Source organism: Lacihabitans sp. LS3-19, from assembly GCF_024343575.1.
Classification (GTDB): Bacteria; Bacteroidota; Bacteroidia; order Cytophagales; family Spirosomataceae; genus Leadbetterella.
This window is the reverse complement of record NZ_RJUA01000010.1, coordinates 57,672-109,780: the sequence shown is the minus strand read 5'-3', so window position 1 is coordinate 109,780 and position 52,109 is coordinate 57,672. Positions and strand designations below refer to the sequence as shown.

Sequence of the window (52,109 nt, the reverse complement as noted above, 5' to 3'; positions counted from 1 at the left end):
GGTGGTGGAGTAGGCACTTCGAAAGAAGTCGGAGCTGGAACTTACACTGCTACATGTACAACAAGTTGTGGAACATCAGGTAATTCTAATTCAGTTACTATAACTGGAGGTACAGCACCAACGGCACCAGTAATTACTTCGAATAAAACAGAAGTTTGTGGTACAAATAAAGCTACTTTGACTGCCACAGGATGTACAGGAGGTACAATCACTTGGTCTGGTGGTGGAGTAGGCACTTCGAAAGAAGTCGGAGCTGGAACTTACACTGCTACATGTACAACAAGTTGTGGAACATCAGGTAATTCTAATTCAGTTACTATAACTGGAGGTACAGCACCAACGGCACCAGTAATTACTTCGAATAAAACAGAAGTTTGTGGTACAAATAAAGCTACTTTGACTGCCACAGGATGTACAGGAGGTACAATCACTTGGTCTGGTGGTGGAGTAGGCACTTCGAAAGAAGTCGGAGCTGGAACTTACACTGCTACATGTACAACAAGTTGTGGAACATCAGGTAATTCTAATTCAGTTACTATAACTGGAGGTACAGCACCAACGGCACCAGTAATTACTTCGAATAAAACAGAAGTTTGTGGTACAAATAAAGCTACTTTGACTGCCACAGGATGTACAGGAGGTACAATCACTTGGTCTGGTGGTGGAGTAGGCACTTCGAAAGAAGTCGGAGCTGGAACTTACACTGCTACATGTACAACAAGTTGTGGAACATCAGGTAATTCTAATTCAGTTACTATAACTGGAGGTACAGCACCAACGGCACCAGTAATTACTTCGAATAAAACAGAAGTTTGTGGTACAAATAAAGCTACTTTGACTGCCACAGGATGTACAGGAGGTACAATCACTTGGTCTGGTGGTGGAGTAGGCACTTCGAAAGAAGTCGGAGCTGGAACTTACACTGCTACATGTACAACAAGTTGTGGAACATCAGGTAATTCTAATTCAGTTACTATAACTGGAGGTACAGCACCAACGGCACCAGTAATTACTTCGAATAAAACAGAAGTTTGTGGTACAAATAAAGCTACTTTGACTGCCACAGGATGTACAGGAGGTACAATCACTTGGTCTGGTGGTGGAGTAGGCACTTCGAAAGAAGTCGGAGCTGGAACTTACACTGCTACATGTACAACAAGTTGTGGAACATCAGGTAATTCTAATTCAGTTACTATAACTGGAGGTACAGCACCAACGGCACCAGTAATTACTTCGAATAAAACAGAAGTTTGTGGTACAAATAAAGCTACTTTGACTGCCACAGGATGTACAGGAGGTACAATCACTTGGTCTGGTGGTGGAGTAGGCACTTCGAAAGAAGTCGGAGCTGGAACTTACACTGCTACATGTACAACAAGTTGTGGAACATCAGGTAATTCTAATTCAGTTACTATAACTGGAGGTACAGCACCAACGGCACCAGTAATTACTTCGAATAAAACAGAAGTTTGTGGTACAAATAAAGCTACTTTGACTGCCACAGGATGTACAGGAGGTACAATCACTTGGTCAGGTGGTGGAGTAGGCACTTCGAAAGAAGTCGGAGCTGGAACTTACACTGCTACATGTACAACAAGTTGTGGAACATCAGGAAATTCTAATTCAGTTACAATTACTGGAGGAACAGCACCAACAGCACCAGTCATTACTTCGAATAAAACAGAAGTTTGTGGAACTGATAAAGCTACATTGACTACCACAGGTTGTACAGGAGGTACAATAACTTGGTCAGGTGGTGGAGTAGGCACTTCGAAAGAAGTCGGAGCTGGAACTTACACTGCTACATGTACAACAAGTTGTGGAACATCAGGTAATTCTAATTCAGTTACTATAACTGGAGGAACAGCACCAACAGCACCAGTAATTTCTTCAAACAAAACTTCGGTTTGTGGAACAGATAAAGCTACATTGACTGCAACAGGCTGTACAGGAGGTACAATAACATGGTCAGGTGGTGGAGTTGGAACTACTAAAGAAGTTGGAGCTGGAACTTACACTGCAACATGTACAACAAGTTGTGGAACATCCGGAGCATCTAATTCGATTACGATAGGAACTGGTAATTTGCCAAGTGCACCTACCATTACAGCATCTAAAACCGAAATTTGTGGAACTGAGAGTATCATCCTTACAGCGATAAATTGTGAAGGAACAATAACTTGGTCTAATGATAAAACTGGAGCTTCAATAACAATTACACAAGCTGGAGATTATGCTGCAACTTGTACAAATTCTTGTGGTGAAAGTGGCAATAGTAATATTGTGAAAATTACAACTGGTGGCATACCAAATGCTCCTTTAATCACTACTGATAGAGTAAATGTTTGTGATACTGAAAAAGCAAGATTAGTTGCCGTAGGTTGTGTAGGCACAGTTGAATGGAGTAATGGACAAACTGGAGACATGATTCAAGTAGGAGCTGGAAGTTATACAGCTAAGTGTAAAAACTCATGTGGATTAAGTTTAGCTTCTAATATTGTGAAAATTGAAACTGGAGGAAAACCATCCCCTCCTTCTATTACTGCAAACAAGACAAGTATTTGTGGATCTGATTCCGCAAAATTAACTGCTGATGTTTGTAGTGGAACTATTAATTGGAGCAATGGAAAAACAGGAACAATTATTTATGTAAAAACTGCTGGTTCATATACTGCAAGTTGTACAAATACTTGTGGAGTGAGTATTCAGTCAGATCCAATTGTTATTACTGTAGGTGGGGCACCTTCTGCTCCAATCATTACAGCTTCTGCTATTAAGATTTGTTCTGGTGATTCAGCAATTCTCACTACAGATGGATGCAGCGGAACAGCTACCTGGAGTACAGGTGCAAACGGTAATTCAATTGTTGTGAAAACGGCAGGTACTTATACTGTGAAGTGTACAAACTCTTGTGGAACAAGTCCAATGTCACAACCTGTAAGTGTAGAAATAAAAACTACGGGATGTGAAACAGGAGGATGTAATTTGACTGCAGTAGTTATCTCAGCTTCTAAAACTGTAGTTTGTGATCCAGAAGATATTACTTTAACAGCTACTGGTTGTACCAACAATACCATAGTGTGGTCTAACGGTAAAACTGGAAGTTCAATTGTAGTTAAGCCTGTAGTTTCTACTTCTTATACAGCGATATGTAAAAACGATAGTTGTGTAAGTCCTATTTCTAATACAATCCAGATTAAAGTTCAAAAAGCTACTAAACCAATAGTAGCCTGTGCAACCGATATCATTTGTGTAGGAGAGTCGGTTACGCTTAGAGCTTATGAGTGTGAAGGTGAAATCAAATGGTCAAATGGCATGATTGGACACTCTGTTGAAGTTAAACCTACCGAAACAAGTAAGTATACTGCAGTTTGTGTAATTGGAACTTGTATCAGTGAAAAGTCGGATACACTTTGTATCAATATTGGTTTACCGAACAAGCCGTTTATCTCTTGTAAAACTTCTACAGTTTGTTTAGGAGAAGCAATAGTTATTACTGCCCAAGGATGTGCTGGAACAGTTGTTTGGAATAATGGACAAACAGGTTCGGTGTTAACAGTTACACCTACTACGGCTGGTACTTATAGTTATACTGCAACATGTAAATCTATTGGAGGAACATGTGAAAGCTTAACATCTAATGTTGTTTCGGTATCAGTTGGTTCTACTGTGGCTAAACCTACTGCTCTTGCAGAAATTAATAATAGCTGTCCATTTGAAACTGTAGATTTGAATAATGCGATTCTTGGAAATCCTACCTCAGCAGATGGAACTTTCGAATTCCATATTTCGAATTCTCCAAATTCAACATTGATTACAACCCCAGGAATGGCTACTGCTGGTAACTATTATTTATTCGAAAGAAGTAAGTATGGATGTTATAGTGATGCTACTCTTGTTAAAGTTAAAATTGATGCTTGTGACGGAGGAATTAAGCCAGATACTACTAAATACGTTGATATTCAGCTGATGAAAAAGGCCGATTCTTTAATTGTTCCTGTAAATAGTTTTGTAAACTATACAGTTATTGTTAAGAATCTTAAACCTACCACTGCTACTAACCTGAAAGTGAGAGATATTCTTCCTCCAGGATTGGTAATTGATGTAGTAAGTTCTAACGCTACTTTTGAGAATGGGGCTATTATGGCAAATGTACCTTCTCTTAATAATACGGATAGTGTTAAAATAACATATAGAGCTAAAGTTACTGCGGCTGGAAAAATTGAAAACAAAGCGGAGCTTTATGCAGTGGATCAGATTGACAATGTGTTATCAAATAATACAAGTGTGTATGTAATTAATGATGTTTCTGCATCTGACCTTATTGGTCTGAGCAAGAGTGTTGGAACAATCACTAAGATTTCTGATAACAAGTATGAAGTACCATTTACATTTAATGTTGTAAACATGGGCTCTACCAATTTGACTAAAGTTAAACTAGTAGATGATTTGGGTGTAACATTTGGTAGTGGAGTTCAAATACTTGATGACACAATTTTAGTATCGGCTGATGCTGGTCTTAAAGTTAATCCAAATTACACAGGTAGAGGTAGTAACACTGCATTGTTGATAGATTCATTAAGTCAAATAGGTGTTGGTAAAACACTTAAAGTAAACTTCTCTGTAAAAGTCGACATTACAAATGCCACTAAATCTGAGTTCTTCAATACTTCTAAAGTATTCGCTTTTGGAACTCAAAATGTGGAAGATGTTTCAACAAATGGAACAAACGTTGACCCAGATGGTAATGGAAATCCGAATGATAACGATGAGCCAACCAAGATTACTTTCGGTATCGATTCTACTCAAGTAGGCATTGCTGCTTCTCTAAGTATTATCGACTCATCTTTTGTAGACAACTTTACTTACGAAGTTAAGTATATGGCTCTAGTTAAAAACATCGGATCTAGTATGTTGACCAATGTTTACTTGGTGGATAGTTTGAGTAATACATTCCCTGATTCTATTCAGTTTACTGTTGAAGGTCAGCCTACAATCTCTACTAGCAGTACTTTGAAAAAGAACGTGGCATTTGATGGAGATACAGACTTTAGAGTTACCTTACCAGATACTTCAGCTAAATTGGCTGCTGGGAAAGTAGACACTGTGATATTCACAGTACAACTTAAATATGGTAAAAACTATGGTCCTTACTTCAATAATATTTATGCTTATGGGACTTCAACAGGAGGAACTCAGGTAAGTGATAAGTCTAATGCAGGTACTCAAATAATACCATTGTCAAGTAATCCGACAATATTTAGAATACCGAAGGATACCACAGTGGCAATCAATCTGGTTGATCTGATTGAAGTTCCAGGAGGATTCTCTCCGAATGACGATGGTGAAAATGATAAATTCGAATCATTAGTACCAGACGGAGTAGATGTTGAACTGTTTGAACTTTATAACAGATGGGGTCATTTAATTTGGAAGTTTGAAGGTCAATCATCAATTGTCAATCAAAAGTTGATTTGGGATGGTACTTCAAATACAGGAATGAGGTTTGGACCAGAAGGAGTTCCAGATGGTACATATTATTACTCTGTGAAAGTAAAAGATCAGGCTAAAGTCAGAACAGGATTTATAACAGTAGCTCGCTAATTTGCAGGAAAAAAACGAAAATGTCGCCATTTAATAAATGGTGGCATTTTTTCGTTTTAGTAGGAAAGGCATGATTTTTGTGTTTTTTTCCTTTAACATAATTACCGTTAATTCTCAAAATGCATTTCAAAAACTTTTTAGTTTTGTTTTTTTGCTTTAATATCACTTTGGGCTTTTCTCAGAGCACATCGAAGATATTGAAAAAAGCAGAGACGAGTACCAAAAGTTTGTCTTATGCAAATGCGATAGAACTTTATGATAATGTTTTGAAAAAATCTAAAGGTCTAAGTCCTGAAGAGATTCAAAAAGTTAAGCTTAATCTAGCTGAGGCATATTATTTCGTAAAAGATTATAAAAATGCTGAAAAATACTATGAAGAAGTACTAAGCAACAATCCAACACTTAAAGGTGATGAAATAAAGGCTTTTCAGAGATATGCTCAAGTCTTAAGTAGTAATGGGAAACACCAAGAATCTTCAAAAATTTGGACAAAGTATACAGAGCTTCAAGAACATGATAAAAGAGGAGCTCAGTTTAGTAAACTTTATGCCAACCTTGATCCACTAATACGGAATGCAGAAAGTTATAGAATTGAGTATGTAGGATTAAATACCGATAGTCCTGAATTTAGCCCAACTTTTTACAAAGATGGCTTGGTTTTTGTGTCTAGCCGAAATAAAAGTAATTCTGTTAAAAGAGTTTTTAAATGGGATAATTCTTCTTTTCTAGATTTATATTATTTAGAAGATTTGAAGGTTATTTCGAAAGAAGAAAATAACAATGCAGCTTTAGGTTCGGGAGGTCAATCTTCTGAATCACCTAAAATCAAACCTAAAACCGAAAAGTTAGGTAACGATTACTATACCCCTCCTACATCAAATGATGCAAATACCATCGCTCATCAAGGCAGCGATTTGATAAATGGAAGTAAAAATTATGAAGAAAATTCTGTGATAGAAATAAAAAGTTTTAGTAAAAAACTCAACAGTAAATATCACGAAGGACCTTGTACTTTTTACGATAAAGCAACAAAAATTATTTTTACTAGAAATGGAACTTCTGTAGGTGGTGGAATTTTTAACAATAACAAAAAAGAAGACATTACGCGTCTTAAACTTTATTATGCTGAAAGGAAAGGTTCAGATTGGGGAAATATAAAAGAACTTGACTTTAACGATGATAAATATTCATGTGGTCATCCAAGTGTGAATTCCACAGACAATCTTTTGTATTTTGTTTCAGATATGCCCGGTGGATATGGTGGTACTGACTTGTACGTCTCTAGATTAATAAATGGCATTTGGTCCAAACCTGAAAATCTTGGTGGAAAGGTTAACACTGTTGGCAATGAAATGTTTCCATTTATAGATGAAGGAGGAACCTTGTATTTTTCATCTGATGGTTTGCCTGGTCTCGGAGATCTCGATATGTTTAATATCGCTACTGATACCAAAACAGGAAAGCCAACTGGAATAGTTAGAAATCTTGGTGCACCTTTAAACTCTAACAATGATGATTTTGGTATTATTACAGACAGAGAAAGATCATTAGGATATTTTAGCAGTAATAGAAAAAGAGGAGGTTCTGACGATGATATTTATAAGTTCAATAGAGTAGGACCAAAATATGGCTGTAGAGATTTAATCGTAAATGTATTTGATAAAGAAACGAAGAAGTCTTTAGGAGTAATGGTTTTTGAATACTCAAAAGTAAGTAATAATATTATTACAGAAAATGCTACAACTAACAACTCTGGTTCTATTAAGTTGTGTTTAGAAGCTGACAACGACTTCAAGTTTGAATTTAAAAAGGAGGGCTACGAAGAACAAGTTCTCAATTTTTCAAATGCCGATGCATCGGATTTTGAGCCGAGCACTTTAAATGTTTATCTAAAACAAGAAGTGAAAAAAGTGGAAGCCTTAGTCAAAACTGAAGCACCCAAAAAACAAAGAGAGCTTATTCAGAAAAGATCCACAGGTGGAACATTAAATGTTTTCAGAGGTGTAATAACAGGTGGTGAGGAGGGAGGTCCAATTGCAGCGGTAAAAGTCAAGTTTATTAATAAATGCACAGGCGAAATTCAAGAAATGTACACCAAAAAAGACGGAAGCTATGAATTTAAACGTGACCCTGAGTGTGATTATGAACTAATTGCATCTAAAGACGACTTTGGTACAAGTTCTGAAATTATAGAAAAATCAATCAGAAAGACTTTATTTGGCAAAAAAGTCAAAAAGCCTTTAAATACCCTCAACCTTTTTGACACTAAACTCTTTAAAGTTGGAGATGTAATAAAACTAGAAAATATTTATTATGAATCGGATGCCTTTAAAATTAGAGAAAATGCAAAAAGAGATTTGGATAACCTTGTTGCTACCCTTAAGAAGTATCCTAATATGGTAATTGAAATTTCTTCCCATACCGACACTCGTGGCAATTCATTTTCTAATTTGAGGCTTTCAGAAAGTAGGGCCAAAGAAGTATTTAAATACATCACATCCAAAGGAATTGATAAATCAAGAGTAAAGGCAATTGGTAAAGGCGAGTCAGAGCCCTTGAATGCATGCTCTGATGGCGTACAATGTACAGAAGCCGAACACGCAAGAAACCGCCGAACTGAATTTAAAATCCTTAAAATAGAAAAGATTTAATTCAAATAGTTTTCTCAAAAAAATCTGCTATTATTTTAGGTTTTGGGAGGTTTTTGATTGTTTCTAATTCATAAAATTCACCTCCTTCAATAGTAGGTTGTTCACTACATTGAATCATCGTAAAATTTACTATAAGCTTTTGATGTGTCAAAAGATGTTGAAAAGGTTGGTGAGTTTTCAATTTAAAATCTTTAATCTGGTGTTTTTCCAGGAAGTTTTGAATATTTCCTTCATCCAGAAAAAAGTCATACATATTCGCCCATATATCTTTTTCCCCTCTTTTTTTTAGCCAATATCTATCTTCAAATTCTATTATGATATAATCGAGTGTCCTTTCTGTAACTTTAATTTTTTTCTCCTTAATCGGAATTTGCTCTACTGTTTTGTTGGTAAAAGCCAAACATTCAAGTCTTACAGGGCAATTATTACACTGCGTTTTTTTTGGTAAGCATATAGTAGCTCCAAGTTCCATCACCGCCTGATTGTACAAGCCTGCTTGGTTTTTTGGTATTAAGCCTAAAGAAGTATCAAAAATTCGGTTTTGCGTTTTTATGTTGTCAATAGGCTCGAAAATCTCAAAATACCTCGAAATCACCCTGAGTGCATTTCCATCTATGGCAGGAACAGTTTCGTTATAAGCAAAGGAGGCTATTGCGGCAGCTGTATATTTACCTACTCCTTTTAGTTTTTGAAGCTCTTTGAAACTCTCAGGAAACTTACCATTAAGTTCGTTTTGTATGAAAATTGAAGTTTTATGAAGGTTTCTTCCACGAGAATAATATCCGAGACCTTGCCAAAGTCTAAGAACTTCTTCTTCTTCTGCATTTGCCAAATCTTCAATAGTTGGATACTTTTCCACAAATTTCTCATAATATGGCAATCCCTGGCTTACTCGGGTTTGTTGCAAAATAATCTCCGAAAGCCAAATAAAATATGGGTTGTGGGTATTTCTCCAAGGCAAATCTCTTTTATTTGTCAAATACCAAGAGATAATTTTTTCTCCAAACATTTTTTTTATTCGTTTTTTTTAAGTATGAAAAAGTCGTCTTAACTGCTTAGTAACTAATAAATTATAAAAAAAAAGATAAAACATTTTGTGAGAATTCTCAACTATCTTCTATCTTTGCAGTCCTAAATCTAAATTCATTTAACTTAATATTAATTTTTTTAACAATAAATTTTATAAATCGTGACGAAAGCAGAGGTTATTTCTATTATTTCAGACAAAACAGGTGTTGATAAAGCTGTCACTTCTATTACTGTTGAGGCGTTTTTCCAAACAGTTAAAGAGAGTTTATCAAGTGGGGAAGCTATTTATGTAAGAGGATTTGGAAGTTTTGTAAACAAAAAAAGAGCAGAGAAAAAAGCTCGTAACATTTCTCAAAAAACTACTGTAACAGTACCAGCTCATTTTATCCCAAGTTTTAAACCTTCAAAAGAGTTTGTTGAAGAAGTAAAAACTAACGTTAAATAATTTGATGTTGAACGGTTTGAACAAGAAAAAGCATTTATTAATTTTAGTTTTGTTAAGTATTGGAGCATTTGCTTTTTTATTTACAAGACCAAAGTCTGTGGTTAAAGATATTGATCAAACCGTTCAACAAAATCAAAAAGAACCTTCATCTAAAGAGGTTGCTCATCATTTAAGCCCTGAGTCAGAGGCACTTCTTGAAAGTTTACAACAGAAAGCCCAATCTCCGAAAGGTCAATTAGAAGCATTTAGCGAAATTGCAAACTTGTATATTAAAGAGTCTGTCTTTGATAGTGCAGGTTATTATTTTGAGAAAATAGCAAAAACTACACCTTCGGTAAATAATTGGTCTAATGCTGCGGACGCTTATTTTCAGGGTTTTAATTTGGCTATCAGTCCAGAGAATCTTGAGAAATTGGTAGAAAAAACAAGAGCGTGCTATAATGAGGTTTTAAAACTAGAGGCTGGCAATCTACATGCAAAAACAAATCTAGCAATGAGTTATGTTGGGTCTGATAATCCAATGAAAGCCATAGGCATGTTGAGGGAGGTTTTAGACCAAGAGCCTAAATACATTCCAGCTATTATGAGTTTAGGAGGTTTGTCAATGCAATCTAATCAATACGATAAAGCAGCTGTGAGGTTTTCTAATGTACTTCAGATAGATCCCAACAACGTAAATGCCAAATTAGGCTTGGCCTATAGCTATATTGAATTGGGGAAAAAAGATGAAGCGAAAGCCATTCTTAATCAAGTAATTGCATTAGATATTGACCAAGTTATGAAAGATGAAATAGCAAAAACTTTGAATAGTTTAAAGTAATTACTATCTTTGCGGTTCGAAAAAAAAGAATTTTACAATATTATATAAATTTATAGAGCTATGCCTTGCGGAAAAAAGAGAAAGAGACATAAGATGGCAACACATAAGAGGAAAAAACGTCTTAGGAAAAACCGTCACAAGAAGAAATAATTCTTCTTCGTAAATACATTTAAGTAAGCAGATATGTTTATTCTGCTTACTTTTTTGTTCTTTACACCCTATTGCCAATTGTTTTGGCAGATTATGCACATGTGTTAATTACTACATGCCATTGAATTTTGAACAATAATATTTTTTTTAAACTTTTAATTCTTACTCAATTTTGAGCAACGAATTATATATTTCAGCCACACCTAAAGGTGACCGAATAGCTTTATGTCAAGACAAAAGGCTAATCGAATACCATTTTGACGAAACCGAACATCAGTTTTCGGTTGGAGATATTTATTTTGGGACAGTTAAGAAAGTAGTGTCAGGACTTAACGCCGCTTTTATTGATATAGGTTATGAAAAAGATGCTTTTTTGCATTACCATGATCTTAGTCCAAATATCCAATCGCTAAATAAGTATACCAAAGACATTATCGCCAAAAGGCCTGTCAGTTTGAAGTTGAAAAACTTCCAGATGGAGCCTCAAATTGATAAGCTTGGTAAAATTGTTGATGTTCTTTCTAAAAATCAACCTATTCTTGTTCAAGTAGTTAAAGAGCCAATTTCTTCAAAGGGCCCTAGATTGTCTTGCGATATTTCTATTGCAGGTCGATACATAGTTTTGGTACCTTTTAGCAATTCAATCAATATTTCTAAAAAAATCACGAGCAAACAAGAAAGACAAAGATTGCATAAATTGATGTCTTCTGTGAAACCTGAAAACTTTGGAGTGATAGTAAGAACTGTTGCCGAAAACAAAGAGGTTGTGGATTTGCAAAGAGATTTGGAAAATTGTCTTGAAAAATGGGAAAATGGACTAAAACTTCTCAAAAACGCCAAACCTCGCGATAGGATTGTTTCTGAAATGGATCGTGCAGCGTCTATTTTGAGAGATATGCTGAATGACGACTTTGATTCAATCGTGGTTGATACCAAAGAGGCATTTGACAGTATGAGGACTTTGTTGCAAAACATAGCACCTCAAAAAGAAAAGATATTAAAACTACACTCTGGCAAGACCAAAGTTTTTGAACATTACGGAATAGAAAAACAGCTTAAATCGCTTTTTGGAAGATCTGTAAGTCTGCCTAGTGGTGGTTATTTGATAATTGAGCATACAGAAGCTTTACATGTAATAGATGTAAACAGTGGCAATAAATCAACCTCTGAAGTTGATCAAGAAGCTACGGCTTTAAGTGTAAACAAGGAAGCAGCTGTAGAAATCGCTCGCCAATTACGCCTTAGAGACATGGGTGGCATAGTGGTGGTGGATTTTATAGACATGAAAAAAGTTGAGAACAAACGTGATGTACACGAAGCTCTCAAAGACGAAATGAAGACCGACAGGTCTAAATATACAGTTCTGCCAATTTCTAAGTTTGGACTCTCGCAGATTACTCGCCAGCGAGTAAGACCTGAGATGAACGTCGTGACAAGAGAGACTTGCCCTACATGCAGCGGAACAGGTACAATCCAAGCAAGTATTGCGGTGACGGACTTAATCGAGAATAATTTGGAGTATTTGTTAACCAAACAAAACGAGCCTAAAATCAGTATTATTCTCCATCCATTTATTTATGCATATTATAAAGAAGGCTTGATTTCGAGACAAATGAAGTGGTTCTTTAAATATAAAAAATGGATAAACTTAATCAAAGATTCTTCATTGGGAATGGTTGAGTATCATTTCTTGGATCTAAATGGAAACGATATAGAGCTGAATAATTAAGCACTCAGTATTTTTTGTAAATTTCTTCAAAAGCCTTCTTATTTATATCTGGTACCCAACATTCGTCGGCAGGATAACCTATTGGTAGTAATAAAAATGGTTTTTCATTTGCTGGTCTATCTAATAATTTAGATAGAAAATTCATAGGGCTAGGCGTATGAGTTAGGGTTGCCAAACCTGCATTATGTATTGCCGCAATAAGTAAACCAGCAGCTATACCAACACTTTCTTGTACATAATAATTGTTTCTCTTATTACCGTTTTCGTCTATTTCGTATATTCTTTTGAAGATTACAATCAAATATGGTGCGGTTTCAAGAAAGGGCTTTTGCCAATCTGTGCCAAGAGGCTTGAGGTCTTCTATCCAATCCTCGCTCATTCTGCTCTCATAGCTTTCTTTTTCTTCTTGTTCGGCGGCTTCTTTTATTTTTTTCTTAAGCTCTTTGTCTGAAATTAAACAAAATGTCCAAGGCTGTTTGTTGGCACCAGAAGGAGCTGTTGCTGCGGTTTTAATAATATTTTCAATGACTTCTAAAGGTACTTCTTTGTCGGAAAATTCTCTTACTGACCTTCTTTTACTTAAAGATTCTAAAAAATCCTGAGAATTCCTTGCTTGAACAGCAGAGGATTGAGGCTCAATCGAAAACGAAATATATGGATAGCCATCTATAATAGTTTTCATGACAATTCTACCTGCTCAGTTTGTTTTTTGAAAACATATAAAAGTCCAGCACAAAGCACTGAAGACAAAATCAAATATGGCATGGGAACTGTATCTAACTTTTCAATTTCGGGAGCTATTTTCTTTTGATTTACCAAATGCATGAGTACAACCGCAAGGCCATTGTTAAATATATGTGCAAAAATAGGCACCCAGATATTGCCAGAATAATAATACAAATAGCCCATCAAAGCACCCAAAAACAAACGTGGGAAAAAACCATAAAACTGAAAATGAATGGCACTGAATATTGCCGCTGCTATCCAAATGGCTGCCTGCGGATTGTTTGTAATTAGTAATAATTTCCTTTGAATTAAACCTCTAAATATCAACTCTTCACCTATTCCTGCGGTTAAAGCGATTACTATTAAGGCAGAGAAAAGTTCTAGATTGGTATCAAATTTTGTTAAAAATTCAGTCAAAACTTTTGCACTTTCTTCTAGGCTTTTCATGATTTCTTCTAGGCCTTTAAATGCCGAAGGTAAGGCCATTTTTTCGTTCATACTTTGTAGGAAACCGCTAAAAGGACTAAACAATAGCTGAATAACAATTACCAGCCCGAAAATATAAACGGGTGGGAGTTTTCTGAAACTCAAATCACCAAAGGTTTTCTTTTCTACCGCATACCAAAACAACAAACCTGGCACTATAAACGAGAAAACAGAAGATACACCTTGGGCCACCATCATTGTCCACCAGCCGCGTTTTGATTCCATTAAAATCTCCATCATGTTTCCAATGTTGTCCAAATTTATTCCTGCCATTATTATCATAATTCCAGCTCCCAAAATCTGGGCCAAAACTATAGAGCACAATAGTATAGCTGCTAAAACCAAGATTGAGGTTAAAGGTTTTGACTCGTTTGAACTTTTTAAATGTTGAAGAAAATTCATTTGGAATATATTGGTTTGCTTATTTTTATACAAATATCGGGGATTTATATTTTAGTTTTGGACAATTCTCGAAAATTGTAAAGATTCCGATAAATGAAGAAATGTTTTTAATCAATAAAAATAATTTTAAGTTTTGTGGTGAGTTAAAGCTTCTTGTTTTGTGATATTTTTACTTCAATTACAAAGAATCTCTTTATCGTAGCTTGATATAAATCAATTATAAAAAACTGATATTCATCATGTTGTAAAATATATTTAGATAAATATTAGGATTATGGTTTTTTTTTTTTTTTCAATTTGGGGCATCAATTGAAAAAAACACCTTAAGGATGCTTATTTTTACGTTATTGATTTTGATACCGTAAATTACCGTTGCGTAAATCACAGCCACAGCCTTTACCGAGAAACACACATTGCCTCTCTTTAAAAGCTACACTATGAAATATGTGACCATTAGAAACATTTTAAACTTTTAAAATCTAATGAGAACAAAAATTATGATTACTACATTATTGGCAGCCAGCCTAATGCTGAGTTGCAACCCAAAAGAGATTTTGGAGCCTACAAATCTAGTAGATTTGAATTTCAGTATTATTGATGGAGATACTGTTAAAACCAGAAAGGATAATATAATAATACCGCAACGATTAGGTATAGTTGGCCTTAATGTTGGGGATACAATTGCCACATTTAAGGATTGGAAATTGAATAAAAAAAATCAAGACAAAAATGTAATTGATAGATTAAAGAAAGATATAGAAGACCCTGACTTAAAAGGGAAACCACTTAGAATGGTAGTGGTAGGTGGAAGTTTAGCTGCTGGAGTAAGAAATGGAGGGTACAACAATGAAAACCTTAGTACCTCATTCCCAAACTTGATAGCTTTGCAAATGGGTATTGATTTCTATCAGCCTTATTTTGACAATGCTGATTACAATGGTTTTGGCACTAGCCTCAAAACCAATGAGAATATAACAGGAGGGCCTTTGCCAAAGTTTAAAACCGCTACCAACAATTTGGCAATTGAAAATATTGATGCCAATGGTAAAATTAAATTAAAGCCTTTCAAGGGTGGACGTATTGATAACTTTAGTTTAAATACTTTCTCGGGTTTTGAATTTCCGGAGTATTTTGGGGGTATCAGGCATAATGACAGCGAGCCTATTTACAAAAGACTATTTAACAATGAGCGATATGACAAAAGAGTGCTAAAAGAAAAGTTTGATTTTATTTTAGATTGTAGTAATCTTGGTTATACTGGTTATCTAGGCATTCAAACAGGTAATAAATACTTTAATGGAGACATGACTACTTACAGAGATGAAAGAGGGGGCGGGGGTATGTTTCCTAATTACAGCGAGCACGCTAATTTTCTGATAGAAATAAAAAAGCGAAAAGGTTTAAAAGGTGTAATTTATAATTTTCCAGCACCTAGTTATTTACCGGCCGTGGCAGACCTCTTTAAGGTTGAGGATGTTAAAAAGCAATTAGCTATTTATCAAAAGACAGGATTGTTAGAGTCTGACATTAAATATCTCTACCCTTATCAAGCGTTAGATTCACTGATGGGTAAAAACGTGAATATGAATATAAAACCATATATCTCAAATAATAAGCAGATTTTTGGGAGTACACGACCTCAACAAAGAAATGAGCGAATGAACAAACAAACTCGAATGTTGGCAGAATACATGAATTTTGCTTTTGTCGATATTGAGGATATTTTTATTAGAGCCTATGAAGAAAGATTATTTAGTGTTGATAATTTGAAAATTTCCAAAGCGATGTTTTTTGCAGAAGATGGCATGTCTCCGACAGTTTTGGGTAATGTGATAATAGCAAATGAAACCATAAAAGTTATTAACAACTATTATGGCATTGCTATTCCCTACCTCAACACACGCGATTTTCTGAAGTGATCCCCTAATCATATAAAATTTAATTTAACATGAAAAAATTTATAGTTCTTTCAATGGCTTTGCTATGCTCTTTTTTTAGTATCGCCCAAACCAATTTATTTGGTAAAATTACCTATCCTGCTGATGGTATAGTTTTTCAACGAACTTCGAGTTCTAATTCCGTTACGGTTTCAATACAAGTACGCCAAATCAATTCTAATTGGAAATTTAGACTTTACAAAGGTTTAGGAATACCTTACTCGAATACTGAAATCCAAACGGGAGTTATCACGTCTTTGCCGAATCTTACCAGTAAAAGTAATGGAGACATGTATACTTATCATGCCAAATTTTCTGGTCTTTCAGAGGGATGGTATTCTTTAGAAATTTATTATGAACCAAATCCTGGTTTTAAGCTGTTTGCAGATTACGTCACTTTTGGAATTGGGGATGTTTATGTTATCGCTGGGCAATCTAATGCTTCTGCATATAATTTTTTGAATAGACCAGTTGGTGATGGTACAGTATTAACCCCTGAATTTAATGAAATTAAAACCAATCGGCGTGGTATGTTCGATTTTTCTGGTTCAGAAGATGCTACTGTTTCTTTTTTAGAAAATGTAAACAATTTTGGGCCGAAAATAACCAGAACATTAAATTATAATGGTAGATGGGATTGGGCATCCTCGGTGACTGATGTTCTTAATCCTTACAACGATTTGAGTCCGATAGATGGTAATGTTTTAGGTTTGCCTTACAAGAAGAAATTTGAATATTTACGACATGGTACGAACAAATTTAGTGAACCAATCTACATATTTCCTAATGGACATGCCTCTTGGTATTGGGCTGCTCTAGGTCAAAAAATTGCATCAACCAACAATACTCCAACACTTTTTTTAAATACTGCGTACCATGGAAGTGGCCTTGTAAGCGAATGGGGAGTTAAAGATGGTCAAGGTAACTTAATAAATAATAACGCAAAGAAATTTTTTAGAACTCTGGGGATGTATGGCGGAATCTGTGGAGTGAAATCTATCCTTTGGCATCAAGGTGAGCAAGATGCGGCAATTTTGTCACAAGCACCTGGAGATAATAGTTGGAGCGATTACAACAATACAACTCAGGTTATTTCAGATTATAGTGCTAGATTAAATGATATTATTAATAAATCTAGGCAAGTATTGAATTCTGGCACTAATTTATCTTGGTATGTTTCTCAAGTGTCAATGTTTACTGGGAAGGGAAATATAATAAATGATACCGGAAAATCAGGATTAAGTAGTCCCATTCAATTGCCAAATAATAGCCAAAGAGGAGCTACACATTATTATATCCATTCGGGAATTACTGGACAACAAGCAGCTGTTGTAAACCTTACAAATAAAGTCTTTGAAGGGGTTACCGATTCTGATAATATTACGGGTGACTCAAGAGACGAAACTAATAAATTACATTATTCAGGAAATAAGCTCTACGGTTCTAAGAATACACTACAGGAAATGGGTGATAGGTGGTATACAAAGATTTATCAAAACCATTCGAGTAGTACTGGAGTAGCTCCGCAAGATTTGGTGAAAATATCATCTATTAGTCAATCTGGATCCAATATAACAATAACTTATGAGTCAATTCCTGGAGCAAAATATTATTTTACAACTGACGAGAAGGGGGTTTATTCTGGTACAGGTTTACCATTAGGACCTTCTGGTAATACCTACCTTAATACTAATTTAAACTCTAATAGCTGGACGTTTAATGCGGATATTCCAAATTCACAATGGTTGACTGCTTATGTAGAAGATGCGAATGGTAAGTTCAGGGCATGTCAACCCTACATTGCCACTAATTTAAACCAAGTTCCGGCAAAGAAAACGTTGTGGAAGCGTATTTTTGGTATGGATGCTCCATCAAATAGTTCCACAATTAGTAATGAATTAAGATTTGAAAATGTAGTTTGGGAGATAAGTTCAAAGCCTTCTTGGGTTAATAACATACAGTTTGTTTCAAATGGTGGCGAAGAGAACCTTAGATTATCACTTGATATGAATTCTGGCAATTTGAGAAGTGGGACAGTTGTAGTTTCAGAGGTAGGAGGAGGGGTTTCAACTTCCTTTACGATCACTCAGGAGGGATCAACCTCCATTACTACCCCACTCACCTCGCTAAACCCCACCATCACTTCAGGCTATTACAGATTAAATAAATCATTTGGTAACATAACGATGAAGATAGCTGATACACAATATACCCAAGGCATAGGCGTGCATGCCAATAGCAGTTTAACCTATAATCTTGGGGGGCAATATAATACCTTCAATTTTAAAATTGGGCAAGATGATGAATCAAATTGCGGCGATGGGGTGCAGTTTAGTATCAAAGCCGATGGCGTTATTATTTATGGGCCTGTTACTAAAACTTATTGGCAACCAGCTACTGTCCAAAGTGTATCTGTAAGTGGTAAAAACACGCTTGAACTTATAGTTAACATGGGATCCAACGACTATTGTGATCACGCAGACTGGGCAGAGGTATATTTACAAAGTGGCTCAAGTGGCTGTGGAACACCACCTATCGCTCCCACCGCAGTTTCAGCAAGTCCTTCATCTATAAGTTCGGGCGGTAGTAGTACCTTGGCTGCCTCATGTGCCTATGGTGCAGTAACTTGGAGTAATGGATCTACTGGCAACAGTATCAGTATTTCGCCTAGTGTTACAACCAATTATACTGTTAAATGTGTATCAGCAGGTTGCCCAGATAGCCCAGTAGTAGGTGTAACAGTAAACGTTTCTAATAGCCCTTGTTCGGCAGTTACGAATAACCTCACGATGGGAACATGGACTGTGACTGGGCATCCTCTTGTGGCAAGGTATTTTCATAACCAATATTGGCTTACTCAACGAATAGGCACCAATCCAGAGAAGTTTTTGGTAAGAGGCTCTAACATGCTTACTCGTGGCGATGTAACGCTTAATAATGTCTCATATTCTGGCCTAACCACGTGTTTTGCTTGGCAGAATAGCAACTATGGGGGTTTGGCCGTTCCCAACTCTACGGAGTTTCCTACGCCATCTGGTTTTACGTTGGGCTATGAGCCTGATGGTACACCATTTTACACTGCTAATGGTAGCTGCGGTCTTTCCGCACCTACCAATGTGTCTGCAAGTCCAGCCAGTATAATTTCAGGTCAAAGTTCTACATTATCAGCCACTTGTGCCACAGGCACCAGGCTATGGAGTACAGGAGCGACATCTGCCACGATAGTAGTAAGCCCAGCCAGCACTACCACTTACACAGTAAAATGTACCCAATCAGGCTGTCCTGATAGCCCAACCACAAGTGTTACTGTACAGGTAGGCCCTTGTGCGTCATTGAGTCATAATCTGGTAATGGGAACTTGGACAGTTACGGGCCATCCATTAGTTGCCAAATATTATAATAACCAATGGTGGTTGGTACAACGAATTGCCACAAACCCAGAGAAATTCTTGGTAAGAGGTTCTGAAATGCTAACCAGAGGTGACGTAACACTTACGAATGGTTCTTACAGCAGTTTGGTAGGTTGTTTTACTTGGACATATAGTGCCTATGGTGGATTACAAACACCAAATAGCACGGAGTTTCCAACCCCAAGTGGCTGGCAGTTTGCCACCGAGCCTGACGGTACGCCCTTTTATACCTCAATAGGAGGAGCAAGACAAAGTACCGAGCAGAATACAACAGAAGAAGAACAACCTAAATTTGTTTCGGTATTTCCAAACCCCAATCATGGCGAGTTTAAGGTTAAAGTATATTTAGAAGAAGCAAGCGATTTATCTATAGATTTGATAAGTTCTTCAGGCAAAATTTACCAAAGTCAAAAAGCTGTGGGAGTAAAAGGAGAAAATGAGATACCATTTAAAGCCCAAAACATAAGTGGCGGTAACTATCTGATACGAGTAAAATCGAAAGATAAGGTGGAGTCTACTACTGTTGTTATACAATAAAAATAAAACAGCGTTTAATTTAAAGTTTAGCTTTTTTGAGAAATTCAAAGGAGCTAAACTTTTTTGTTTTGCAAGGGTCAATGATAGTTGATGATTTAAAAAATAGAACTTCTCTATTGCTTTGATTTTTATTTGAAAAGGCAAATTGTAATGAACTACTACTTGATATAAATCAATTATAAAAAACTGATATTCATCATGTTGTAAAATTTATTTAGCTAAATATTAGGATTATGTGTTTTTTTTTTTTTCAATTTGGGGCATCAATTGAAAAAAACACCTTAAGGATGCTTATTTTTACGTTATTGATTTTGATACCGTAAATTACCGTTGCGTAAATCACAGCCACAGCCTTTACCGAGAAACACACATTGCCTCTCTTTAAAAGCTACACTATGAAATATGTGACCATTAGAAACATTTTAAACTTTTAAAATCTAATGAGAACAAAAATTATGATTACTACATTATTGGCAGCCAGCATCATGCTCAGCTGCAACCCAAAAGAAATTTTGGAGCCTACTATTGATTTTCCAGCTTTCGTGGTTATTGATGGGGATACTGTAAAGACTAAAAATGATAAAACTGAAAGAGATAAAGTTGACAAGTTTTCAAAAGTAGGTCTTTTTGAAACCGTAGTTACTGGTGATACCATAATTACATTTAAAGAACCTAAAAAACTTAAACCTGCGAAATTTCCTTACTTAACAAAACACAAAAATGATAAAATACTTGAATTAAAGGGAAAGCCTTTTAAGCTTGTGGCAGCAGGAAGCAACCTTATGCTGGGCATGAGAGACGGAGGTATATTTAATGAAGGAATGTTAACCTCTTATCCTACTTTGATTGCCAATCAAATGGGAATTGATTTTAAGAATGGACTTTTCGACAAGAATGAATATAATGGATTGGGCCGAAAAGTGCCCACATCTTTTAACCCGACTGGTGGGCCAGTTCCAAAACGTAAGGAAGCTATAAATAACTTAGCCATCGAAAATGGCCGTTTAAAGAAATTTTTAGGTGTGACAGATAATTATTATATTACAAATCGAGGAGCTGTTGATAATCGAGATGCCAATAGAATTAGGTTCGGAGGATTAAATTTTCTGTCAAAGCGGGATGGTTCGCAGGAAAGTTTTGCTTATGATCTTAGTGTCAATAAAAACAAATTTGATTTTCTTCTTTTTGAAAATGGTTTACAAGATATTTTGATTGGTGAGGTTTTGAGACCGGTAGGAATTGGTTTAAAATATGATTTGGTAGAATTGGAAAAGACAAAAATTAACTCAAAAGTTGAAGTTTTTACCGATGCCATAACGGGGTTTGGTCCTGAATTGTATTCAACTATTTTCAAGCTGTTGGTTAGTCAGCAACTCAATAAAGGCGTAATAATTAACTGTCCAGATTTCGAAGATCTGCCTTATTTCAGTACCAATTATAGACAACAAGTACAAAAAATAGAAGATACATATCATGTTTTTTCAGGATTTGGTAGAGAAACCTTAGTATTTGGCTCTTCTTCCATTGATTCTTTATTGGCTCCCAATGTAAATATTAACCTTAAACCATGGGTTGTTCAAAAAAAGAATTTGGATGCTTCTGGAACAGGCTATCTTTTAGATGCTTATACTTTAAGAAATTTCAATGAGGAGATAATGAAGAAAAACGAAAATTCTAAAATATTAAGTGAATATGCTAAAATGCCAATTTTTGATATTAACTCTTTTTACAAGAAGATTTTAAAGGGTACGGTTGTTTCGGATGATGGAGTATTAGTAAATGCTCGATGGCCTTCAGGTAATTTTTTCTCTTCTGATGGAATATATCCAACTGCATTTGGTCAAGCCGTGATTGCAAATGAGATTATAAAAATCATGAATGGTTTCTACAAAATGGATATAGAGCTCATACCCACGCGAGAATATTTGAAATAAAATCCATTAACGTACACATTAGCATTGTAATTAATCAATTATCCATAATAAAAAAAACAAAACACATTTATCATGAAAAAAAGACTTTATTTATTGAGTTTTTGTCTATTTCCATTTTTTTTGTGTGCTCAGACAAGCATCACAACAACCAATTCTAACAGTACCACCATTTCGCCAAATGGAATTGTTGATAATCGTCCACAGGCACTTTCAGCGACAAATAAATACATTGCTATTGGAGATAGTGCAATGTATTCCAATGTTTCAGGCGAAGCCGTAGTGGGTATTGGTCATAAAACATTAGCAAAAAGCACAGCTGTTGGGTATTCGGTAGCCATAGGAGATAGAGCCATGTATAATTCTATTCAAGGATATAGCAATATAGGTATTGGGCCGAGTGCATTGTATTCAACAAACTCATATAATAACATCGGAATTGGTTTGTCAGCACTTTTTCATAATAATAATGGTATAAATAACATAGGATTGGGTAGTATGGTACTATTTGAAAATACCAATGGCGAAAAGAATATCGTTTTGGGAAATAATGCAATGTGGAATAGTAAATCTCTTTCCGAAAGTATTGTTATAGGCAACGGAGCACTTTATAATTTGGCTTATGAAAATATTAATAATTCAGTTCCTATTAATCTAATTGCCATTGGAAACAATGTAGCCAAGAACTTTACAATTCCTAGTAATTACCACCAGATGGGATACATTAGTAATGTTTTAATTGGAAATAATTCATTCACTAGTGCAGTTTCTGGAGATGGAAATACAACCTTAGGAGTAAATACGCTAAGTATGACTAATAATTCAAGTAATAATACCGCTGTCGGAAATTCATCACTTCAGAGTCTTCAGAATAATGAACTAATTCATGGTGAAAATTCTGCTTTAGGTGTGTATTCTTTAGTTAATTTATTATTTGGTTCAAGAAACACTGCCATGGGAACAGCTTCGGGGAATAGTCTTGTAAACGGAAATAACAATACATTTTTAGGGACATCTTCTGGTGTTAATGTCACACCATACGCAACAAGTGTATCAAACGCTATGGCTTTAGGATTTAATGCCAAAGTAAATACAGACAATAAAGTAGTGATTGGAGATGCAAATGTTAGCCAGATAGGTGGTTACGCCACATGGACTAATTACTCAGATAAAAGACTGAAAGAAAATATTTCTTATGATAATTCGCTTGGTTTAAGTTTTATAAATGAATTGAAAACTGCCAAGTACAATTACATTGCAGATGAAAATAAAAATGTTAGAAATGGGCTTATTGCTCAAGATGTAAAAGAAATATTGTTAAAAAATAACTGGACTTTTAGTGGTTTAATTGAAGATAATGATTTGCCGCATACTTTAAACCTTTCATATTCTGAGTTAGTAATTCCTTTAATAAATGCTGTTAAAGAGCTGTCTACTGAAAATGAATCTTTAAAAATGCAGTTGAGCAATTTTAGAAATGAAATAGATAAAATTAAAGAAGAGTTGACGTCAAAATCTAACTTGAATTGAAAATTCTTTATTTTGATAAATTAGCTTTTTAGTAAAAATAAAAGGAGCTAAACTTTAAAAAGCTTAATTTTGCAGTTCAATAGATTAGAATGGTAAAAATAGGCAATATAGAATTAGGAGAGTTTCCGCTTTTGCTGGCACCGATGGAAGATGTGAGTGATCCGCCGTTTCGTCAGGTGTGTAAAGAAAACGGGGCAGATATGATGTACACAGAGTTTGTGTCTTCAGAAGGATTGATACGTAATGCTCACAAAAGTGTGCAGAAATTGGATATTTTTGAATATGAGCGTCCTATCGGCATTCAGCTTTTTGGAAGTGATGTGGATACCATGGCCGAATGTACTAGAATAGCCACTGGTGCTAATCCAGACCTGATAGACATAAACTATGGCTGTCCGGTAAAGAAAGTGGCTTGTAGAGGAGCTGGGGCGGCATTGTTGCAAGATATTCCTTTGATGACAAAAATGACCTCAGAGGTGGTGAAAGCTACGCATTTGCCAGTGACAGTTAAGACAAGATTAGGTTGGGATGAAAGTACTAAAAACATAGAAGAAGTTGCAGAGAGACTGCAAGATGTGGGTATTCAGGCATTAAGTATTCATGGTCGTACACGTGCACAACTCTACAAAGGCGAGGCAGATTGGACTTTAATAGCAAAAGTAAAAAACAATCCAAGAATCAAGATTCCTATTTTTGGCAATGGAGACATTGATACACCTGAGAAAGCCTTGGATTATAAAAATAGATTTGGTGTAGATGGGATAATGATTGGAAGGGCAGCCATAGGTTATCCATGGATTTTTAATGAAATCAAACATTTTCTTAAAACAGGTGAATACTTAGATATCCCAACAATGACGCAAAGGGTAAATGCGGCAAAACAACACCTCAACTTCTCCATTCAATGGAAGGGTGATACCTTAGGTATGTTGGAAATGAGAAGACACTACTCTAATTATTTCCGAGGACTACCGCATTTTAAAGAATACAGAATGAAATTGGTACAATCACTTGAAAAGGAAGAACTTTTTGAAACACTAGATTTGGTTTTAAGAGAATTTGATGGTGTGATATTGGAATCTAAAGCGAAAGTGGTGGAGTACGGTGGGGTGGATTAAGTGTTTTTTATTGTCTCTCTAATTTCGATTAATACGTCGTTTAATGTAATGTCAATAGATTCTACAATGTTATTTTCTGCCCCAATATGTTTATGATGAGGGTATGTAGAAATATGTTTGTGATGATTTGCATTATCCCATCTAGTTATTAATTCAAATTTTGCATTCATCCATTGATAGGCATACTTTCTCTTTTTTATTGAAAATACCTCGATTTCTGTTGCTTCTAAAAGAGAATTATCAATGAAATGTATTTTTATTTTTGATTCAGAAATTCTTTGATCTTTCCGTTCTTGAAGAATTTTGATTTCATTTATAATTTCTGAAAATTCTTTTAAAACCTCATTCATGCATTTATAGAGGAAAAATCATTTTTATATTCTTTTATGACATCAATTGCTACTTCCCATCTTATACTGTCATCTTCTTTTTCAATTACAGAATGGTTTGTTATTTTGTCAAAATCTTTACAAAATGTATCGAAAGTAGATCCGTATTTTTGTTCAAAAAAGCTGATTTGAGATTGGTAATGAGCTATTTTTTGTTGTAAGATGTTTTTCGCTTGTTCCCTTGCAAAATCCTGGATACTAGCAAATCCCCAAGAATGGATGGTCTCGCTAAGGGCGGTATCACTTTGATTTGTAGTCATTTTGCTTTTATTTATATTGACAAATGTAATATTATTTTTAATTTCATGTTTATTTAAACGAAAAAAAGGACATGATTTTGTGATCACGTCCTCTTTAATTTCTTTTATTTGATATCCTTAATCTACCAAAACAGCATCGCCGCTTAATACATCATTTTCAACGTTTTTAAACTTCACGTCGCGTTTTACGGTTCCGTTGCGGTATTGTACGTTTACTCTGTCGTTTCTGTTCGCCACTTTCTGTGATTTCGCTGGCGTTAACATTGCCGGTCCTGATTCTCCAGAGCCATCATCCGTTCTATTGGTTGATAATTTCGGTTTATCCGTTCTGGTAGGAGGTGCAGCTTGTTGGAATCTCATTTCTACCACGTTGGCTTTCATTAAGAATCCTACAGTCTCGGTATTTACTTTTTTCAAAAACTGCTGAAACAATTCAACTGCCTCAAATTTGTAAATCAACAAGGGGTCTTTTTGCTCATAAGAAGCATTCTGAACAGATTGTTTCAAGTCGTCCATGTCTCTTAAATGCTCCTTCCATTCTTGGTCTATTACATTTAGAGAGATGTTTTTCTCCATTTCCAATATCAACTCACGCCCATCTGTCGCTACTGTTTTTCTTAGGTCAACATAAATAGCCAAATGATGATTGCCATCACCTACAATCGCCATAAATGGCTCACCTTCCATAGCTTGTCTATCTTTGAGGATATTGGCTAATGCAGGCGTGATATTTTTTCTTATAGTTTCGTTTTTGTGTTTGTAATGTGCCTCGGCTTGGTCATATAATTTATGATTTAGTCCAGATCCTCCTTTTGCAAACTCTTCGCTGCTGATGTCTGCCTTGAATCCAAGTCTTTGCATACATCTGACCTCAAACTCATCATAATCGCCTTTGGTGCTAGCTAACAAATCAGCACAAGTGTCATATATAATATTGGCAATATCCAAAGCTAATCTATCGCCGAAAAGAGCATTTTTTCTTCTTTTATAGATAGTATCTCTCTGTACGTTCATTACGTCATCATATTCAATCAAACGCTTACGCATACCGAAGTTGTTTTCCTCCACTTTGGTTTGGGCTCTTTCTATTGAGCTCGTAATCATTGAGTGCTGAATCACTTCGCCCTCTTCCATACCCATACGGTCCATTACCTTGGCTATACGGTCTGAGCCAAACATACGCATCAGGTTGTCTTCTAAACTCACAAAAAACTGAGAAGAACCTGGGTCTCCTTGTCTACCGGCTCTACCTCTAAGCTGACGGTCTACTCGTCTTGATTCGTGTCTTTCAGTACCAATGATGGCCAATCCACCTGATTGCTTACTTTCTGGCGTTAGCTTAATGTCTGTACCTCTACCCGCCATGTTCGTGGCGATAGTTACAGTGCCCGGTTTTCCAGCTTCGGCAACAACATCCGCTTCTTTGGCATGTTGCTTTGCGTTTAGTACTTGGTGAGGTATCTTTTTGATGGTCAGCATTCGGCTAATCAGCTCCGAGTTTTCTACGGATGTAGTACCCAAAAGCACTGGTCTGCCTATTTTTACCATTTCTACAATTTCGTCTGCAACGGCATTGTATTTTTCTCTTACGGTTTTATATACCTTGTCTTGTTTGTCGTCTCTAACGATTTCTCTGTTTGTAGGAATTGAGATAACGTCCAATTTATAAATTTTCCAAAATTCACCCGCTTCAGTCTCGGCAGTACCCGTCATACCACACAATTTGTGGTACATTCTGAAGTAATTTTGAAGAGTAACAGTGGCATAAGTTTGGGTAGAATCTTCAACTTTTACGTTTTCTTTGGCTTCTACAGCTTGGTGTAAGCCATCAGACCAACGTCTACCGTCCATTATACGACCCGTTTGCTCATCTACAATTTTTACCTTGCCGTCCATTAACACATAGTCAACGTCAATTTCAAACAATGTGTAAGCTTTAAGCAATTGGTTAACCGCATGAATACGCTCTGCTTTTGTAGAATAATCTCTTATTAAATCATCATTTTTCAAGATTTTGTCTTCTTTCGAAATGTCCATTTTTTCGATAGCCGCCATCTCTATGCTCAAGTCAGGCATAGTAAAGAAATTAGCATCTTGGTCATGTGATGCCAAAAAGTCCAAACCTTTGTCAGTAAGTTCTATCGAATTGTTTTTTTCGTCAATAGTGAAATACAAAGGAGCATCTGCCTGAGGCATAAGTTTTTGGTTTTCAGCCAAATAAATACCTTCGGTTTCTAATAAAAGTTTTTTGTTACCTGTTTCAGAAAGGTATTTAATCAAAGGTTTGTTTTTTGGTAAACCTCTAAATGCTCTATATAATGATAGTCCACCTTCTTTTTTATCACCTTCTGCTATCAATTTTTTAGCTTCTACCAAGAAACCACTTACCAATTGTTTTTGAGCTTCAACGATTTGTGCAATCCTAGGTTTTAAGGTATTGAAAAGCTCATCATCGTTTTTCTTGGTCATTGGTCCGCTGATAATCAATGGTGTACGAGCATCATCGACTAAAACGGAGTCAACCTCATCCACCATAGCATAGTGTGGTGGTCTTTGAACCAATTCGTCAGGGTCATTGACCATATTGTCACGAAGATAGTCAAAGCCAAATTCGTTGTTTGTACCATAAGTTATACCCGCATTATATGCTTTTTTACGAGCGTGGGAGTTTGAGGGGTGCTTGTCTATACAGTCACAAGTTATACCATTAAACTCAAATATTGGCCCCATCCACTCGGAGTCACGTCGAGCTAGGTAATCATTTACCGTAACAATATGTACTCCTCTGCCAGCCAATGCATTCAAAAACGCAGGGAAAGTTGCCACAAGGGTTTTACCTTCTCCTGTTGCCATTTCAGCGATATTTCCTTTATGTAGAGCCGCACCACCTATGATCTGTACGTCATAGTGCTCCATGTCCCATTTTACCATGTTACCAGCGGCTAGCCATTCGTTTTTCCAAATTGCCTTGTCGCCAGCTATTTCTATATGGCCTTTGGTCATCGCCAATTCTCTGTCAAGATGACTGGCAGTAACTTCGATGGTAGCATTTTCTTTGAATCTTCTTGCGGTTTCTTTTACTATAGCAAAAGCCTTTGGGAGTATTTCTAAAAGAACTTCTTCAAGCTCGATATTTCTTTTTACTTCAAGTTCGTCTATTTTTTTAAAAATAGCCTCTCTTTGGTCTATTCCCATGTCAGGGTTGCTGTCAGAGCTTTCTTTAAGCGAAATTACTTCGTTGTCTATATGCGAAAGTTTCTCTTTGATATAGTTTTGAAGATCAATGGTCTTTTGTCTAAAAGCGTCATTGCTAAGGCCTGAAAGTTTTTGAAATTCTTCGTTTGTGCTTGCTACATAAGGACTTAGGCCTTTGATGTCTTTCTCTGATTTTGTGCCAAATACCTTGGCAATACTCTTAGTTAAAAAATTGAACATTTTTATATCTTATTTCTTTTATTGTCTATTTTAATTAAATGCAAATTTACTGAATTCCAACGTTTTGTTTACAAGAATAGTGCTGTAATTGCAAAAATAAGGATTTACGGTCAAAATGGCAGTTTGGATATGATTTTTATGAAGAAATGACCATCTACTTTAATCTGTTCAATTTTCCTTCAAGTGGAAATTTGAAAACTACTTTTTTATCACTGAGGTTTTCTAAAATAGGTTTTAAAACTATTCCTGCATTTTTTTTGGTTTGTTCTAATAAGTCAGAATTTAAAGCAGATTGTAATATTTGCTCTTCTGCCTTTCGATAGGCCTCGTCTAACAATAAGGCTTCATTCATAAATGCATAATCTGTTTTGTAAATTTTAGATTTTGAATGATCAATCTTATGATAACAGATTTCAGGTGTTGGTAAATTGACCACAATAGTGTCACCAATGGTAAAAACATCTTTGTCTGTTACTCTACTTAAATCTATACATCCAACTGCCTCGCCTTGAACTATTAAAATGGCTTTGGGGTCTGGCAAAAAATCTCTGATTATTTCTTGCTCTACCACATCTCTGAAAGAATATTTTACCAATTCCATTTTCCCAAGACTCGTGATTTTGTTTATCACAATGTTGTGGGTTGTGTTTACTTTATCCGAGGTAAAGAATGAAAATGATTTTATTTTTTCCCAAACAAAAATGCTAAGAAAAATCAAGCCAATAAAGAACAATATTTTGAGGCCGTTTTTTATCATTTCATGGCGATTCTAAATCTCCTAAATGCCGCAATACTCATACCTATCACTAAAAGAGCAGTACCTAACCAAAGTAGATTGATAAATGGTTTTTCTATGGCTTTTATTACAACAAATTCTTTTTCTCCTCTACTTATACCGAAAGTAAACTTACCAGTTTCAGGGTTTATGGCTAATAATTGTGCCCTTATGCCAAGTTCTTTGCTCACAACAGGTTTGCTCCAAACCTCTCGGTTTTTTATTGCAAAAATTGGTCTCAAAAGCTTTTCTCCATCTCTTTCAAGTATTCTTAGCGTAGCTTGTGCGGCTACATCACCTTGGTTTAATGGTAATCCGTCCAATTCTTGAACTGGTAAAACTTCTTCTAAAATAGCCACAAAATCGTTTAAGAAAAATGTGTCTTTTACCGAAACTGAATAGTTTTCGGGCACACTCCAGTTTTTGTCTTCGTTGGTAGTTACATAATTGACATGCGAGTATATGTCCTTGTTCCAGTATTTTTTAATATCAGGCGAAGCCACATTCCCCATTTTAGGGTTGATTTGATATCTAGGATAAAAGTTAAAGTCTTTTTCTCCCTTTTTCGCATAGTTAATTTGATAATATGTGTTTTGTGATTCGTATTCTACGGTATCACCTCTTTTTGCATAAATTTTATCGCCATCCATTATATCAGCTTTTGCTATCCCTTGGTAATCGCTTTCGGGAATCGGCTGAATAAATCGTTTTTCTATATACCCAGGAACATTTCTTACATCTAAAAACTCACCTCTGAAGTCCAAGGTAAAGTCATTGATTTGCGTTGGACGATTGTAATACAGCAATACATTCTCCTTATTGTCTTTTTCAGAATCAAAAATTTTCTCTTGAGCCACATTTTGAGAAATGATTTTCTCATAAGCGGAAGAATACATAATTCCAATCAACATCAACGCTACTCCAATATGCGTAATGGCACCTCCAGCTACTTTGAAATTTCCTTTTATTATTTCAAATAAAATCGAAAGATTTGCCGTGATAGAAAATACTCCTGCAGTAACTAAAAGTATGTATTGCCATTTGTTTACACCTGTAAAAGTAATAAGCAAAGCAGAAATTAGAAGCGTAATAATCAATGGGTTGAGGAGGTTTTTGAAAGAAGTTTTATCCATTCTTTTCCACCAAAAAAACTGGGCTATTCCTGTCAAAACAATCACCCCAATAAATAACCACATCTGAAAAATCGTGTAGTGTTTCAGAGGGTCAGTGGGCCTGGCCATGTTTAGTTTATAGTTAAATAATCCAGCTAGGCTATTATAAACAGGAATGGAAGTTGTTAAAGTAATCTGAAAAGCTGCTAGACTCAAGGTTGTTACGCCTAGAAATATCCAAAATTCAACTGAGTATGTTGAAATCTCTTTTTCGTCTTTTGGTAATTTTTTCCACCTAAATGCTAACAAAACAGCAGCGGCTACTACATAAAATAATAAGTAAATAAGCAGCTGACCTGAAAGACCTAAGTCAGTAAATGAATGCACAGAGGCATTGCCCAATATTCCGCTTCTTGTTAAAAATGTACTGTATAAGATTAGAATAAACTGTAGAATGCTGAGTATATAGGTGATTTTTAAGGCAGATGAACTTTTTCTTGCTAAAAGCATTGTGTGCATGCTGGCCACCAAAACCAACCAAGGTACATAAACGGCATTTTCTACTGGATCCCAACTCCAATATCCTCCAAAGTTTAGGGTTTCATAAGCCCAAATGGCTCCCATCATAATACCTGTGCCGAGTATTACACCAGAAACCAAAGTCCAAGGAAGGGCTATTTTTGTCCATTCAGTATAATCTTTTTTCCAAAGTGCGGCTATGGCAAATGCAAAAGGAATCAGTGTAGTAGCGAAGCCTAAAAACAAAGTAGGAGGGTGAATTACCATCCAATAGTTTTGCAAAAGGGGATTTAAACCGTTGCCATCTTTCGGTATAAAATTGGGGTTAGTGCTCCAAACTGGTAGATTTGGCATAGATTCTTTGAGCAACAAAAATGGCGAACTTCCTAATTTGAATTCGCCAAACAATACTGCACCCACAATCATCGAAGTTAAAAATGCTTGAACTGATGCAAAAACTGTCATCATTGGACTTTCGAAATGTAGGAAATTCTTTTTGCGGGTTTTAAACCAAAAAATAAGAATAACACCTAAAATAACATTCCAAAACATCCAAAGCAAAAAACTGCCTTCTTGGTCCTGCCAAAAACATGAAATGGCATAGCCTAAAGGTAAACTTAGAGAAGCATTGTCCCAAGCGTAATGGTATTCGAAATATTTATTAAAAATGATACTGAACAGCGTAATCACTATGCCTATCACAAAAAATGTATGCAGATAAAATGATTTTCGAGCAATAGAACGCCAAAAATCAGAATCTTTATTTTTTTCTCTTGAACTTAAAAAATACGTGTAAGTAGCTATTAATGAAGTGATAAAAGCCAAAATAACCGCCGTATGACCGATTTGTCCTAAATAGGCTCTGAGCATTTTTGAAAATTTTCTTGATAAAATATCTACAAAATTATTCTAAAAAAGGTTTGTTTTCGAGGAAATGTTAACAAATATTATGAGGTTTGTACTTGAATAAAATTTGAAAGATGAAAATATTTAGAATTCTGCCACTTTTAGTCGTATTGACATTTGGATTTAATGCTAAAAGCCAAACAATGAATTTTTTAAAGATGCAGGAGGTTTCGTTTGAGGAGGTTTTGAAAAAAGCAAAGAAAGAAAACAAAATGGTCTTTATGGACGTTTATGCAGTTTGGTGTGGGCCATGCAAAACTATGGATAAAACTACTTTTTCGGATATTTCGGTTGCGACAAAATTCAATAAAGAGTTTATAGCTTACAAAGTAAATGCAGACGATGTAGACGGAAGAGCTATAGTTCAAAAATACCGTGTGAGTGCTTATCCAACCTATTTGTTTTTTAGTCCCGAAGGTGAACTTATCAATAGACTAGAAGGTGTTTTTCCTTCAAAACTCTTGATGGAAGAAGCGGATTATTCTGTCGGTCTTTGGAAGCAATAAACAAGTAGAGCGATTTTTCAAATCGCATGTAAATTGTAATCTTCAGTTTAAAAAATCGAGGTGCTAGATAATAAGTAATCAAGTATAGGGATTTTCCAAATCGCTTGTAATTTATCTAATGCCCGATTAGAAAAACCGGGCTATCTAAAAATCGATAAACAATCAATACAAATTTTCTGCTCTTTCCAAAAGCAAAATAGCAGCCTGAGGTAATATCACATATTTCTCTCCTTCATACTGAATTTCAATCGCATGTCTTTGTAAATAAATTGCCAAATCACCTTCTTCAGCTTGTAGGGGCATGTATTTTACTTTTTCTTCGGTAGCTTTCCAAGGCTCGTCTTCTGATGCGTTTGGTAAAGGATATCCTGGGCCAACTTTTACAATGTATCCAGATTGCACGTCTTCTTTTTCGGTAATAGTCGGTGGTAAATATAGGCCAGAATTGGTTTTGTCTTTAGGGTTTTTCGGCTTAATCAAAACTTTATCGCCTACCACCATCAATCTTGTCAGCTTATTGTCTTTCGAAATGCCTATCATACTGTAATTTTTCTGTTTCGTCCTTCAATTTTCCAAGTGCCTACCCACTCGTTATTTTTTATAACTTGGGCTTCGTGGTATAAGTTCACCGTTGGGCAAATGTGGTAAGGAATACCCAAAAGGATATCGCCAACCTTATAATTATTCCAGTTTTCAGTTTCAATTACGCCATGTTCCTCACTTTGACTTATAAGTTTCAGGTCTGGATTGTCTAAAAATCTTATGCGTTTGTCTATTGGGTTTTCGGAAGCCACAGCTTTATGTCCCATATCTACAGTTATTATTCCCGCTTTTGGTTTTGAAATAATTCGCATCATCACCAATGCTGCAAACTCGAAGTTTTGCTCTACAAATTTATCGCCGTATCCCCAATCCCACAAAACACAAGTGCCTGGGCTTAAAGTTCGAGACATTTCTGAAGCATGTGAAGTGAATGCAGGAGTGCCACCAACTATTATTTCTAATTCGCCTATTTCAGGTTTTAGTTTATCCAAAATCTCATACACTTTCCGCATGCCCGCTTCTACTTTTTCTTTTCTTTCAGAAAAAGCATCATCACGAATGTGTCCATCGTAAACATGAAGTCCGGAAAGTTTTATATGCGATTTAGTGAAAGCATTTTTTAAGTCTTCAGCCAATTGGCCATCAATTTCATGACCAGACCTGTCCATGCCATTATTTATATCGTAATATATTTCTGCTGTCAGATTTTTCGCCTCAAATTTATTTGAAATTTCATCTAGCACTGCATTGCAATCTACCAAAGAGGCAAATCTTGTATTTGGGTATTTTTCTATTAAATCTAAAAGCCTGTAAATTTTCGGCCCCAACAATTGATGAGCAATGATAACTTTTTCAGCACCAGCCATTGCAGCTAGTTCAGCTTCAGCAATAGTGGCAGATTTAAATTGTTTTATGCCTTTTTCTATCATCATTCGCACCACATTTTCCATTTTGTTGGTTTTGATATGCGGAATCAAACGGTTGGTATCTCCACCAGCAATGGCAATCATTTTGTCAATATTGTTTTCCACCTTGTCTTTAAAAAGTAGGAGAGAAGGAGAGTCGATGTTGTTTATATTCTTAATCATAAATGTTATTTTAGTATTCATAAATCTCCAAAGGTAGTCCATCCGGATCTTCAAAAAAAGTAAATTTTTTACCGGTAAATTCATCAATTCTTATCGGTTCTGACATTATTCCTTTAGATTCTAATTCACTTTTTACGGTTTCAATATTCTCAACCTCAAAAGCTAAATGCCTTAAGCCGCAGGCTTCCGGTCTGCTTACGCGTTTTGGTGGATTAGGGAATGAAAAAAGTTCGATGATATAATTTCCATTTAAAGCCAAGTCGAGCTTATAAGAATCTCTTTCCTTACGATAGGTTTCTGCCAATATTTCTAGACCCAATTTGTTGACATAAAAATCCTTCGATTTTTCGTAGTCGGAGCAGATTACGGCTATGTGATGTACTTTTTTAAATTCCATTTATTTCTCTTGTATTAATTTCAATCAAGTTATGGGTTTCCAAAAGGTTGAAAATTTGAGGAAAATTATTTATTAGCAAGAAGAAAAGCTCTTTGTTTCTGATATTTCCTGTTGTAATAAGAATCAATTTTTTAGGGATATTCTTTAAAAGATAAGAATCTAAGAAGTCTTTGTCTTTAGTTACGACAATTCTATTTTGTTCTTCTGAAATTTTATTTATTTCCCAATCAGGTGTTCTTTCTCGCAACGGAAGATCATTGGTATGAATGGTATCATAGCCAATTGAACTTAAATGTTGTTTAATTCCATAAGGTAATTGAGCATCAACAAGAAACTTCATGCAACATTACTCAAAGTTTTAATATCCATATATTTGGATGCAAAAGCAAGGCACGCTTTTATGTCGTCTGTTTCTATAGCTGGATAATCTCCTATTATTTCTTCAAAAGACATTCCAGAAGATAGTAAATCTAAAATCATTTCTACAGGATAACGCATACCTCTAATGCATGGTTTTCCGTGACAAATTTCTTGGTCAATTGTAATTCTCTCTATTAAATTGCTCATAAAATAACAGTTTGTAAAACAAAAATAGCATAATTTTTTAATTTTAGGGTGAAAATCACCTAAACCATTCAAGTATATCACTCGCAATCATTGCCCTTTCACTTCGTGCTTTCGATGCCCTGTCTCCTGCTAAGCCATGCTCAAAAACACCTTGTATAGCAGCTTGTTTTGGAGAATATCCTTGTGCTAAAAAACCTAAAATTATGCCTGTCAATACATCTCCACTTCCTGCTGTTGCCATGCCAGTATTTCCTGTTGTATTAAAATAAATATTTCCATTGGGTAAAGCAATGGCCGTATTATGGCCTTTTAAACAAACAATAAAGTGATTTTTTACTGCAAATTCGCGTAGGATTTCTAACTTTTCAAAATCGTCTCTCCATACTTTACCTGTTAAGTTTCTAAACTCTTTTGGGTGTGGAGTAAAAATACTATTTTCTGGTACCAATTTTAATAAATCTGGATTTTTGCCTAACATATTAATGGCATCTGCATCAATTACGATTGGTTTTTGAGGAATGTTTTCCAGAAAATTTTTGAAGCCTTCAAGGTTTTTAGTTCCGATTCCTGGCCCGATTCCTATTGCATCAAAAGTTCCAAGAAAGGGTTTCTTCCAATTTTTAGCAAAGTGGTTTTCATTTTGGCTTAAACTAACAATGGCTTCTGGAATACTTATTTGAAGGATATCTAGGCCAGGTTTTGGAGAGTGAACCGTTACTTTTCCTACGCCTGATCTTAAACAAGCTTTTGCCGATAATACTGCAGCTCCCATCATGCCTTCACTGCCGGCAATCAACAAAGCATGTCCGAAAGTTCCTTTGTGGGAGTTCTTTTCTCTATTTATTGGCTTAATATCTAAGTTTGTGATAAAGTAGTTTTTTGTCTCTACTTTTTCAATGAATTTGTTGCTTAAGCCAATGTCTACAGTTTCCCAATCGCCAACGAAGGCTTCATTTTTGGGCATAAAAAAAGCCAGTTTTGGCATCTGGAAACTGATGGTAAATTTTGGTTTGATTATGCTTCCTTTTTCAGAATGCTTATCAGCAGCCAAACCAGATGCGATGTCTATGGAAACTATAGGAATGCCTGATAAATTTATTTTTTCTATGATTTCTGCCGCAAGACCTTCTATTTTTCTGTTAAGACCTGAACCAAAAAATGCATCGATAATTATAGTTTTATTGGAATTTGAAAAAGTTATTTCATCAATATTATTTATTTGTTTGTATGCGTATTGTGAATTTAATCTATCAAGATTTATTTTAAAATCAGGAGAACTTTTTGCAATATCACCAACTACGAAGGTTTGCAATTCATAGCCTGCTTGATGTATTTTTCTCGCTACAGCCAATCCGTCGCCTCCATTGTTTCCTGTTCCACAAAATATTAAAACAGTATAACTAATGTCAAATTTTTCAATAAATCTTTTATAAAAAGCCTCAGAAGCTCTTTCCATTAAGTCGATTGAAGCAATTGGCTCTTCAGAAATTGTATAAGCATCCAATTCTTTGGTTTGCTTTGCAGATAGAATTTTCATTTCATCTTTTTTTCAAAAGTAATCGTATTTAAGTACATTTAAAGAAATTTCAGTTCGATTTATGACAATTAGTATTATAATTCCAACTTTTAACGAAGAAAAAACGATTTCCAAATTATTGAATTCTATTCAAAAAGCTTGGACTAATTCTATTTTGGAGGTCTTGATTATTGATTCTCCTAATTCTACAGATAATATTGAAAGTCTAAATTTTGAAAATAATATTAGTGTCATAAAATCTTCTAAGCCTGGTAGAGCATTTCAAATGAATTTAGGTGCAAAAAAAGCCAAAGGAGATATTTTTTATTTTGTTCATTCTGATACAGTTTTACCTGTCGGTTTTGTAAATGATATTTTAGAGAATCTCCAAAAATCAGACCTTGGTTGTTTTAGGTTTAAGTTTGATTCAAAAGATTGGCGACTGAAAATCAATAGTTTTTCTACTAGACTGAAATTTATTTGGTGTCGTGGTGGCGATCAAACTTTGTTTATAAAAAGAGAAGTTTTTGAAGCTTTAAATGGCTATGATGAGAATTATGTCATAATGGAAGAATATGATTTTATTAGAAGAGCCCAAAAGAAATACAAATTCAAAATAGCGAAAAATTCAGTCTCGGTTTCTGCTAGAAAATATGAAAATAACGAATTCTGGGCTATTCAACGAGCCAACTTTAAAGCCATGAGGATGTTTTTAAATGGCAAATATTCCCCTCAAGAAATTAAATCTGAATACGAACAAAAGTTGCGATTAAAGTACTAAATCTACTTTGGGACTATTTTTTTAAAGACTCTTTTAATGTCTTTAGCTTCCTCGATTGACCTAAACTCATTTTTATATATTAATTTAGCCCAAAAATAAGGTGGCGAATGTCTAAAGATGAAAATTTAATATCTGGTATCCAGCAAGTGGGTATCGGTGTGGTGGATGCAGGTGAGTCTTTTAAATGGTATAATGCTAATCTGGGATTAGATGTTCCTGTTTTTGATGATGTTGCCGAGGCTAAACTTATGGTAGAATATACCAAAGGAAATATACGCCAAAGAAGAGCGATTTTAGCAGTGAATATGGCAGGAGGAGGCGGTGCCGAAATTTGGGAATCTAAACGACCGCTACCCATTGCGTGTAGTTTTGAACCCAAAATTGGCGATTTGGGGATTTTTGCTGTTAAAATTAAAAGCCAAACCTTACCATCTTTTGCAAAAACTAAAAATATAACTTTATTTCAAACTCCTGAAAATAAACCAACAGCTTGGTTGAAAGATAATTACGGGAATCAGTTGCAATTGGTAGAGGACAACTCATGGTTTAAAAAAGGACTTTCGAATACTGGCGGTGTATTGGGCGTGATTTTAGGCGTTAGTGATATGGAGAAAGCACTTACACTTTACAAAGATATTTTAGGAATAGCTGATGTAGTTTATGATAAAACGGGTCAGTTTGGAGATTTTGCGGACTTAGGTGCTGAAAATAAGACTTTTAGAAGAGTACTTTTAAGAAAATCTCAATCAGCAAACGGGGCTTTTTCTAGGCTTTTCGGAAATATTGAATTGGAATTGGTTCAGGAAATTGGTGCTGTAGTTAATACTATTTTCAAAGGCCGCAGTTGGGGAGATTTGGGTTTTATTCATCTTTGTTTTGATGCCTTAAATATGGATAAATTGGGTGAAAAACTAAAGGCCAACAATTATCCATTTGTGGTTGATAGTGCAAATTCATTCGATATGGGAGATGCTGCTGGTAGATTTACGTATATCGAAGATCCGGATGGAACTTTGATTGAATTTGTAGAAACCCATAAAGTACCTGTTTTGAAAAAAATAGGCTGGTTTATAACGCTTAAAAAACGTGAATTTCAGAAACCACTTCCTAACTGGATGGTGAATACCTTAGGCTGGGGTAGAGTGAAATTATAAAATATATGCAGGAAATCAGAACCGTAAATGTTGTAAGATATGTAACTCCGCTTAGAGAAGGCGGTTCTTTACCTGCTATAGTGGAGGCGGATGATGGTTTTTTGTATGTTCTTAAATTTAGAGGAGCAGGGCAAGGTGCCAAAGCTCTAATTGCTGATTTGATAGGAGCAGAATTGGCAAGAAAAATCGGTTTTCAAGTGCCGGAATTGGTTTTTGCTAATTTGGAAGAAGGCTTTGGCAGAACTGAACCTGATGAAGAAATTCAGGATTTGTTGAAAGCCAGCACAGGCTTAAATCTCGGTCTTCATTATCTTTCAGGATCAATAACTTTTGACGCAGTCGTAAACGATGTTTCAGTAGAAATGGCCTCAAAAATAGTCTGGTTAGACGCATTTTTGATGAATATTGACCGAACAGCTCGCAATACCAATATGTTGTTTTGGAATAAAAGTCTTTGGTTGATAGATCATGGGGCTTCTTTGTATTTTCATCATTCGCCAGAAAATTGGGCAGAACAAGCCGCCAAGCCATTTGTTCAGATCATAGATCATGTTTTGCTTTCAAAAGCTAGTGGTCTTGAAGCGACAAATGAAGAAATGTTGAAAATCATAAGGCCAGAGGTCTTGAATGACATAATAGCATTAATTCCTGAGATTTGGATAGCAACTGACGAGAGTATCAGCTCAGAATTGTATCGAAATTTCCTTTTTAAAAGATTAGAAAACGCTCAAATATTTGTTTCAGAAGCCGAGAATGCAAGAAAGACACTTATATGAATACGCCATAGTGCGGCTTGTACCAAGGGTAGAAAGAGGCGAATATATCAATATTGGCGTTGTATTATATTGTAAAACTTTAAAGACGCTAAATTTTCTATACAAAATAAACGAGAAAAGAATTTTGGCACTTTTTCCTGAAATCGACCTTTCAGAAGTCGAAAATCATCTTTTATCATTTGATAAAATTTGCAAGGCCACAAAAGATTCCGGTTTAATTGGTCAGCAGGACCTAGCCTCTAGATTTAGGTGGTTAACTGCCAAACGAAGCACCATAATTCAATCTTCCGAAACGCATCCTGGCTTATGTTCAGAACCACAATCGGCTATAAATAAAATTTTTGAGGAGATGGTCGCTTGATTTTTATAAAACTTTTTAACACTTACCTTCAACACTATGATAAAGCACTTATTACTTTTTCTTTTTAGTATTTCTGTTTTTGCCTAATCAAAAAGTTAAATTTTTAAGTATTTGGAATTGCGAAAAGAATTAATGACAGAATTTTTACAAAAAGCTTATTTGAAAAAAAGCATGTTCAAGAATCTTAAATTTAATGAAAATATTTTAGGGGTTTAAATTAATTTTTAATTTTTTTTAAACCATATCTCCTACTTTGACGTATATCAAGAAACTATTAAATAAACCGTATTTTTTTTGAAGAATTCTGTTGCCATATTAATCTTTGCTAAGGAGGCTCACGAAGAGTCTTTGGAGAAATTATTGGCAAAAAAGAATCGACAAAATAACATAAAAGCACTTTCAAAATTGAATGCTTATATTAAGCAGAAAACAAGTGCTACTAAATTATCTGTTTTTTGTTCATCGCAGTTTAATTTCTCCGGACTAAATTCTTTCGGTGAAAGAATTAGTGAGGCTATATCTCTAGTTTTTCAGAAAGGATACGAAAAAGTCATCTGCGTTGGTAACGATTGCCCTGCACTTCTTAAAAATGATATAATTAGGGCTGCGGAGCTTTTAATGAATTCAGAAACTGTTTTGGGGCCAGATTTGAACGGAGGGGCTTATTTAATGGGCCTTTCTAAGCAATCTTTTGATGGTGAGGTTTTTAGAGATTTGGAATGGCAAACTGAAAACATGTTTCAAAGCTATTTATCCAATTTCTCAAATCAAAGCATTGTTTTTCTGCCAAGTTTGCAAGATATCAACACCTTTGAAGACCTTCGTACTTATTCCACTTTAAAATATTTCATAAGTTATCTGATTGCTATTATTTCAGAGATCAAAACTTTTCTTAATCAGAATATTTCTAATATTCTATACCAAGGCTACACACTTATTCTTCGTTTTCGAGGTCCTCCAGTTTTTAGTTTTAACTCTTAATAATATTTCTCTAAAATCTTAAATTCTATCTTCTTCTTTAATTTTTTAAAGATGTAGATGGTTTTTCATTGGATGCATTTGCATTTTTCTATCTAAACTTTTTTATGAAAAAAATACTTTTACTTATATCATTTTTATATTCATTTCATTCTTTTTCTCAATCTCAAATACAAGTCAACATTACAGATTTATTAGCGAATAAGCCTTTGGGAAGTGTGGAGGTTTATATAGAATCAAACGGTGAAAAACCGACTTTTGTGGTTTCTGATAAGTTTGGGGTAGCAATTTTTAAAAACCTCCAAGCTTCCAAGTCTTACAGAATATTCACTTTCCCAAATGACAAATATGCTGAAGCTTTTATTGGGAATGTTATGCCTATTGAAGGAGAAACTAAAGTCTATAATTTAGAATTGCCGACACAAAGAATTGAGCTTTTAGAGGAGGTTAGAATCACAAATTCCAAAAGAGCTAAAATGAATACGCAAAATGCTGAGGTTTCTTATATTATTCCAAAGGAAGAAATTCAGGCATTACCCGTTGAAGGTCGAGATATTACGCGGACTTTAATAAGATTGCCCAATCTTACAGTGGCCACACTTGGTTACGCTGAAGCTCCAAATGTATCAATTAATGGCCTTGGAGGTACTTTTACTAATTATTTGATTGATGGAATGGACAACAATGAGCGTTTTCTTGGCAATGCTAAATTCAATACACCTATCGGTTTTGCAGATGGTATTTCTGTTTTGACCAACAATTATTCAGTTGAATTTGGCAATACAAGCAATGGATTGGTGAATGTAACGACTAGGTCTGGAACAAACAAACTTACAGGCGAAGCTTTTTATCTTACGCGTCCAGGCTCTATTATTGACTCTAAATCGCCTTTTGCTACCTTGGATTTGTCAGGCAATCAGGTCAAAGATGGTTTTCAAAGAAATCAAGCTGGCTTTGGCTTAGGCGGTGCTTTGAAAAAAGACAAGACTTTTTTTTATATAAACTTTGAGCAAACGATTGATAAAAAAGATAATTTATTGAATGTTCCACAACTCGGAATAAACGAAACTGTTACAGGCTATAATAATTTTAGTTATACGTCTGCTAAAATTGACCAAGTATGGAGCAAAAGATTTAAGTCTTCTCTAAGACTAAATCAAGGCGTTTTTGATATCGATCGACAGGGAGGAGGATTGGAAGGTGGTACTTTGTTTCCATCTGCAGCTTCCGCTCAAAAAAATAGAACCTATTTGATTGCCTTGAAAAATGCCTATGTATTAAGTTCTTATCTTACTGGGGAAACTAATTTTCAAACTTCTTATTTTAGATGGAATTACAGAGAGCCTAACAATCTAACAAGCCCCTCAGTGACCGTTCAGGATCCAAGCGGCTCTGTAATAGCCATATTAGGCCAGAGTGGATCCATTTTTGACGATAAAGAATATACCAATCAAATTCAACAGAAACTTTTCTATAGACGAGGGAAACATTCCCTTAAATACGGTTTAGAATTTATCACTTCAGACTTTTCGCTTCTAGGTGGAGGTAATACTTTTGGAACCTACACTGTAAGATTGAATCAAGGTCAATTAGATGCTCTAAAAGCCAAAGGTGTTACTACAGCACTAAATGTGAGTGATATACCTTCAGATGTGAGAGTTATAAACTATGACGTGGAATTACAACCCAATACTTTCGGGGCAAGACAAAATGTTTTCAGTACCTATTTAGAAGATATTTTTGCAGTTAACAATAAATTAAACCTTACGATGGGTGTACGTTACGATTACGATAACCTTACCAAAGGTGGAGGTAGCAAAGGTGATCTAAACAATTTAGCTCCAAGGTTAGCTTTTAATTATAGTATTGATGATAAAAATACCTTGAGAGGTGGATATGGGATATTTACTGATAAAATTAAATACTCCATTTACAGTGATGCTTTGCAATTTAGCAGTATATCGGCTGATTTTAAAAAACAGTTACAAGAACTTCAAAGATTGGGTAAGTTAGACCCAAATGCAGATTTGGATAAAATTACATTTCCTGGAAATATCAGAGCTACGGCTTCTAATGTGACTTTTTTAAATGGTCCAAGTTATACGGATTTACAGCCTAGACGAGAAAGTCAATTTGTGAATAATATGCGAATTCTTAATCCAAACGGATTTCAGAATCCATATTCTCATCAGGTCTCCTTAGGTTATCAACATAAGCAAGATGTAGATCATTTGTTTTCTTTGGACTTAAACTATGTAGCTACCAATAATCTCTATTATATCAGGAATATTAATGCTCCATCAGCCTATCCATTGGACGACCCTAAAAATGTGGTTGTTAGAAAAGTTTCTGAGGCGGATTTAACTAGACCAGTTCCATTAAGGTCAGATAGTAAAGGTCAATATGCTGTGGTTGGAGCTGATACATTAAGAGGTTTTGCTAGAAATGTTTTCATGAATCAAACCGACGGAAAAGCCAGATATTGGGCTATGAATGTGGTATATCAAAAATTGAAAGGTGAAGATAAATATGCTTACAGAATGAGCTATTCTTTGGCTTTGATTAAAAGTAATACCAGCAGTATTAATACCAGAGCTAATGATTCTAATAACTATGATGCAGAATATACCTATGACGAAAACGACCGTCGCCATGTGGCCAGTGCTATGTTTTTTTGGTACCCAATTAAAAACCTTATTATATCTCCAGCCTTATTGATTCAAAGTGGCCAGCCGATTACGCGTATAGCCGATGCTCGAATATATGGAACAACCGACTTAAATGGCGATAATGATTTCTTCAATCCGGGAGACTATAGTCCAGGGAACAAAAGAAATAGTGACAGGTTGCCTTGGGCTAATACTTTAGACTTGTCTGTAAAATATACTTTGATGAGACACTTTGAGCTTTCGGCTGATATATTTAATTTGCTAAATGCTGTCAATTACTCTGGATTTAATGTGACCAGAGGTAGTAGCAACCAATTTATGGTAGGTGACAAAAGTACCAATACTTATACCTGGAAGGCCGCCTCAGCACCTCGTCAGTTTCAGTTTGGAGCAAGATATGTTTTTTGAAAATATAATTAAAAACAATGAACTTAAGCTTAGATAATTTAAAAGAACTTGAAGTCTATTTGAAAAAAAAGGCTTGGATTTCTGAAGAAGACTCTCTTTTGAGAGTCGAAAAACCTGGAGAGGGAAATATGAATTTTACTCTGAGAGTCTACACCGCTAGTGGTAAAACGTTTATTGCAAAGCAATCCAAAAACTACGTTGAAAAATATCCCTCCATAGCTGCACCTGCAAACAGGGCAATTGTTGAAGGTCGTTTTTTTGAGTTTACCCAAACAAATCTTGAGCTTAAAAGTTTTATGCCGAAACTTTTAGGTACCGACAAAGAGAATAATATCATAATTACAGAAGATCTCGGTAATTCAAACGATTTTACTTTTTTGTATAAATCTTCAAATGAAAGCCTAGCCACAAATGAATTAACGGAGATAATTAGATTTCTAAATTTATTGCACAAAAGCTTCAAAACGGTATCTCCAGATCCATTTTTTGCAAATCGAGAAATGCGGGCTTTAAATCATGAGCATATTTTTATCTATCCATTTATGGAAGAAAATGGCTTTGATTTAGATACTATTCAGCCTGGACTTCAGTCAGAGGCTTTACTTTATAAAAAAGATGATGTTCTCAAAAAAACAATCAAAGCTTTGGGTGAAAAATATCTTGAAGATGGTCCCTGTTTGCTTCATGGTGATTATTATCCGGGAAGTTTTTTGAAAACCAATTTTGGAGTGAAAATTATAGATCCAGAGTTCTGTTTTTATGGCTTGGCAGAGTTTGACCTTGGAGTTTTGATTGCTCACTTAAAACTAAGTCAGCAATCACAAGAGATTGTTGATGCTGCATTAGAAAAATATGAAAAAGGGCAAGACTTTGAAATGAAATTGTTGAATCAATTCGTCGGAGTAGAAATTTTGCGTAGAATAATTGGTCTCGCTCAGTTACCACTTAGCCTTACTTTGGATGAAAAGAAAATACTTTTAAAAGAAGCTTATGGCTTAATAATGAATAATATATAAAATGAAGAAAATATTTTTTATTGGGTTGATGATGATAAGCCTTATAGGTTTTTCACAGAAAAAAATTTGGTTTGATACGGATATAATGATCGGCAATCCAGACCGAGCACCTAGAGAAGTCGACGATGCTATTACATTAATGATGGCCCTCAAGCATCAAGATAAAATTAAAATTGAGGGAATTAGTTTAGTCACTTATGTCGATTATGCTTATGGAATTACAGAGAAAATGTTAAAATGGTATGCTCCAAATCTAAACATACCAATCTATAAAGGCTCCAATACTTGTAAAGATGTAGGTGAAGAAAATGATGCAACAAGAGCTTTGGCTGCTGCATTAAAAAAAGAAAAATTGACGATTTTGGCTTTAGGGCCAGCGACAAATGTAGCAACAGTACTAAAAAACCACCCAGAACTTGCTAGTCAAATAGAGGAAATTGTGTTTTGTGCTGGTCGAACACCGGATTTTCATTTTAGACCTGGTTTGGAGCAATACACAGTTTCTGATTATAACTTCGAAAAAGATGTGGAATCTTTTAGGATTGTGTTTGATTCGGGAGTAAAAGTAGTTTTGTCAGGTTTTGAAGCTAGTGTTTATTTATTTTTAGGAAAAACTGATTACGAATTTCTGGATAATAGTTTTGAAGGAGATAAATTGGTATATGATTTTCTAAGGCCGTGGTCGCTAAGGCATAAACAGCTTTTTGGAAACGACGGTTTTATTCCATTTGATGTTACTCCTCTTGGTTATCTTACTCATCCGCAGTATTTTAAATATTATGAAAATATTCCTGTAGATATTATTATAGCTGAAAATGATGCCACTATTCCATTAGATAGGCCAAAAGAGAAATCTTTTTTGGTAGCTAATAAAGAATCAAAATCTAAATGGAAATGCCTTTATGCTTACAAAACCCTTCCAGGATTTGAAGAGATAGTAATTGAATCTTTGAAAAACAGATAATGCTGTAATAGTGTGTTATCCAGACTGTTGATGTAATAGTTAGATTCGGTTTATTTTGGAAAATTTCAGATAGATTGCTTATTTTATTGTAAAAAAGTTCTATATTTGCACCTCGTTTCTGTAAACGCCTCTTTTAGCCTAAAAGAAGCCTCTTTACTATCAAATAATTTTTATATTTTAATTTTTTTATTAAATGGACTTAATTAAATTTGTAGAATCTGAGTATAGCAACTCAAGAGCTGGACTTCCAGATTTTAAGGCAGGTGACACTGTAAACGTGTATGTTAAAATTTTTGAAGGTAACAAAGAGCGTATTCAGTTATACCAAGGTGTTGTAATTCAAAGAAAAAACTTTGGAACTCCAGGTGAAACTTTTACAGTACGTAAAATTTCTAATGGTGTGGGAGTTGAAAGAATCTTCCCAGTTTTGTCTCCAAGTATTGACAAAATCGAAGTTCTAAGGTTAGGAAAGGTTCGTCGTGCTAAATTGTACTACCTAAGAGGTAAGCATGGTAAAGCTGCGAGAATCAAAGAATTAAAAAAGTAAGTAACATTACTTAAGTTTTTAAGTAATAGCTTTTTCATAATTTGTGCAAAAAACGTCATCTCTTTGAGATGACTTTTTTTTGATGCTAATGTTTGCGTCGCCAATGTTTGTGTCCTCACAAACATTAACATTGCGAATGTTTATGTCGCCAAAGTTTGTATCCCCACAAACATTATCCGCATTACCCCCGCCCAATGTTTGTCTCCCCGCAAACTTTTCCCCCACCTAAATAGTTTTCTTTTTATATTTGCATTTTTATATTTCAAACCCATTTTCATGTCTAAGTTTTACAAATATCAAGGAACTGGAAACGATTTCGTAATGATTGATAATCGTCAAAATTGGTTTGATGATTCTCCAAAACATGTCGAGAGCCTTTGCCATAGAAGATTTGGGATTGGGGCTGATGGCTTGATTTTGATAGAGAATTCTCAAGATTTTGATTTCAAGATGAAATATTATAATGCAGACGGAAACGAAGGTAGCATGTGTGGTAATGGCGGCAGGTGTGCAGTTAAGTTTGCTGCTGATTTAGGTATTTTTGAAAGTTCCACAAGTTTTATTGCGGTTGATGGTCCACACACTGCGACATTGGAAGGTTCAGAGGTTTCTTTGGGTATGATTGATGTATCTGAAGTTTTGGATGAAGAGAATGGTTATTTTTTGAATACAGGATCTCCGCATTTAATTATTTTTGTTGAAAATGTGGATGAATTAGATGTTAAAACCTTAGGTTCATCAATTAGATATTCGGATTATTGGATGGCAAAGGGAGGTGTAAATGTGAATTTTGTCGAGATTTTAGATCAGAACAATCTAAAAGTTAGAACTTATGAGAGAGGAGTAGAGGATGAGACTTATTCTTGTGGCACAGGCGTAACTGCGGCCGCAATAGTATCTTCTACAAAAAAAGGTTTAGTTCATTCTATAAATATCCAGACACTAGGAGGTAGATTAAATGTCTCTTTTAAAGGAGTAAAAGAATTTTCAGAAATCAACCTTCAAGGGCCTGCTGTTAGGGTATTTGAAGGAGAAATATTGTCCTAATTAATAATTTCTCGACTTTTTTTTGTTGGTAAGGATTTTAATCACTAAAATTGCGGACGAAATCAAAATTACTGCAAGGGAAATCTTCCAATTCGTAATTTCAAAATCCGAATAATTCAAAATTTTTCAAATTAGAGTTTAATGTATTCATTGGTACTTTAAAAACCTTCATTGTTTTTCAAAACAAAATTTCTATGTACAATCAAGAAGATTTGAAGCTAAAACTTCTATCAGAACTAAAAAAAATTTCTGCCGAACTAGGTATAGAATTGGATAAAGGCATTGCTAAAAAAGACATTATTCAAAAAATACTTGATACAAATCCACAAGCTTCGGAAGAGCCACTATCCGTTTCTAAACCAAAAGGTGGAATAAAAAACAAACCTCAAACAGAGGATCTATTTGCACAGCCAAAAGAATCTAAAAATCCATTATCGATGGAGGCGGAAAATAAAGGGCCTAGATTGAGAAAGCGTATCACAAGGGTTCATACTGACGATACTATGTCAGAACAAAATGAAAGTATTGCTGAAAATGGAAATGAGATAGAGGAAGCCAAAGTTCCTAAAAAGATTGAGAAAGAAGAAAAGAAGCCGGTAGTCAAAGAAGTAGTTTCAGAAATATCGAATGAAATACCTGAAATTGATGTAGTAGATGAGGTTGATATTTCTGATTTAATAGAGGAAATTCCAGATATTACAGATGAAGATTTAGGCTTACCAGGAGAGGAGGCCTTGACGAAAGAGCAAACACAAGAAGTAAAAAGAAAGGAAGATTACGGACGTTCAATAAAAAAACAGTTTAATAACCTAGTTAAAGAATTCGATGGTCTGATAGAAAATATCGGAGTTTTGGAAATAATGAGCGAAGGAAGCTATGGGTTTTTACGTTCAGCAGATTATAATTATTTAGCTAGTCCAGACGATATCTACGTTTCACCTTCCCAAATTAAACTTTTCGGATTAAAGACGGGTGATACAATTCATGGCTCCATTCGTCCGCCTAAAGATGGTGAAAAGTATTTTGCATTGTTAAAAGTACTTTCTGTAAATGGAAAAACTACTGAAGAAATTCGTGATAGGATACCTTTTGAATATCTTACGCCACTTTTTCCTCAAGAAAAAATTAATCTTAGTACACGTTCGGATGTAATGTCTACCCGTGTTTTGGACTTGTTTTCTCCAATAGGTAAAGGACAAAGAGGTATGATAGTTGCCCAGCCTAAGACTGGTAAAACGGTCCTTTTAAAAGAAATTGCCAACGCAATTACCATAAATCACCCTGAAATTTATCTAATAATACTTTTGATAGACGAAAGGCCTGAGGAGGTTACGGATATGCAAAGGAGCGTAAGAGCTGAGGTCATATCTTCCACATTTGATGAGACTGCTGAAAAGCACGTGAAAGTTTCGAATTTGGTATTAGAAAAAGCCAAAAGACTTGTGGAGTCAGGACATGACGTAGTTATATTATTAGATTCAATTACACGTTTGGCACGTGCTTATAACACGGTGATGCCTTCTTCCGGAAAAATACTTTCAGGCGGTGTTGATGCCAATGCATTGCATAAACCAAAACGTTTCTTCGGAGCTGCTCGTAAAATTGAAAATGGCGGCTCATTGACTATAGTTGCCACTGCTTTGATAGATACAGGTTCTAAAATGGACGAAGTTATATTTGAAGAGTTCAAAGGTACTGGTAACATGGAGCTTCAATTAGATCGTAGGCTTGCAAATAAACGAGTTTATCCTTCTATTGATATTCTTGCATCGGGTACAAGACGTGAAGACTTGTTGATGGACAAAGACGAATTACAAAGAGTTTGGTTGTTAAGGAAATATATGGCCGACATGAATCCAATGGAAACCATGGAGTTTTTACTTTCAAAAATGAAAGGCACCAAAACCAATCAAGAGTTCTTGATGACAATGAATAGATAGTAGAAATTTCTATAATATTGAAAAGAGGTCTTAGGGCCTCTTTTTTTTTTGAATATTGTTTTCTTTGAAGTAAAAATGGAATGTCTGATTCCTTCTCATAAGTAATATAGAAGGTGAAACAATAGAATTCTCTAAGGTTATTATTTGAGTTACCTAGTTCTTGAGTTATTCATTTAGCATATCTTAAATGTTAAGTGAGATTTTTATTCAAGGATTTCAAGAATTCCGTTTTTTGTCTTTAATGGTTTTTTTAATATAATTTAAAGGTGACATTCTTATAAAAACCAAAAAAAAATCTTTTGTACTATTTATTTGATTTGAAATAATGTTTAACTTGTTGATTATTAATCTTTGTATAGGTAAAGTTTTGTGTTACTTTTTTGTAAATTATAGTCTAAATCTTGTTTAAACTTTGAATTATTAATAAATTGTATTCATATTTTTTTCATCATAACCCCTTATCTTAATCATGAATAGATTTTTGATTCCGCTTCTGATTTTGCTAGGGTCTTTACTTTTCAGTTGGTTTTGGAACTGCAATCGAGCATCTTCTTGCCCAGATTGTCAACCCAAAGCGATTGAGGCTGCTATGCCGATAGCTGCTGAAGTTGCTCCAGATACCGTAATGGCTGAAGATACGACCCAGGCTAATTTAACCCCAGAGGAAAAACTTCTTTTTGAACCTCTAGATGTTTATTTTCAATCAGGTAAATCTTCAATTAACAGAACTGAAGAAATTAATACTTGGTTAACAACTGCTAAAAAATATTTGGAAGCAAATCCAAATGAAAAACTAAGCGTTACTGGTCATACCGACAGCGATGGTGATGATGCTTCAAACTTGGCTCTTTCGGAAAGAAGAGCAGGTATTGTTAAAGGTATCTTGGTTAAAGATGGATTTGCAGATGGTGCTTTGACGGTAATTGGAAAAGGTGAAACTGAGCCAATTGCAGACAACGACACTCCTGAAAATAAAGCAAAAAATAGAAGAGTATCAATCAGACTTATTAAATAATAAAAAAATATCAAATTATAATATATATGGAAAATCTTAAATGTTTATTCAATTGTTTCCCTTGGGATATATTTCTTTTTGCCTTATTACTTGGGTTATTGCTATGGTGGTTATTATCTAAACTTCTTGGAGACAGATTGAAATCACACTCAAGCGAGTTACAGGATAGAATCAACTTCTTAGAAGGCGAGTTAGAAGCCTGCAGAAAATCGAAAGTATCAGCAAGTGTTGATTTAGGAAGTGCTGCTGCTACTGTTGCTGCAGTTGCTGCTCCGGTTGCCGCTATGGCCGCAGCTCCAAAAGCAAGCAAAAAAGATGATTTGAAAATTGTCGAAGGTATCGGACCTAAAATCGAGGAACTTTGCAATAATGCTGGAATTTATACTTTTGCTGAATTGGCCGATACAACTGCTGAAAAACTTAAAGCAATTTTGGATGCAGCTGGGTCGCGTTTTCAGATGCATGATCCGACTACTTGGCCTGCTCAATCGGCATTGGCTAGAGATGGCAAATGGGATGAATTAAAAAAATGGCAAGATGAATTAAATAAAGGTAAAGCCTAATAAAATTCAGAATTGAAATGGTAGAAAACGAGGGCTTGCCCTCGTTTTTTTTTATCTTGCAGGCTAAATAAACTTGGATGGACATTAGATTAAAAAGTAAATTAGCTAAAATCACAACATTTATTTTTGATGTTGATGGCGTTTTTACGGATGCCACACTTTTAGTAGGTGAAGATGATGTACAGCGAATATTTAATGTGAGAGATGGCTACGCGGTTCAAATTGCAATAAAATCAGGGTACAATATGGCTGTTATATCTGGAGGAAAACAAAAAAGTATAGCCACCAGATTGGGCGGACTGGGAATAAAAGACATTTTCCTTTCTGTAGGTACTGATCAAAAACTTCCAATTTTTGAGAAATATTTATTCGAGAAAAATCTAAAACAAGAAGAAATACTTTATATTGGAGATGATATTCCTGATTATTTGCTCATGTCGAATACTAATGTTTTAGCTTGTTGTCCAGCAGATGCAGTTGAAGAAGTTAGGCTCGTTTCACATTATATTTCGCCAGTTATTGGCGGTAGAGGTGTGGTGAGAGACGTAATAGAACTCGTTATGAAAGCTCAAAACAAATGGATGAAAATTTTTTAATTTTCGTTTTTAAATGCTAGGAAAACGCCATTTGTCCAGCCAAAACCATCTTGGTTTGGGTATTCGCCTCCTCCAGTTTCACCTGAAGTATTTGTTACATTGTATTTTTCTGTAAACTTACCATCAGTTTTAAATACTGCTTCATTTAAATTTAGCCAATTTTCTTTTATTGTATTCGCCAAATTCTCAAATCCGTAGTTTTGTAAGCCTTTATAACTAATCCATTGCAAAGGAGCCCAACCATTTGGAGCATCCCATTGTTGACCGCTTTCTAAAGTCGTGGTTATTAATCCTCCTGGTTTTAAGAAGTTTTTTTTAATTTGATTTGCACATAAATTAGCCTGATCAGAATTAGCAATTCCAAAAAATAAAGGAAACATGCCCGCAAGCGTTAAATTACTCCTTTGAATATTTTTTTCTAAATCGTAATCTGTAAAAAACGCTTCTTTTTCATTCCAAAAATATTTCTGAATTGCCTTTTGTCTTCTTTGAGCATTTGCTAGAAATACTTTTGACAAAGTTGGATGTAGTTCTGCTATTCGTCTTTCTAAATGAAATAATAGACAATTTAGGTCGACTGGAATAATTTTGGTGGTATTAATACTCCCAAGATTATTTTCTTCCGAAAACCATCTGCTACTAAAATCCCATCCTGATTCACAAGCTGCCCTTAAATTTCGGTAAAGCGATTTTTCGGATTGAGTTGAATGTTCTGCAAGTTCTATGTCCTCAATGTAAGATTCAGGTCGGGGAGTTGGCGAACTGTCATTGTAAAT

At 35.1% G+C, this 52,109-nt stretch carries 41 protein-coding genes (1 of these 41 only partly in view); 25 read left to right on the top strand and 16 right to left on the bottom strand.

What is annotated here, in order from left to right; translation table 11 throughout:
• Together EGI22_RS10205 and EGI22_RS10200 are read left to right on the top strand one after the other, a co-directional pair.
• Window positions 1-5,604, top strand: a 5,604-nt coding sequence (locus tag EGI22_RS10205; protein ID WP_255068217.1) for a gliding motility-associated C-terminal domain-containing protein, incomplete at its 5' end; no start/stop codon positions are given.
• Window positions 5,605-5,723: 119 nt separating this feature from the next.
• A complete protein-coding gene (locus tag EGI22_RS10200) occupies window positions 5,724-8,255 on the top strand; it encodes an OmpA family protein (RefSeq protein WP_255068216.1) in 2,532 nt (843 codons plus the stop codon).
• Between the two features lies 1 nt (window position 8,256).
• On the opposite strand, the gene mutY is transcribed toward EGI22_RS10200, so the two are convergent.
• Window positions 8,257-9,264 carry an A/G-specific adenine glycosylase gene (mutY, locus tag EGI22_RS10195; protein ID WP_255068215.1) on the bottom strand — a complete coding sequence of 336 codons (1,008 nt, stop codon included), beginning with the start codon at window positions 9,262-9,264 and terminating at the stop codon, window positions 8,257-8,259.
• 180 nt (window positions 9,265-9,444) lie between these two features.
• Here mutY and EGI22_RS10190 point away from each other — a divergent pair, with 180 nt between their 5' ends.
• The 3 genes from EGI22_RS10190 to EGI22_RS10180 all read left to right on the top strand — a co-directional run bounded on the left by EGI22_RS10190 (window position 9,445) and on the right by EGI22_RS10180 (window position 12,428).
• A complete protein-coding gene (locus tag EGI22_RS10190; RefSeq protein WP_255068214.1) occupies window positions 9,445-9,729 on the top strand; it encodes an HU family DNA-binding protein in 285 nt (94 codons plus the stop codon).
• Window positions 9,730-9,745: 16 nt separating this feature from the next.
• Window positions 9,746-10,549 (top strand): lipopolysaccharide assembly protein LapB, encoded by an 804-nt coding sequence (locus EGI22_RS10185; protein ID WP_255068213.1) that lies wholly within the window; start codon window positions 9,746-9,748, stop codon window positions 10,547-10,549.
• 322 nt (window positions 10,550-10,871) lie between these two features.
• Window positions 10,872-12,428 (top strand): Rne/Rng family ribonuclease, encoded by a 1,557-nt coding sequence (locus EGI22_RS10180; protein WP_255068212.1) that lies wholly within the window; start codon window positions 10,872-10,874, stop codon window positions 12,426-12,428.
• 4 nt (window positions 12,429-12,432) lie between these two features.
• Here EGI22_RS10180 and EGI22_RS10175 read toward each other — a convergent pair whose 3' ends face one another.
• The gene (locus EGI22_RS10175) at window positions 12,433-13,110 is read right to left on the bottom strand and encodes a nitroreductase family protein (RefSeq protein WP_255068211.1); all 678 of its coding nucleotides are present in this window, start codon (window positions 13,108-13,110) and stop codon (window positions 12,433-12,435) included.
• Window positions 13,107-14,042, bottom strand: a complete 936-nt coding sequence (locus EGI22_RS10170; RefSeq protein ID WP_255068210.1) for a CPBP family intramembrane glutamic endopeptidase — start codon at window positions 14,040-14,042, stop codon at window positions 13,107-13,109. Before EGI22_RS10170 ends, EGI22_RS10175 begins: the two co-directional genes overlap by 4 nt.
• Window positions 14,043-14,524: 482 nt before the next feature.
• Here EGI22_RS10170 and EGI22_RS10165 point away from each other — a divergent pair, with 482 nt between their 5' ends.
• The 5 genes from EGI22_RS10165 (at window position 14,525) to dusB (ending at window position 24,505) form a co-directional block, all read left to right on the top strand.
• Entirely contained in the window at window positions 14,525-15,961 is a 1,437-nt protein-coding gene (locus tag EGI22_RS10165; RefSeq protein ID WP_255068209.1) for a hypothetical protein, read from the top strand.
• A gap of 29 nt (window positions 15,962-15,990) precedes the next feature.
• The gene (locus tag EGI22_RS10160) at window positions 15,991-19,926 is read left to right on the top strand and encodes an NPCBM/NEW2 domain-containing protein (protein WP_255068208.1); all 3,936 of its coding nucleotides are present in this window, start codon (window positions 15,991-15,993) and stop codon (window positions 19,924-19,926) included.
• A gap of 440 nt (window positions 19,927-20,366) precedes the next feature.
• Complete coding sequence (locus tag EGI22_RS10155) at window positions 20,367-21,860, top strand: hypothetical protein (protein ID WP_255068206.1); 1,494 nt, start codon at window positions 20,367-20,369, stop codon at window positions 21,858-21,860.
• Window positions 21,861-21,932: 72 nt separating this feature from the next.
• On the top strand, window positions 21,933-23,387 hold the full coding sequence (locus tag EGI22_RS10150; RefSeq protein WP_255068204.1) for a tail fiber domain-containing protein: 1,455 nt from the start codon (window positions 21,933-21,935) through the stop codon (window positions 23,385-23,387).
• Window positions 23,388-23,476: 89 nt separating this feature from the next.
• Window positions 23,477-24,505, top strand: coding sequence for a tRNA dihydrouridine synthase DusB (dusB, locus tag EGI22_RS10145; RefSeq protein ID WP_255068202.1), 1,029 nt, complete (start codon window positions 23,477-23,479; stop codon window positions 24,503-24,505).
• On the opposite strand, the gene EGI22_RS10140 is transcribed toward dusB, so the two are convergent.
• The 5 genes from EGI22_RS10140 to ccsA all read right to left on the bottom strand — a co-directional run bounded on the left by EGI22_RS10140 (window position 24,502) and on the right by ccsA (window position 31,865).
• Window positions 24,502-24,855, bottom strand: a complete 354-nt coding sequence (locus EGI22_RS10140) for a DUF6516 family protein (RefSeq protein ID WP_255068201.1) — start codon at window positions 24,853-24,855, stop codon at window positions 24,502-24,504. The genes dusB and EGI22_RS10140 overlap by 4 nt on opposite strands.
• The gene (locus EGI22_RS10135; protein WP_255068200.1) at window positions 24,852-25,154 is read right to left on the bottom strand and encodes a hypothetical protein; all 303 of its coding nucleotides are present in this window, start codon (window positions 25,152-25,154) and stop codon (window positions 24,852-24,854) included. Before EGI22_RS10135 ends, EGI22_RS10140 begins: the two co-directional genes overlap by 4 nt.
• 117 nt (window positions 25,155-25,271) lie before the next feature.
• Complete coding sequence (secA, locus tag EGI22_RS10130; protein ID WP_255068199.1) at window positions 25,272-28,589, bottom strand: preprotein translocase subunit SecA; 3,318 nt, start codon at window positions 28,587-28,589, stop codon at window positions 25,272-25,274.
• A 154-nt stretch (window positions 28,590-28,743) separates the two neighbouring features.
• The gene (locus EGI22_RS10125; RefSeq protein WP_255068198.1) at window positions 28,744-29,346 is read right to left on the bottom strand and encodes a DUF4230 domain-containing protein; all 603 of its coding nucleotides are present in this window, start codon (window positions 29,344-29,346) and stop codon (window positions 28,744-28,746) included.
• Window positions 29,343-31,865: a cytochrome c biogenesis protein CcsA gene (gene ccsA, locus EGI22_RS10120; protein WP_255068197.1), complete on the bottom strand. Its 2,523-nt coding sequence runs from the start codon at window positions 31,863-31,865 to the stop codon at window positions 29,343-29,345. The genes EGI22_RS10125 and ccsA overlap by 4 nt, the downstream gene beginning before the upstream one ends.
• Window positions 31,866-31,975: 110 nt before the next feature.
• Here ccsA and EGI22_RS10115 point away from each other — a divergent pair, with 110 nt between their 5' ends.
• Window positions 31,976-32,407, top strand: coding sequence for a thioredoxin domain-containing protein (locus tag EGI22_RS10115; protein ID WP_255068195.1), 432 nt, complete (start codon window positions 31,976-31,978; stop codon window positions 32,405-32,407).
• A 162-nt stretch (window positions 32,408-32,569) separates the two neighbouring features.
• On the opposite strand, the gene EGI22_RS10110 is transcribed toward EGI22_RS10115, so the two are convergent.
• The 6 genes from EGI22_RS10110 to EGI22_RS10085 are packed head-to-tail and all read right to left on the bottom strand — an operon-like array spanning window position 32,570 to window position 36,539.
• Window positions 32,570-32,947, bottom strand: a complete 378-nt coding sequence (locus EGI22_RS10110; RefSeq protein ID WP_255068193.1) for a co-chaperone GroES family protein — start codon at window positions 32,945-32,947, stop codon at window positions 32,570-32,572.
• On the bottom strand, window positions 32,944-34,038 hold the full coding sequence (locus EGI22_RS10105; RefSeq protein WP_255068192.1) for a D-TA family PLP-dependent enzyme: 1,095 nt from the start codon (window positions 34,036-34,038) through the stop codon (window positions 32,944-32,946). The genes EGI22_RS10110 and EGI22_RS10105 overlap by 4 nt, the downstream gene beginning before the upstream one ends.
• 10 nt (window positions 34,039-34,048) lie before the next feature.
• On the bottom strand, window positions 34,049-34,435 hold the full coding sequence (locus EGI22_RS10100) for a VOC family protein (RefSeq protein WP_255068191.1): 387 nt from the start codon (window positions 34,433-34,435) through the stop codon (window positions 34,049-34,051).
• Entirely contained in the window at window positions 34,425-34,775 is a 351-nt protein-coding gene (locus EGI22_RS10095; RefSeq protein WP_255068190.1) for a DUF5615 family PIN-like protein, read from the bottom strand. Before EGI22_RS10095 ends, EGI22_RS10100 begins: the two co-directional genes overlap by 11 nt.
• Window positions 34,772-35,002 (bottom strand): DUF433 domain-containing protein, encoded by a 231-nt coding sequence (locus EGI22_RS10090; RefSeq protein WP_255068189.1) that lies wholly within the window; start codon window positions 35,000-35,002, stop codon window positions 34,772-34,774. Before EGI22_RS10090 ends, EGI22_RS10095 begins: the two co-directional genes overlap by 4 nt.
• Window positions 35,003-35,057: 55 nt before the next feature.
• Window positions 35,058-36,539, bottom strand: coding sequence for an NAD(P)H-hydrate dehydratase (locus tag EGI22_RS10085; RefSeq protein WP_255068187.1), 1,482 nt, complete (start codon window positions 36,537-36,539; stop codon window positions 35,058-35,060).
• Window positions 36,540-36,600: 61 nt separating this feature from the next.
• Here EGI22_RS10085 and EGI22_RS10080 point away from each other — a divergent pair, with 61 nt between their 5' ends.
• The 9 genes from EGI22_RS10080 (at window position 36,601) to rplS (ending at window position 46,172) form a co-directional block, all read left to right on the top strand.
• Window positions 36,601-37,299, top strand: coding sequence for a TIGR04283 family arsenosugar biosynthesis glycosyltransferase (locus EGI22_RS10080; RefSeq protein ID WP_255068185.1), 699 nt, complete (start codon window positions 36,601-36,603; stop codon window positions 37,297-37,299).
• 107 nt (window positions 37,300-37,406) lie between these two features.
• On the top strand, window positions 37,407-38,453 hold the full coding sequence (locus EGI22_RS10075; RefSeq protein WP_255068182.1) for a VOC family protein: 1,047 nt from the start codon (window positions 37,407-37,409) through the stop codon (window positions 38,451-38,453).
• A 5-nt stretch (window positions 38,454-38,458) separates the two neighbouring features.
• The gene (locus tag EGI22_RS10070) at window positions 38,459-39,229 is read left to right on the top strand and encodes a HipA family kinase (protein ID WP_255068179.1); all 771 of its coding nucleotides are present in this window, start codon (window positions 38,459-38,461) and stop codon (window positions 39,227-39,229) included.
• The gene (locus tag EGI22_RS10065; RefSeq protein WP_255068177.1) at window positions 39,207-39,590 is read left to right on the top strand and encodes a DUF3037 domain-containing protein; all 384 of its coding nucleotides are present in this window, start codon (window positions 39,207-39,209) and stop codon (window positions 39,588-39,590) included. The genes EGI22_RS10070 and EGI22_RS10065 overlap by 23 nt, the downstream gene beginning before the upstream one ends.
• A gap of 294 nt (window positions 39,591-39,884) precedes the next feature.
• Window positions 39,885-40,571 (top strand): DUF2064 domain-containing protein, encoded by a 687-nt coding sequence (locus EGI22_RS10060; protein WP_255068175.1) that lies wholly within the window; start codon window positions 39,885-39,887, stop codon window positions 40,569-40,571.
• Window positions 40,572-40,675: 104 nt separating this feature from the next.
• Entirely contained in the window at window positions 40,676-43,645 is a 2,970-nt protein-coding gene (locus EGI22_RS10055) for a TonB-dependent siderophore receptor (RefSeq protein WP_255068172.1), read from the top strand.
• A gap of 17 nt (window positions 43,646-43,662) precedes the next feature.
• The gene (locus EGI22_RS10050) at window positions 43,663-44,661 is read left to right on the top strand and encodes a phosphotransferase (RefSeq protein WP_255068170.1); all 999 of its coding nucleotides are present in this window, start codon (window positions 43,663-43,665) and stop codon (window positions 44,659-44,661) included.
• Between the two features lies 1 nt (window position 44,662).
• A complete protein-coding gene (locus EGI22_RS10045; protein WP_255068168.1) occupies window positions 44,663-45,625 on the top strand; it encodes a nucleoside hydrolase in 963 nt (320 codons plus the stop codon).
• A gap of 193 nt (window positions 45,626-45,818) precedes the next feature.
• Window positions 45,819-46,172 (top strand): 50S ribosomal protein L19, encoded by a 354-nt coding sequence (gene rplS / locus EGI22_RS10040; protein WP_255068166.1) that lies wholly within the window; start codon window positions 45,819-45,821, stop codon window positions 46,170-46,172.
• Between the two features lie 18 nt (window positions 46,173-46,190).
• On the opposite strand, the gene EGI22_RS10035 is transcribed toward rplS, so the two are convergent.
• Window positions 46,191-46,397, bottom strand: a complete 207-nt coding sequence (locus EGI22_RS10035) for a hypothetical protein (RefSeq protein ID WP_255068163.1) — start codon at window positions 46,395-46,397, stop codon at window positions 46,191-46,193.
• Between the two features lie 51 nt (window positions 46,398-46,448).
• On the opposite strand from EGI22_RS10035, the gene dapF reads away from it, so the two are divergent.
• The 5 genes from dapF (at window position 46,449) to EGI22_RS10010 (ending at window position 51,333) form a co-directional block, all read left to right on the top strand.
• Window positions 46,449-47,219 (top strand): diaminopimelate epimerase, encoded by a 771-nt coding sequence (gene dapF / locus EGI22_RS10030; RefSeq protein ID WP_255068160.1) that lies wholly within the window; start codon window positions 46,449-46,451, stop codon window positions 47,217-47,219.
• A 194-nt stretch (window positions 47,220-47,413) separates the two neighbouring features.
• Entirely contained in the window at window positions 47,414-49,159 is a 1,746-nt protein-coding gene (gene rho / locus EGI22_RS10025; RefSeq protein ID WP_255068157.1) for a transcription termination factor Rho, read from the top strand.
• Between the two features lie 469 nt (window positions 49,160-49,628).
• Window positions 49,629-50,174: an OmpA family protein gene (locus EGI22_RS10020; RefSeq protein ID WP_255068155.1), complete on the top strand. Its 546-nt coding sequence runs from the start codon at window positions 49,629-49,631 to the stop codon at window positions 50,172-50,174.
• A gap of 26 nt (window positions 50,175-50,200) precedes the next feature.
• On the top strand, window positions 50,201-50,737 hold the full coding sequence (locus EGI22_RS10015) for a hypothetical protein (RefSeq protein ID WP_255068153.1): 537 nt from the start codon (window positions 50,201-50,203) through the stop codon (window positions 50,735-50,737).
• A 77-nt stretch (window positions 50,738-50,814) separates the two neighbouring features.
• Window positions 50,815-51,333 carry an HAD family hydrolase gene (locus EGI22_RS10010; RefSeq protein ID WP_255068150.1) on the top strand — a complete coding sequence of 173 codons (519 nt, stop codon included), beginning with the start codon at window positions 50,815-50,817 and terminating at the stop codon, window positions 51,331-51,333.
• Here EGI22_RS10010 and treF read toward each other — a convergent pair.
• A protein-coding gene (gene treF, locus EGI22_RS10005) for an alpha,alpha-trehalase TreF (protein ID WP_255068149.1) crosses the window boundary here: on the bottom strand, window positions 51,330-52,109 show its 3' portion. The gene runs 660 nt beyond the window's last position; only the last 780 of its 1,440 coding nucleotides appear in the window; its start codon lies off the right edge, out of view; its stop codon occupies window positions 51,330-51,332. The genes EGI22_RS10010 and treF overlap by 4 nt on opposite strands.

Coding starts and splice junctions, on each gene's coding strand:
- EGI22_RS10080 (WP_255068185.1), top strand. CDS start 36,601: ATGACAATTAGTATTATAATTCCAACTTTTAACGAAGAAAAAACGATT.
- rplS (WP_255068166.1), top strand. CDS start 45,819: ATGGACTTAATTAAATTTGTAGAATCTGAGTATAGCAACTCAAGAGCT.
- EGI22_RS10070 (WP_255068179.1), top strand. CDS start 38,459: ATGCAGGAAATCAGAACCGTAAATGTTGTAAGATATGTAACTCCGCTT.
- EGI22_RS10065 (WP_255068177.1), top strand. CDS start 39,207: ATGCAAGAAAGACACTTATATGAATACGCCATAGTGCGGCTTGTACCA.
- EGI22_RS10175 (WP_255068211.1), bottom strand. CDS start 13,110: ATGAAAACTATTATAGATGGCTATCCATATATTTCGTTTTCGATTGAG.
- mutY (WP_255068215.1), bottom strand. CDS start 9,264: ATGTTTGGAGAAAAAATTATCTCTTGGTATTTGACAAATAAAAGAGAT.
- EGI22_RS10020 (WP_255068155.1), top strand. CDS start 49,629: ATGAATAGATTTTTGATTCCGCTTCTGATTTTGCTAGGGTCTTTACTT.
- EGI22_RS10160 (WP_255068208.1), top strand. CDS start 15,991: ATGAAAAAATTTATAGTTCTTTCAATGGCTTTGCTATGCTCTTTTTTT.
- EGI22_RS10090 (WP_255068189.1), bottom strand. CDS start 35,002: ATGAGCAATTTAATAGAGAGAATTACAATTGACCAAGAAATTTGTCAC.
- EGI22_RS10010 (WP_255068150.1), top strand. CDS start 50,815: ATGGACATTAGATTAAAAAGTAAATTAGCTAAAATCACAACATTTATT.
- secA (WP_255068199.1), bottom strand. CDS start 28,589: ATGTTCAATTTTTTAACTAAGAGTATTGCCAAGGTATTTGGCACAAAA.
- EGI22_RS10165 (WP_255068209.1), top strand. CDS start 14,525: ATGAGAACAAAAATTATGATTACTACATTATTGGCAGCCAGCCTAATG.
- rho (WP_255068157.1), top strand. CDS start 47,414: ATGTACAATCAAGAAGATTTGAAGCTAAAACTTCTATCAGAACTAAAA.
- EGI22_RS10045 (WP_255068168.1), top strand. CDS start 44,663: ATGAAGAAAATATTTTTTATTGGGTTGATGATGATAAGCCTTATAGGT.
- EGI22_RS10115 (WP_255068195.1), top strand. CDS start 31,976: ATGAAAATATTTAGAATTCTGCCACTTTTAGTCGTATTGACATTTGGA.
- EGI22_RS10100 (WP_255068191.1), bottom strand. CDS start 34,435: ATGGAATTTAAAAAAGTACATCACATAGCCGTAATCTGCTCCGACTAC.
- EGI22_RS10095 (WP_255068190.1), bottom strand. CDS start 34,775: ATGAAGTTTCTTGTTGATGCTCAATTACCTTATGGAATTAAACAACAT.
- dusB (WP_255068202.1), top strand. CDS start 23,477: ATGGTAAAAATAGGCAATATAGAATTAGGAGAGTTTCCGCTTTTGCTG.
- EGI22_RS10155 (WP_255068206.1), top strand. CDS start 20,367: ATGAGAACAAAAATTATGATTACTACATTATTGGCAGCCAGCATCATG.
- EGI22_RS10105 (WP_255068192.1), bottom strand. CDS start 34,038: ATGATTAAGAATATAAACAACATCGACTCTCCTTCTCTCCTACTTTTT.
- EGI22_RS10110 (WP_255068193.1), bottom strand. CDS start 32,947: ATGATAGGCATTTCGAAAGACAATAAGCTGACAAGATTGATGGTGGTA.
- EGI22_RS10055 (WP_255068172.1), top strand. CDS start 40,676: ATGAAAAAAATACTTTTACTTATATCATTTTTATATTCATTTCATTCT.
- EGI22_RS10150 (WP_255068204.1), top strand. CDS start 21,933: ATGAAAAAAAGACTTTATTTATTGAGTTTTTGTCTATTTCCATTTTTT.
- EGI22_RS10200 (WP_255068216.1), top strand. CDS start 5,724: ATGCATTTCAAAAACTTTTTAGTTTTGTTTTTTTGCTTTAATATCACT.
- EGI22_RS10140 (WP_255068201.1), bottom strand. CDS start 24,855: ATGAATGAGGTTTTAAAAGAATTTTCAGAAATTATAAATGAAATCAAA.
- EGI22_RS10135 (WP_255068200.1), bottom strand. CDS start 25,154: ATGACTACAAATCAAAGTGATACCGCCCTTAGCGAGACCATCCATTCT.
- EGI22_RS10170 (WP_255068210.1), bottom strand. CDS start 14,042: ATGAATTTTCTTCAACATTTAAAAAGTTCAAACGAGTCAAAACCTTTA.
- EGI22_RS10015 (WP_255068153.1), top strand. CDS start 50,201: ATGGAAAATCTTAAATGTTTATTCAATTGTTTCCCTTGGGATATATTT.
- EGI22_RS10125 (WP_255068198.1), bottom strand. CDS start 29,346: ATGATAAAAAACGGCCTCAAAATATTGTTCTTTATTGGCTTGATTTTT.
- EGI22_RS10075 (WP_255068182.1), top strand. CDS start 37,407: ATGTCTAAAGATGAAAATTTAATATCTGGTATCCAGCAAGTGGGTATC.
- EGI22_RS10050 (WP_255068170.1), top strand. CDS start 43,663: ATGAACTTAAGCTTAGATAATTTAAAAGAACTTGAAGTCTATTTGAAA.
- ccsA (WP_255068197.1), bottom strand. CDS start 31,865: ATGCTCAGAGCCTATTTAGGACAAATCGGTCATACGGCGGTTATTTTG.
- EGI22_RS10085 (WP_255068187.1), bottom strand. CDS start 36,539: ATGAAAATTCTATCTGCAAAGCAAACCAAAGAATTGGATGCTTATACA.
- dapF (WP_255068160.1), top strand. CDS start 46,449: ATGTCTAAGTTTTACAAATATCAAGGAACTGGAAACGATTTCGTAATG.